Annotated in this window: 48 protein-coding genes, 1 pseudogene and 1 riboswitch (2 of these 50 running past the window's edge); of the genes and pseudogenes, 18 read left to right on the top strand and 31 right to left on the bottom strand. The window is 59.7% G+C overall.

Going from position 1 to position 57,257, the window contains the following annotated elements; genetic code table 11:
- The 9 genes from GOW31_RS18650 to GOW31_RS18610 all read right to left on the bottom strand — a co-directional run.
- Positions 1-133, bottom strand: partial view of a transglutaminase family protein gene (locus GOW31_RS18650; RefSeq protein ID WP_171172168.1) — the start only. It extends 665 nt beyond the left edge of the window; only the first 133 of its 798 coding nucleotides appear in the window; it begins with the start codon at positions 131-133; its stop codon lies off the left edge, out of view.
- 3 nt (positions 134-136) lie between these two features.
- The gene (locus GOW31_RS18645) at positions 137-1,078 is read right to left on the bottom strand and encodes an alpha-E domain-containing protein (protein WP_152459498.1); all 942 of its coding nucleotides are present in this window, start codon (positions 1,076-1,078) and stop codon (positions 137-139) included.
- Positions 1,079-1,080: 2 nt separating this feature from the next.
- Entirely contained in the window at positions 1,081-2,499 is a 1,419-nt protein-coding gene (locus tag GOW31_RS18640; RefSeq protein ID WP_171172167.1) for a circularly permuted type 2 ATP-grasp protein, read from the bottom strand.
- Between the two features lie 280 nt (positions 2,500-2,779).
- Positions 2,780-3,466, bottom strand: coding sequence for a D-lyxose/D-mannose family sugar isomerase (locus GOW31_RS18635; RefSeq protein WP_171172164.1), 687 nt, complete (start codon positions 3,464-3,466; stop codon positions 2,780-2,782).
- Positions 3,463-4,740: an amylo-alpha-1,6-glucosidase gene (locus tag GOW31_RS18630; RefSeq protein WP_171172162.1), complete on the bottom strand. Its 1,278-nt coding sequence runs from the start codon at positions 4,738-4,740 to the stop codon at positions 3,463-3,465. Before GOW31_RS18630 ends, GOW31_RS18635 begins: the two co-directional genes overlap by 4 nt.
- Before the next feature lie 12 nt (positions 4,741-4,752).
- Positions 4,753-5,793, bottom strand: coding sequence for an ABC transporter ATP-binding protein (locus tag GOW31_RS18625; protein ID WP_171116994.1), 1,041 nt, complete (start codon positions 5,791-5,793; stop codon positions 4,753-4,755).
- A gap of 23 nt (positions 5,794-5,816) precedes the next feature.
- Entirely contained in the window at positions 5,817-6,653 is an 837-nt protein-coding gene (locus GOW31_RS18620) for a carbohydrate ABC transporter permease (protein ID WP_171172160.1), read from the bottom strand.
- Positions 6,650-7,495 (bottom strand): carbohydrate ABC transporter permease, encoded by an 846-nt coding sequence (locus GOW31_RS18615; protein WP_152459492.1) that lies wholly within the window; start codon positions 7,493-7,495, stop codon positions 6,650-6,652. The genes GOW31_RS18620 and GOW31_RS18615 overlap by 4 nt, the downstream gene beginning before the upstream one ends.
- Before the next feature lie 75 nt (positions 7,496-7,570).
- Positions 7,571-8,839: an ABC transporter substrate-binding protein gene (locus GOW31_RS18610; RefSeq protein ID WP_152459491.1), complete on the bottom strand. Its 1,269-nt coding sequence runs from the start codon at positions 8,837-8,839 to the stop codon at positions 7,571-7,573.
- 213 nt (positions 8,840-9,052) lie between these two features.
- Here GOW31_RS18610 and GOW31_RS18605 point away from each other — a divergent pair, with 213 nt between their 5' ends.
- Positions 9,053-10,063, top strand: a complete 1,011-nt coding sequence (locus GOW31_RS18605; protein WP_152459490.1) for a LacI family DNA-binding transcriptional regulator — start codon at positions 9,053-9,055, stop codon at positions 10,061-10,063.
- Between the two features lie 37 nt (positions 10,064-10,100).
- Here GOW31_RS18605 and GOW31_RS22135 read toward each other — a convergent pair.
- From GOW31_RS22135 to GOW31_RS18595, 3 genes and pseudogenes are all read right to left on the bottom strand, one after another.
- Positions 10,101-10,220 (bottom strand): annotated as a pseudogene (locus GOW31_RS22135) (integrase); the annotation flags it as partial.
- A 521-nt stretch (positions 10,221-10,741) separates the two neighbouring features.
- Positions 10,742-11,824, bottom strand: coding sequence for a hybrid-cluster NAD(P)-dependent oxidoreductase (locus GOW31_RS18600; RefSeq protein WP_171172158.1), 1,083 nt, complete (start codon positions 11,822-11,824; stop codon positions 10,742-10,744).
- A 5-nt stretch (positions 11,825-11,829) separates the two neighbouring features.
- Entirely contained in the window at positions 11,830-13,083 is a 1,254-nt protein-coding gene (locus tag GOW31_RS18595; RefSeq protein ID WP_171172156.1) for an aromatic ring-hydroxylating dioxygenase subunit alpha, read from the bottom strand.
- An 81-nt stretch (positions 13,084-13,164) separates the two neighbouring features.
- A riboswitch (cobalamin riboswitch) is annotated at positions 13,165-13,369 on the bottom strand.
- Positions 13,370-13,423: 54 nt separating this feature from the next.
- Here GOW31_RS18595 and GOW31_RS18590 point away from each other — a divergent pair.
- Positions 13,424-13,633 (top strand): hypothetical protein, encoded by a 210-nt coding sequence (locus tag GOW31_RS18590; RefSeq protein ID WP_171172153.1) that lies wholly within the window; start codon positions 13,424-13,426, stop codon positions 13,631-13,633.
- A gap of 313 nt (positions 13,634-13,946) precedes the next feature.
- Entirely contained in the window at positions 13,947-14,120 is a 174-nt protein-coding gene (locus GOW31_RS18585; RefSeq protein WP_217356710.1) for a hypothetical protein, read from the top strand.
- Positions 14,121-14,149: 29 nt separating this feature from the next.
- On the opposite strand, the gene GOW31_RS18580 is transcribed toward GOW31_RS18585, so the two are convergent.
- The 5 genes from GOW31_RS18580 to GOW31_RS18560 are packed head-to-tail and all read right to left on the bottom strand — an operon-like array spanning position 14,150 to position 18,356.
- Positions 14,150-14,692, bottom strand: a complete 543-nt coding sequence (locus GOW31_RS18580; protein WP_171172149.1) for a DUF3833 family protein — start codon at positions 14,690-14,692, stop codon at positions 14,150-14,152.
- Positions 14,689-15,306 (bottom strand): DUF3833 domain-containing protein, encoded by a 618-nt coding sequence (locus GOW31_RS18575; RefSeq protein ID WP_171172147.1) that lies wholly within the window; start codon positions 15,304-15,306, stop codon positions 14,689-14,691. Before GOW31_RS18575 ends, GOW31_RS18580 begins: the two co-directional genes overlap by 4 nt.
- Complete coding sequence (locus tag GOW31_RS18570) at positions 15,303-16,526, bottom strand: MFS transporter (protein WP_171172145.1); 1,224 nt, start codon at positions 16,524-16,526, stop codon at positions 15,303-15,305. The genes GOW31_RS18575 and GOW31_RS18570 overlap by 4 nt, the downstream gene beginning before the upstream one ends.
- A complete protein-coding gene (locus GOW31_RS18565; protein WP_254441759.1) occupies positions 16,526-17,071 on the bottom strand; it encodes a hypothetical protein in 546 nt (181 codons plus the stop codon). Before GOW31_RS18565 ends, GOW31_RS18570 begins: the two co-directional genes overlap by 1 nt.
- Positions 17,025-18,356 carry an NAD(P)/FAD-dependent oxidoreductase gene (locus GOW31_RS18560; protein WP_171172143.1) on the bottom strand — a complete coding sequence of 444 codons (1,332 nt, stop codon included), beginning with the start codon at positions 18,354-18,356 and terminating at the stop codon, positions 17,025-17,027. Before GOW31_RS18560 ends, GOW31_RS18565 begins: the two co-directional genes overlap by 47 nt.
- A gap of 193 nt (positions 18,357-18,549) precedes the next feature.
- Between GOW31_RS18560 and GOW31_RS18555 the strand changes: the two genes are divergently transcribed.
- Positions 18,550-19,275 (top strand): SDR family oxidoreductase, encoded by a 726-nt coding sequence (locus GOW31_RS18555; RefSeq protein WP_171172141.1) that lies wholly within the window; start codon positions 18,550-18,552, stop codon positions 19,273-19,275.
- A 3-nt stretch (positions 19,276-19,278) separates the two neighbouring features.
- On the opposite strand, the gene GOW31_RS18550 is transcribed toward GOW31_RS18555, so the two are convergent.
- On the bottom strand, positions 19,279-20,931 hold the full coding sequence (locus tag GOW31_RS18550) for a DNA polymerase Y family protein (RefSeq protein WP_171172139.1): 1,653 nt from the start codon (positions 20,929-20,931) through the stop codon (positions 19,279-19,281).
- A gap of 62 nt (positions 20,932-20,993) precedes the next feature.
- The gene (locus GOW31_RS18545; protein WP_152459479.1) at positions 20,994-21,281 is read right to left on the bottom strand and encodes an I78 family peptidase inhibitor; all 288 of its coding nucleotides are present in this window, start codon (positions 21,279-21,281) and stop codon (positions 20,994-20,996) included.
- A gap of 130 nt (positions 21,282-21,411) precedes the next feature.
- Here GOW31_RS18545 and GOW31_RS18540 point away from each other — a divergent pair, with 130 nt between their 5' ends.
- Positions 21,412-22,524, top strand: a complete 1,113-nt coding sequence (locus tag GOW31_RS18540; protein WP_171172136.1) for an S-(hydroxymethyl)glutathione dehydrogenase/class III alcohol dehydrogenase — start codon at positions 21,412-21,414, stop codon at positions 22,522-22,524.
- 53 nt (positions 22,525-22,577) lie between these two features.
- On the opposite strand, the gene GOW31_RS18535 is transcribed toward GOW31_RS18540, so the two are convergent.
- From GOW31_RS18535 to GOW31_RS18525, 3 genes are all read right to left on the bottom strand, one after another.
- Positions 22,578-23,516 carry a DMT family transporter gene (locus GOW31_RS18535; RefSeq protein ID WP_171172134.1) on the bottom strand — a complete coding sequence of 313 codons (939 nt, stop codon included), beginning with the start codon at positions 23,514-23,516 and terminating at the stop codon, positions 22,578-22,580.
- Positions 23,517-23,651: 135 nt separating this feature from the next.
- Complete coding sequence (locus GOW31_RS18530) at positions 23,652-24,065, bottom strand: group III truncated hemoglobin (protein WP_171172132.1); 414 nt, start codon at positions 24,063-24,065, stop codon at positions 23,652-23,654.
- A gap of 48 nt (positions 24,066-24,113) precedes the next feature.
- Positions 24,114-27,032: an error-prone DNA polymerase gene (locus GOW31_RS18525; protein ID WP_171172130.1), complete on the bottom strand. Its 2,919-nt coding sequence runs from the start codon at positions 27,030-27,032 to the stop codon at positions 24,114-24,116.
- 110 nt (positions 27,033-27,142) lie between these two features.
- Between GOW31_RS18525 and GOW31_RS18520 the strand changes: the two genes are divergently transcribed.
- A complete protein-coding gene (locus GOW31_RS18520) occupies positions 27,143-27,607 on the top strand; it encodes a DUF1203 domain-containing protein (protein WP_171172128.1) in 465 nt (154 codons plus the stop codon).
- On the opposite strand, the gene GOW31_RS18515 is transcribed toward GOW31_RS18520, so the two are convergent.
- Positions 27,604-28,596, bottom strand: coding sequence for an ABC transporter ATP-binding protein (locus GOW31_RS18515; RefSeq protein WP_171172190.1), 993 nt, complete (start codon positions 28,594-28,596; stop codon positions 27,604-27,606). The genes GOW31_RS18520 and GOW31_RS18515 overlap by 4 nt on opposite strands.
- An 87-nt stretch (positions 28,597-28,683) precedes the next feature.
- On the opposite strand from GOW31_RS18515, the gene GOW31_RS18510 reads away from it, so the two are divergent.
- The 3 genes from GOW31_RS18510 (at position 28,684) to polA (ending at position 32,282) form a co-directional block, all read left to right on the top strand.
- Positions 28,684-28,860 (top strand): zinc-finger domain-containing protein, encoded by a 177-nt coding sequence (locus tag GOW31_RS18510; protein WP_152459472.1) that lies wholly within the window; start codon positions 28,684-28,686, stop codon positions 28,858-28,860.
- Between the two features lie 55 nt (positions 28,861-28,915).
- Positions 28,916-29,413 (top strand): hypothetical protein, encoded by a 498-nt coding sequence (locus GOW31_RS18505; RefSeq protein WP_171172125.1) that lies wholly within the window; start codon positions 28,916-28,918, stop codon positions 29,411-29,413.
- Between the two features lie 70 nt (positions 29,414-29,483).
- The gene (polA, locus tag GOW31_RS18500) at positions 29,484-32,282 is read left to right on the top strand and encodes a DNA polymerase I (protein ID WP_171172123.1); all 2,799 of its coding nucleotides are present in this window, start codon (positions 29,484-29,486) and stop codon (positions 32,280-32,282) included.
- A gap of 20 nt (positions 32,283-32,302) precedes the next feature.
- Here the strand turns inward: polA and GOW31_RS18495 are convergent, their stop codons facing one another.
- Positions 32,303-32,623 carry a DUF2798 domain-containing protein gene (locus GOW31_RS18495; RefSeq protein WP_371813789.1) on the bottom strand — a complete coding sequence of 107 codons (321 nt, stop codon included), beginning with the start codon at positions 32,621-32,623 and terminating at the stop codon, positions 32,303-32,305.
- Positions 32,608-33,363, bottom strand: a complete 756-nt coding sequence (locus GOW31_RS18490; protein WP_171172121.1) for a hydroxypyruvate isomerase family protein — start codon at positions 33,361-33,363, stop codon at positions 32,608-32,610. The genes GOW31_RS18495 and GOW31_RS18490 overlap by 16 nt, the downstream gene beginning before the upstream one ends.
- A 9-nt stretch (positions 33,364-33,372) precedes the next feature.
- On the opposite strand from GOW31_RS18490, the gene GOW31_RS18485 reads away from it, so the two are divergent.
- Entirely contained in the window at positions 33,373-33,534 is a 162-nt protein-coding gene (locus tag GOW31_RS18485; protein ID WP_171172119.1) for a hypothetical protein, read from the top strand.
- Positions 33,522-34,490 carry a DMT family transporter gene (locus GOW31_RS18480; RefSeq protein WP_171172117.1) on the top strand — a complete coding sequence of 323 codons (969 nt, stop codon included), beginning with the start codon at positions 33,522-33,524 and terminating at the stop codon, positions 34,488-34,490. The genes GOW31_RS18485 and GOW31_RS18480 overlap by 13 nt, the downstream gene beginning before the upstream one ends.
- On the opposite strand, the gene GOW31_RS18475 is transcribed toward GOW31_RS18480, so the two are convergent.
- Entirely contained in the window at positions 34,473-35,048 is a 576-nt protein-coding gene (locus GOW31_RS18475) for a DUF1285 domain-containing protein (RefSeq protein WP_171172115.1), read from the bottom strand. The genes GOW31_RS18480 and GOW31_RS18475 overlap by 18 nt on opposite strands.
- Before the next feature lie 64 nt (positions 35,049-35,112).
- Between GOW31_RS18475 and GOW31_RS18470 the strand changes: the two genes are divergently transcribed.
- The 4 genes from GOW31_RS18470 to GOW31_RS18455 are packed head-to-tail and all read left to right on the top strand — an operon-like array spanning position 35,113 to position 41,790.
- On the top strand, positions 35,113-36,120 hold the full coding sequence (locus GOW31_RS18470; protein WP_152459465.1) for a MoxR family ATPase: 1,008 nt from the start codon (positions 35,113-35,115) through the stop codon (positions 36,118-36,120).
- The gene (locus GOW31_RS18465; protein ID WP_171172113.1) at positions 36,117-36,992 is read left to right on the top strand and encodes a DUF58 domain-containing protein; all 876 of its coding nucleotides are present in this window, start codon (positions 36,117-36,119) and stop codon (positions 36,990-36,992) included. Before GOW31_RS18470 ends, GOW31_RS18465 begins: the two co-directional genes overlap by 4 nt.
- Positions 36,989-39,751 carry a DUF4159 domain-containing protein gene (locus GOW31_RS18460; protein ID WP_171172111.1) on the top strand — a complete coding sequence of 921 codons (2,763 nt, stop codon included), beginning with the start codon at positions 36,989-36,991 and terminating at the stop codon, positions 39,749-39,751. Before GOW31_RS18465 ends, GOW31_RS18460 begins: the two co-directional genes overlap by 4 nt.
- Entirely contained in the window at positions 39,748-41,790 is a 2,043-nt protein-coding gene (locus GOW31_RS18455) for a hypothetical protein (protein WP_171172109.1), read from the top strand. Before GOW31_RS18460 ends, GOW31_RS18455 begins: the two co-directional genes overlap by 4 nt.
- Here GOW31_RS18455 and pbpC read toward each other — a convergent pair.
- Both pbpC and GOW31_RS18445 read right to left on the bottom strand, forming a co-directional pair.
- Positions 41,787-43,823 (bottom strand): penicillin-binding protein 1C, encoded by a 2,037-nt coding sequence (gene pbpC, locus GOW31_RS18450; RefSeq protein WP_171172106.1) that lies wholly within the window; start codon positions 43,821-43,823, stop codon positions 41,787-41,789. The two genes, GOW31_RS18455 and pbpC, sit on opposite strands and share 4 nt — an antisense overlap.
- 36 nt (positions 43,824-43,859) lie before the next feature.
- Positions 43,860-49,286: an alpha-2-macroglobulin family protein gene (locus GOW31_RS18445; protein WP_171172104.1), complete on the bottom strand. Its 5,427-nt coding sequence runs from the start codon at positions 49,284-49,286 to the stop codon at positions 43,860-43,862.
- A 116-nt stretch (positions 49,287-49,402) separates the two neighbouring features.
- On the opposite strand from GOW31_RS18445, the gene GOW31_RS18440 reads away from it, so the two are divergent.
- Positions 49,403-51,661 carry a response regulator gene (locus GOW31_RS18440; RefSeq protein WP_171172102.1) on the top strand — a complete coding sequence of 753 codons (2,259 nt, stop codon included), beginning with the start codon at positions 49,403-49,405 and terminating at the stop codon, positions 51,659-51,661.
- Positions 51,662-51,751: 90 nt separating this feature from the next.
- Here the strand turns inward: GOW31_RS18440 and yaaA are convergent, their stop codons facing one another.
- The 3 genes from yaaA to GOW31_RS18425 form a co-directional block, all read right to left on the bottom strand.
- Positions 51,752-52,522 (bottom strand): peroxide stress protein YaaA, encoded by a 771-nt coding sequence (yaaA, locus tag GOW31_RS18435; protein WP_171172100.1) that lies wholly within the window; start codon positions 52,520-52,522, stop codon positions 51,752-51,754.
- A 33-nt stretch (positions 52,523-52,555) separates the two neighbouring features.
- The gene (recQ, locus tag GOW31_RS18430; RefSeq protein WP_171172098.1) at positions 52,556-54,595 is read right to left on the bottom strand and encodes a DNA helicase RecQ; all 2,040 of its coding nucleotides are present in this window, start codon (positions 54,593-54,595) and stop codon (positions 52,556-52,558) included.
- Positions 54,596-54,671: 76 nt separating this feature from the next.
- A complete protein-coding gene (locus GOW31_RS18425) occupies positions 54,672-54,959 on the bottom strand; it encodes a YggT family protein (protein ID WP_005980077.1) in 288 nt (95 codons plus the stop codon).
- A gap of 128 nt (positions 54,960-55,087) precedes the next feature.
- On the opposite strand from GOW31_RS18425, the gene GOW31_RS18420 reads away from it, so the two are divergent.
- Together GOW31_RS18420 and mepA are read left to right on the top strand one after the other, a co-directional pair.
- Entirely contained in the window at positions 55,088-56,455 is a 1,368-nt protein-coding gene (locus tag GOW31_RS18420; protein ID WP_171172095.1) for an MFS transporter, read from the top strand.
- A protein-coding gene (mepA, locus tag GOW31_RS18415; protein ID WP_171117055.1) for a penicillin-insensitive murein endopeptidase crosses the window boundary here: on the top strand, positions 56,452-57,257 show its 5' portion. Its footprint extends 58 nt past the window's final position; the window shows 806 of its 864 coding nt (coding positions 1-806); the start codon lies at positions 56,452-56,454; its stop codon lies off the right edge, out of view. Before GOW31_RS18420 ends, mepA begins: the two co-directional genes overlap by 4 nt.

Genomic DNA, 57,257 nt, shown 5'->3' with positions numbered 1-57,257 from the left:
CAGTGATTTGGGTGCTCCAACTTACAATGTTCTGATTGCGGAATGACTTTGGTGTCTTTCTCAGCTGTTGCAGCCCGAAGGGAACGGGTGCATCGAAATCGTATCGTGTCTCGTGTCGAATGTGCAGTTTCATTGGCTACTCGTAGAACCTGTAATCAACCTCGATCTGTCGACTTAAGCTGCCGAGATCTGTCAGAAAATCCTGAATGTACTCATGCAGACCGATTTCGAAGATATCAGAGATTTTTTGATCCAGGTATTTCTCGTAGAGGCCATTCGAGGCCTCGCAGGAAGGCCCGGCAAAGCCATAGTCTTTCTTTAGGTAAGAAAGGTTTTCTTGAATTTTTCTGCAGCAAAAGTGAAGGCTGCGCGGCATTCGCTGATCCAAGATCAAAAACTGTGCGATATCAGACGGTTGGGTTTTCTCACCGTGGGTCATTCGATATCCTCCGCCAGCGCCGACGGAGCGGAGAATGCTTTCCCATTGGATGTTGTCCAGTGATGAGCCAACTGAGAAAGCTGTGGGCAGAAGAACGTAGTATTTCACATCCAGAATGCGCCCGGTATTGTCGGCTCGTTCGACGAAGGTACCAATGCGGGTGAAGTCGAAAATGTCATTGCGTAGCATCGTGCCCAATGTAGCGCCACGAACCAGGGCCGCCTGTTGGCGAATAAGCTCCAGCGTCGCAGGCAGGTCCCGCTCATTCACGCGGCGCTTCATGACATCATCAATCTGCATCCAGGTAGAGTTTACTGCGCTCCAAACATCGTGTGTCAGTGCGGTTCGAACAAGACGCGCATTGTCTCTTGCCTGCTTGATGACTGATTTGATCGAGGATGGATTATCCGCATCACGCAGCATCCAATCCACCGCGTTGTCTTTTGAAACATCATCGTATTTGGCGTGGTACCCATCCAGAACGCCGGCTGTTTTCAGAACAGAACCCCATTCTTCGGTCGAATTCTTGGTGCGGGTCAACGCCATCCGCTGACCTGTTTCAAGCAGCCTGGCCGTGTTTTCCGCTCGTTCCAGGTAGCGGGACATCCAGAACAACCCACCAGCAGTTTTTCCCAGCATGGTCAGTCCTCCAGAACCCAGGTGTCTTTGGTTCCACCGCCCTGGCTCGAGTTTACGACCAATGACCCTTTCTTTAGTGCCACGCGGGTCAGGCCGCCGGGAGTGATCTTGATCCCCTCGGGCGACACTAATACGAAAGGCCGCAGATCGACATGTCTGGGGGCCAGCCCCGAGCGCGCGAAGATCGGAACGGTTGAAAGCGACAGTGTCGGTTGAGCAATATAGTTCGCCGGCCGCGCTTTGAGCTTGTCGCGGAAAGCTGAAATCTCTTTCTTGCTGGCGGTCGGGCCGATCAACATCCCGTAGCCGCCAGACCCGTGCACTTCTTTCACAACAAGGTCGGACAGATTGTCCAGTACGTAGGACAGAGATTCGGGATCGCTGCAACGCCACGTGGGAACATTTTGAAGCAGGGGCTTCTCACCCGTGTAGAATTCAACGATTTCAGGCATGTATGAATAGATCGCCTTGTCATCGGCTATGCCTGTTCCCGGGGCGTTCGCAATCGTGATACCGCCAGCGCGATAAACGTCCAGAATACCCGGCACTCCCAATGCGCTGTCGGGGTTGAAATTCAACGGGTCCAGAAAGTCGTCATCCACTCTGCGATAGAGAACGTCGATAGGTTTATAACCCCTGGTGGTGCGCATGCAGACACGCCCGTTTACAACCCGCAAGTCGTGACCTTCGACCAATTCCACGGCCATCTGATCTGCCAAGAAGGCGTGCTCGTAGTAGGCTGAATTGTAGATGCCAGGCGTCAACACGGCGACAGTGGGTTCTCCCTCGGCGCAAGCTGGTGCGCATGCAGCCAGGGACCGTCTTAAACTACGCGGGTAATCGGAAACATTCCGGACATTTGTGGCGCTAAACAGTTCCGGGAACATTTTGAGCATCGTTTCCCGGTTCTCGAGCATATAGCTCACACCGGACGGTGTACGCGCATTGTCTTCCAGCACAAAAAACTCGTCCGGCCCGGTTCGCACCAAATCAACACCGACTATGTGCGTATAGACCTTACCAGGTGGCGTGATGCCCAACATCTGCGGCAGGAACGCTTCGTTTGCGGCGATCATCTCAGCTGGCACACGGCCAGCGCGAACAATTTCCTGACGGTGGTATATGTCATGAAGAAACGCGTTGATTGCCCGAACTCGCTGTTCGATACCTCGTTCCAGCCGCTGCCACTCTCGTGCCGAAATGACACGCGGCACGATATCAAACGGTATCAGTCGTTCTTCTGCCTCTGCTTTGCCGTAAACATTAAAGGTGATGCCCGTCAGCCTAAAAACTTCTTCGGCTTCACGCTGTTTCGCCCTCAGCCGTGATACGTCTTCAGCATTGAACCAGCGGCCGATCTCTTCATATGGACCTCTGAGTGATCCATCGCCGTTGAACATTTCATCAAAATACTCACTCATGTGTTAAGTTTCACGCTCAAATCAGAATTTTCAAGTCGTTCAGGCTCGATTTGATACTGTCATCGTAAGTAACGTCTAATTTTCAGGCGAATTGAATATCGTGGTGATCCTAAAACCGTGGCGTTGTTCGCGTTTCCAGCTGTTGAAGCACAACGCAGCGAACGGGCAAATGAAGCCTATAGATATTGCCAATTTTCTGTGAAGGATGACCGCCCAAACTCGGATAGAGAGCGTTAAGTTCGCGCCAAGACGCCACGAACTCCTCCAATGGCTTCATCAATCAGCCTAGCCATTTTGAGTAGTCGCTGACCAGAAGATATGTCGGCGCGACGTCCTCCTGAACCTCGGCAAATCGGCCAATTGGGTCGCGAAAAACATTGTCGGTCTCGTCGTCATTGACGGTCGAGACCTCGCCGATCAGCACATCGCCACCTTCGCCCCAAAACGCGTGCCAATCACCAGGGCGAAGGGTGACGCTTTCACCGGGGGCCAGGCGCAGTTTCTCGCCCGGGCCGTAATCGCGGCGGATACCATCCAGCCAGACTACGCCGCCGCGATCCTCTGCAAAACCTCCGACATCATCCGAGCCGAAAAGCTCGACCACTAGGGTCGCGCCACCACGGTTGATGATATCTTCTGCCTTCAGAACATGCGTGTGCATCGGCGAAAGCTGATCTTGCCGTGAAATCAACAGCTTCTCAGCGTAACACATGCCGCCACCTTTCGCCAAGTCGCTCTGCAGACCGTTGCGCAGGGTGAAAAGAAACAGGCCCATCCGATCAAAATCACCGTCGCCGTAATCAGTGATATCCCAACCGCAACGCGCGTCAATCACGTGACGGGCATCGCTTTCACGAGCCTTAAATTCTTCTGGCGTCCAATAGGCAAACGGCGGCAATGTGAAACCGTGAGAGCGAATTAGCTCATTTGCTTGCGCCATAATCTCGTTGATGCGCGAACGTTTCATGCGGGCACTTTTTGAATCTTGAGAATTTCAATCACCATTGCAGCTGTCCAAGTGAAATCTCCACCCCCACACGGTTCACCGCTGATGGGATCATAGTATTCCGCAAAGCCGCTTTTCTCAATGAGGCGCAAGCTGCCAGCAAGGATACGTTGTGCCATTGCTTCCTGTCCTGATTGGATAAGCCCTTCGGCAATCATATAGTTCACGACCAGCCATGTCGGTCCACGCCAGTAGCGTTTACTGTCAAAGGCGTCATCCCCCGGGTCGTGGCTTGGCACCAGATAATCGCATCGCTCGGACAGCAAGGCGATCCTTCGCACCAGGGCTTCGGCACGCTCGGGAGGCACCTGAGCAATTGCCGCAAGTAACCCGCCGACCGTTGGCGTGTCTTGCAGAATCCCGGCGGCGCGGTTGTAACACGTGTATTGTCCAAGATTTGCATTCCATAAGCTTTCCAACGCTTCACGGCCCTTGGTGGCCATTTCGCGCGCTTCAGAGGCCATGGCAGGAATACCCAAAATCTCCGCTAATTCCGCAACATCGTCACAAGACCGAATAAGGATGGCATTGAACCCCGGGTCAACCAATCGGAAAGGCGAGGCGTCATGTAGTTTTGTGTTGTCCCATCGCAATCCGCGGAAGTGTTCCACCAACCAGATATACCTTTGGTACTGATCATCTGTCGGGCGATGATCGGGATTGGCATGTGTTGTATCGCGTCGCGTGAACGGTGCTATGCCCTCAGTCGGTACAGCATCCAGCCCTTCGTCCCAGTCCACCGAGTTGTCTCGCCCGGATTCCCACGGGTGAATGATTGCCACCAGCCCGGTGTTTTCTGGATCGCGGTTGCGGTAGAACCACTGATGCCATGCGTGGACCTTGGGCAGAAGTTCAGCAAGCCGCGTCCGGGTGGCGGCTTTGTCTTCGGCCCGATTATAGAGTTTGCGCAGGGCAAGTCCCGCAACCGCCGGCTGGGTGATACCGGTCGTCGGTACAGATTGGCCGGTTTGCCAGACGTCAGGACCGGGGAAATAGCCGTCATCGGGTTCGTGAAAAACGATATGGGGCACCATACCGTCTTCCCACTGATGGGCCATTAGGGTCTCGACCTCGACCCAAGCCCTGTCCATGTCAAAATGCGAAAAGCCTAGCGCAGACAATGCGCTATCCCAGTTCCACTGAAAGGGATAGAGACCGTGGGTAGGCACGGTATAACTGCCACGGTCGTTGCCTTCCATTACTTTGCAGGCCTGATCGATCAGCGCTTGGCTCATCGTGGTTCTCCTTTACGCAACGGCCAGAGTTGTTTTGGGGTCAAACCAGCGTCCGCGACCCTCTTGCGGCGCCAAGGTGAGTACGTCACCTGGTTTCACGTCGAGCTCACTATCCAGCACAGCGCGGAATTGGTGTCCGTCCACATCGCAAGTCACCAGCAAATGCGCGCCCAGAGGCTCCACAACTTTGGCCCGCGCTCCGAAACCCTGATCTGCAATGCGCAGATCTTCCGGTCGAATCGCCCATTTCAGCTCTTTGCCGTTTGCCGGCCCGTCAAGGTTTTGCCCTGCCACATTCCAGCGCCCGGAACCCGCTGCTTCGGCAGGAAGGAAGTTCATTGGCGGATTGCCGATAAAGCTGGCCACAAACTCGGCCGCGGGATCCCGGTACACCTCGATAGGCGAGGCGGCCTGAACTATTTTGCCCTGATGCATGACGCTGATCCGGTCAGCCATGGACATAGCTTCGACCTGATCGTGGGTCACGTAGATTGCTGTGGTTTTACTTTCAGCCAGAACACCCTTCAGCTCGGCCCGCATCTCCATCCGCAACAATGCGTCAAGGTTAGACAGCGGCTCGTCCATCAGGATCACATCCGGTTCCATCGCCAATGCACGGGCAACGGCGACCCGTTGGCGCTGACCACCCGACAGCTCGCCCGAATAGCGCTTCAGAAGCTGCTCGATATGCATCAATCCAGCGGTGCGTTCGACCCGACGTTTGACTTCCGCATCGGGCAGTTTCTGCATCCGCAGACCAAAGCCGATATTTTCGAACACAGTCAGATGCGGGAACACCGCGTAATTCTGGAACACCATCGAGATACCGCGATCCTTTGGCGACAGGTGATCCACCCGGCGACCACCGATCCAGACCTCGCCGGTGGTCGCTGTCTCGAGCCCGGCAATGATACGCAAAAGCGTGGACTTGCCGCAGCCCGAAGCACCTAAAAGCACCATGAATTCCTGATCCGAGATGGTCAGGTTGATGTCGTGCAGAGCCTGGTAGGACCCAAAGTTCTTGGCGATGTTTTTGATCTGTATTTCAGCCATAACAGTTTCCTTTCAGCCACCGCTCAGCGGTTGGCAATACCCCACATGGCAAAGAGATATTTGCGCACGGCGAAGATGAAAATCAGTGCAGGCACCACGAGAATGAACCCGCCTGCAAATTTCAGATGCAGCGGTGCTTCGCCCAGGGTCTGCAACAGGAACGCGGGAAGCGTCCGGTTTTCGATGGTCAGAACGGCGGCTGCGAAAACCTCGTTCCACGAGATCACGAAGGCAAAGATAGCCGAGGCCGTGATCCCCGGGAGGACCAACGGCAGGATCACCTTGGTAAAGGCGGTCAGACGCGTGCAGCCCAATGTCCAGGCCGCTTCTTCCAGCTCAAGCGGAATGCCTGAGAATAGCGAAAAGGTTATGAGCACCGCAAAGGGGATTGCCAGTGTGGTGTGGACAAGGGCCAGACCGAAGGCTGTGTCATCCAGACCCGTGCGGATAAAGAGAACCGCCAGAGGCAACGCCAGAAGTGGCAGTGGGAAAGCCCGTGTCAGCAGGATCAACAGGCGGAACAGTTCCTTCCCCCGGAAGTCGAACCGTGACAGGGCATATCCAGCCGGGGCTCCGATCGCGATGGACATCACCATCGTCATCAATGCAACCACAACTGAATTCCACAGTGCCGCCAGCATTCCCTGGAACCCCGCAAAGAATTCCAAGGATCCCATGTCAAATTCCGGGAGGAAGCTCTTGGGGAAGCTGTTCACAGTATCCGGTGAGGACATCGTGTTCACAAACAATAGGTAGAGCGGGACGATCACCCAGGCGCACAGCAGGATAACCCCGGCCCGGTAAAGCCCCTTCCCCGCCTTTCGTGCGTCGGGGGCAACTACGTCTGCAGCAGCCGTCATATCGTGGCTCCTTTCGGGACGCGCAAGGCGCGCATAATGATCAGAGTGAAGACGATTGAGATAATCAGAACGATGATCGCGAGTGCTGCTGCTGCACCGCCATTTTGCAGATCAAACTGATAGGCGTAGATCTCGCCCATAAGCACCGGGAAAATCGTGCCCCCAAGGGCTGCGACCACGGCAAAAACCTCAAAGGCAAGGATGACGCGCAGGACCAGGGCCGTTTGCAGGGACGGGCGCAAAAGGGGCAGGGTGATCCGCGTGAATTGCTTCCAGCGCGAGGCTCCGAACACGTCTGCGGCCTCGTAGTATTCCTTGGGTATCAAGCCGATGCCTGCGACCAGGATCACAAGCATAATCGCGGTTGCGCGCCAAATCTCGGCCAGCATAATCGCAAGGAATACAATCCAGGGGGTCTGATAGCTCAGCAAACTCACAGGTTGGTCAGTGACACCCAATCCCACCATCATCGAATTCAGGAAGCCTGACTGCTCGAAGATAGCCAACCAGATGATACCAGCTGCAAGGTCCGAAATGCCCAGCGGGATGGTCCAAATGTACAGAACCAGATCGCGTCCCCTTTGCATCTTCGTGACCATTGTGGCCATCAGAAGCGAAAGGGCCAACTGGATCGGCACCACAGCCGCTGCCAGAAGAAAAGTGTTCTTCATTGAAATCGGGAACTTCCAGTAGTTCACAACCTCGCGAAAGTTATCCAGTGAGAAACCGCTCTCGGTTCCAAAAGCCTGCTGCGCCACCAACGCAAACGGGTAAAGAAAGAACAGGCAGAGAAACAGAGTCACCGGGAGGATCAGAAGGTATGGCAATAGCCGCGCTTCCATCGGACCGCTCCTTCAAGTTGGGAAAATGCTGGGGAGCCGGGCCGCTATTTCAGCGGCCCGGCCGTTGGAAAGGTCTTACTCGACCGGGCACGCGCCTTCCGAAGGCGCATCAGGTGCCCAGCAGGGCGCGCCGGTTTCGGTCATGATTTTTTCAAGCTGTTTCTTCTGATCATCCAGGACCTGCTCGATGGGCTGGCCAGCCAGAACAATGCGTTCAAATGTATCTACGTAGACACGATTGAAATCACCGCCCATGCTGCCCAGACCTGCGGGCAACAATCCAGGATTGGCATCTGCCGAACCGCTCATCTTGGCAACGGCTTCACCGGCAGCTTTTACCGAAGGCGGCAAATCGTCTGGCAACTCGACGTCAACGACAGGGAAGAAGTTAGTGGCTCTCAGAGTTGCGATCTGCGTCTCTGGCTGCATCAGATAAGTTACCAGAGCTTTGGCACCTTCTGCATCCGGCGCGGTGCGCGGAATGGCTACACCTGCCAGAACAGGCATGAAGCCACGGCCGGTCGGACCTGCGGGTGCCGGGAAGGCGACGAAATCATCGGGGCGTTCATTGAATGCCTGCGCCAGGCGCGAGGTGTGATCGAAGACGATCCACGCATCTCCGTTCAATAGCTGTTCCTGCATAAACGAGAAGTTGGTTGATGCAGGGTTTGTATGGCTCCAAAGCTCTTTGAACTTCTCCCATGCGGTCACAGCCTCGGGCGAAGCAAACGTTCGCACGACACCGTTAGTGTAGGACGGGTAAAGATAGCCTTGGAAAAAACGGTGTTTCAGCCCTTTGGGCCCAGCCGGAAAACCGAATTTCTTCTGACCAGTCGCTTGTTCGACATTGGCTGTCCATGCGATCAACTGGTCATAGGTCAGCGCGTTAACGTCTGCACCTTCTGGCAGGTATTGCAGCGCTTCCTTGTTGGCGGCCATGATATAGCTAGCTTGCATCCACGGCATGTATTGCAGGCTGTCCGTTCCCAGCTTAGCCAGATCGTTGAAAGTGTCCGACGCCGACATCACACCCAGATCGCTGAGATCCATCAGATCATCGGGGTTCATTGCCGAGAAGTTGCCGTGCAAAGAGCCCAGCAGATCAATACTACCCGAGCCCGCCTGCAACTCGGCTTGGAGCCGGGTCAACCAAGGGCCATCTTCGTTTGGCTGGTAGTCAACTTCGCCATCAAATCCACCAAGCACCTCGGCCCGCATGGCTTGCGCCTCTTCAGCAGGACGGGCTTGGGTCGACCAGAACAGAGTTTCGGCTTGTACGGCAGCTGCGCCAACAAGAATAGCCAAACCTGATACGGCACCCGCAAGTTTCGATTGAATGGACATGTTTTCCTCCGTTTGTCTGAGGCTGGCCAAAATCTGGCAACCTCCCTCCCTCGCCGACAATCTTGGATCAGTCTATGGCGAATGCTGGCACTATGATATATCGTTTTATCATGAGTCAAGCCGGATAGCCCGTTTATGCTTCCATATTTTACTTGAAGTATTCGATTTCGACTGCAAAATAGACAAAACGTTATACCTATAAAAAACTCATCCATGGCGAAGAAACCCACCCTTTCCAGCGTTGCCAAAGAAGCTGGCGTGTCAGTACCAACTGTTAGTCAGGTCTTGCGCGACACAGGTCGAATTTCAGAAAAAACGCGTCAAAAAGTTTTGAGCGCGGCTAAGCGGCTTCGATACGTCCCAAATCACGCTGCGGCCACAATGCGATCGGGCGACAATCGCGAAATCGGCTTTATCCTTAACAAGTTGGCAAACCCGTTCAACGCAGAGGTTGTTAGCGGCGCTGTTAACCTGCTGGAGGCCGAGGGCTTTATGGTTTCGGTCCTCGATGCTCAAGGAGACCTTCAGCGCCAGGACCGCCTTTTGGAAGCCTGCATCAGATTTGGTCGACGTGGTCTGATCTGGGTTCCGGCACTCAACACCAGCGGGGACGCCATGGGGCTTTTGGATGCTCACGGTGTTCCTGCTGTCACATTCATGCGAAAGGTGTCTCAGTCTCTGGATCACGTTGGTGTTTTAAACAAAGAGGCCCTCGTGCAGGCCACACAACACTTGATTGATTTGGGGCACAGGCACATCGCCTACTTAGGCGGAACCGAACAAACGTCTGTGCGCGAAGAGCGCATCGCCGGTTATCTGAGTGCCTTGGAGAAATTGGGCGGCGTGCATCCGGTTATCTGGCCATGCGAAGAAACCAAACGCTCTGGTGTTGAAGCGATCACCGCACTTCGTCAGCGACACCCTGAGGTAACAGGCGTTGTTTGCAATGGCGATGTTGTTGCACTTGGGGCATGCTTTGGCTTGATCCAATCCAATTTGAAACCCGGGCGTGACTTTTCAGTAGTAGGCTTCGACGACATCGAAGATGCCGCCGTCTCGACGCCTGGCCTCACAACAATGGCGATCAACCCAAAAAAATTGGGTACGCGATTGGCCGAGATCCTTCTGGACCGCATGCGAACACCTGAAATGCCAGTTCGTCATTTCGAGTATTCTGCAACCCTGACAATTCGAGGAACATCAGGGGCAGCCTCTGACCAATAAAATGAACGTCTTGGCTGCTGTTGCGCGTCCATTCCGGGTAACGCACTGTACTGTCCGTCTTGCTATGGCCAAGCAACAGTTGGACAGCGCGCAAAGTACCCGTTTTCTGATAGATCAACAGAATCAACGCCGCTTTTATGCGTCTGAGTGAATGGGTTCTCTGGCATGATGACACTCATCCAATCGCTTACACCTACTCTCGGACAAGCTTAGCGTATTGGCTCCGGGCCCAAGCTTCGACACCGCGCCAACGAACACATTATCCACTGCCATGATTGATCAACCGGTCTGCGGACGATGAAGTCGTCAGCTTGAGCTGATTGCCGCAAGGGGTCGTCTGCGAGGCGCGTGTCTGTGATCATGTTTTCGTTGGTTTTCCAGATGTGCGGTCATTTGACTGACCGCCAGAACCTCTTCAAACCCTTGTAGGGGTGCTCAGGAACGGCCGAAGGGAACAACCACGGGCATTGTGGGGCTCTCTCTTCTCGCGTTTTCGATAACAGCGTGATGGCTGGCGAAGACAAAGGTAGATGCTTGCGCCGCGTCTGTGAGATGGCGGGAAAGCGCCGGACGTTCGGCGACCCAATCCGGCCCGGATTCCGCAACGGGCAGAAAAACCGCACCGAAAACCGCAGCGGGTGTCAGCCACGCTGCGGCTTTGATCGGGATGCGAAGCGCCTAAACCTCGACTTTGACCTTGCCGATCGGGTTCGAGCAGCAGGCCAGAATGTACCCCGCGTCGATGTCGTCTTCCGAGATCCCTCCGTTGTGGACCATGTGGACCTCGCCAGCGGTTTTCTTGACCTTGCAGGTCCCGCACACGCCGAAGGTACAGCCTGACGGAATGTTCAGGCCAACCGAGCGCGCGGCGGCAAGCACCGTGTCGGTCTCGGCAACCTTGGCCGTCACGCCCGAGGTTGCGAACAGGATCTCGGCTCTGCTGTCGTCGTCCAGAACAACGTCATCCAACTCGGGCTGATCCGCCTCGGTTTCCACCGGCGCGCCGAAGCTTTCCTGATGGTAGTTGTTCATATCAAAACCAAGACCGGCCAGCGCGTCGCGTACCGCTTGCATGAAGAGCTCAGGACCGCAGCAATAGACTTCGCGCTCAAGGTAATCCGGCGCCATCAGCCCCAGCATCAATTGGTTGAACTGACCCTGATATCCCGTCCATGGGCGGTAGCGGTCCGGCTCTTCCACCACGAATTTCAGGTCCAAACCATCCGTGCGGCTGGCCATCTGTTCCAAGCGCTGGCGGAAGATGATCTCGGATGGCCTTTTGGCGCAGTTGATGAAGACAACGTCCAGATCGCGGCCTTCGTCCCACATGCAGGTGGTCATCGACATCATCGGAGTGATGCCCGAGCCAGCCGAGATAAACAGGAACTTGCGTGCATCGCTCAATGCGTTGGTGAACAGGCCCGCAGGCCCAATGGCCTTGAGCCGCATGCCGGGTTGAAGATTGTCCAGCATCCAGCGCGTGCCGATACTGTCGGGTTGCGCTTTGGCGGTGATGGTGATCGACCGCGGCCGCGATGGCGACGATGAGATCGTGTAGGTGCGATGCACAACGCCTCCGGGCTGGCCGGGCGCCGGAATCTCGAGCGTCAGGAACTGACCGGGGTGATAGGCGAACTGCGCCCCCGAGGGGGCACGGAACGAAAAGCTGGCAGTGTTCGGCATCTCGGGCACGACCGAGACACATTCCAGCATCTCTCCATCCTGCCAGACGGCTGATGAAAGCGTGTTCAGGTCTTTCATCAGACTTACTCCGCCGCAATGGAGTCAGGGGCCAGGCGGGCCGACACTGTGTTGCAATACCAATCCACGAATTGCAGCACGCCGGATTCCTGAATGGCTGAATATGGGCCGGGCACATAGGCCGGGCTGTTGATGCCCTGCTGGTTGTCCTCGACCACCTGTCGATCTTCGTCATTCGTGGCGACCCAGACTTCGGTCAGGCGTTTCACGTCATAGTCAACGCCTTCAACCGCATCCTTGTTGACAAGCCATTTGGTCGTGACCTCGGTCTCTGTCGGGCTGATCGGCGTGACGCGGAAAACAATCGAGTGGTCGGCAAGAAAGTGGTTCCACGTGGTCGGATAGTGGAACTTCAAAAGCGATCCCGCATCCGCAAAGGGCGACCGGCCCAACCAGCGGCGCACGGCGGATTTCCCGTCCATCGTATAGCTCTCGGCGCCTTCTTTCAGCGGCATCCGCGCCAGACGGTATTGGCCGTCCTCGTGCAGGTAGAACTGCGATGGCATACCCGCTGCCTGGCACCTGTCGAAATGGGCTTGCATATAGGCTGGGGTTTCACCGCCTTCGATCCCCGTCACGCCCGGATCATCAGGGAAGGTCCGGCACAGCGCAGGGTGGTTGCCGCCGCAGTGATAGCACTCGCGATTGTTTTCCCAGACCAGTTTCCAGTTGCCGTTCTCGATGATCGTGCTTTCGAAGGCGACCTTGGCATTCGCAAGATCATGCGGCTCAAGATACGGGCGCGCGATATTGGCGAACGTGTCAAAATCCGGGGCGACATCCGCCAGACAGATGTAAACCAACCCGGCCAGCTCGCGGCAATGAACTGTCTTCAAACCATGCTGTCTGGGATCAAACTCCGGCCCCATGTCGCGGGCCCACAGCAATGAGCCGTCAAGTTCGTAGGTCCATTGGTGATACGGGCAAACCAGCTTCGGCGCGTTGCCTTTTGCCGCCTTGCATATGATCGAGCCGCGATGGCGGCAGGTGTTGTGAAACGCCCGGATCTGGTTGTCGGCGCCGCGCACGATGATCACGCGATAGGCACCCACGTTGAATGTTACATAGTCGCCGGCTTTCACCAGTTCGCAGGCAGGAATGGCAAAGAGCCATTCGCGAAAGTGGATGGTTTCCAGGTCGGTCTGAAAGATCTCGGGGTCGGTGTAAAAGGCCCGTTCCAGAGCATAGCCCGGGATTCGACGCGCCAACAGGTTTTGGACATTGTTCACTTCTGGCTCTCCTGCCGCGCCCCGCGGCATTGCTTGGGCAGATGACAGGGAGGAACCGTCCGGAGGCGCGCGAGGACCACGTCCGAAACCCGTGCCCCCACCGCCACCCGCGGTTTGACATATCTGCAAGGCTGGTTTCCGGACTTGAAAGGGGCTTGCACCCGGTTGCGACACCTTCCCGGGATCCTCGTCCCAGTGGTTGATTGTCGAACCTGACCTTCCTTACCGTTGCGGGGGCAGTGCCGGAATTCCACCGGCTTCCCAATTCTCCGCTGTCTGAGAATCAAGCAGCGGCACCTCACGATGGCAGCCTACTTTTTACCCGCTTGGGCGCTGAAATGCTTGCGACATTTCCGGTTTCAAAACAGACATGGAAATTTTCCGGCAGAGTGGACGGCGCCGGGATCACGGTCCTTGGCACAGGGGCGTGGCAGGCCCGCCAGCACGGCGTTTTGCAGGGGCCAATGGCCTTGCGATGGATGCGGCCACGTCTGACATCGGCGCCGTCAAATTGTCCCCCAACCGCGACGGCGAAGGCCCGGCTGCTCTGATCAGAAACGAAACCTTGCGCGTCGCCTGACCTTGGCTGGGAAAGAGAGTGTCAGGCCAAAGGAAAGCGGTTTGCAGCAATGCCCGTTTGGGTGACGTTGATCCGTGCGGGATGGTGCTGGCTTGCCATGAGGCAGGTAAAGACGGCGAATATCCGTCATGCGAGAGTTGCCAGCCCATCCTGTCAACGGATGGTAGAAAACTCGTTTTGTCCATAAAAAATTGTCTTTTTTCGGAAAAACCATTACGTTTTCCGACAATGGTGGAAAACACCGGAGGCAGTAAGAGAGCAGATGCCAAAACCGAAAACAGGTGTTTTGCGGACAAGGGTTCCTGCGCGCCTCATGGGAAAACGGGATGGTCTGTTTTTCCTCTGGGGGCAGATAGAACGCGCGCGTTTGAAAATCGAATGCGGCGAACGCGCCGAGGGCGCAGCCTCGGACGGGCCAAGGGCGAACACGGCCGGAGAGGTCAAGGGATCGACGACCGCATTGGTGGACGAGTTTATTTTCTACTGACTGTTGTGATGAAACCGGGCCTGGCGGCCCTATTTCTTCTCGAAGAACAGGATGACTTCACCCAGACGGACGCCATAGCGTGAGACATACGCGCGGTTCAGCAGACGGTCGTCATCCAGCAGCCACATCCAGTCGTCGAACTTGACACGCATGGTCCCGTCCTTGATCGGCAGGTCGATCTTGTATTTCCAGTTGAACGTATCCCCGCGTTCAATCCCGCTGGCGGTGCCCAGTACGCCAGGCGCCGTACCGGTCCATGTATCCTCTCCGGTTTTGGTCAATGTCCAGATACGTTGTTCCGTCGCGCCATCATCGTAGACGAAGTCTTCGACCAGAGTCAGGGTTTCGCCGTCCCATGTCCCGTCGATATCAACTGTGAATCTGCGGGGGATATTTCCCAGAACATCCTGAAACTGACCGTAGGCCACGGTTTTACCGTCGAAAAATTCCTCGAGGTTCAACTGTCGGTCCGACAGAAACGTTTTTGGTACCTTCGGTTTGCTGGAGCAGGCCGCCAAAATTGCAAGGCTTGCGATGGCAATGCAGGCGATGAAAGAGCGAAAGGTGATCATTGCAACGGCTTCCCTTCCGAAGTCGCGTCATACCCGTTTGACCCACTTGGATGCATCGGTTTCGAACTGGAGCTTGGACGCATTGTGGCGATCAGTTCCGCGACCTTGACGCCAAACTTGCGCATTTCGGACCGGTTCATGATGACGCCGGTTTCTGTCAGATACATCCAATCGGTGACATCCAGCGTATGTCCACCAGCATCATCTGGCAGAATGATGCGATAGGTCAGTTTCACCGTGGACCCCGAGATGATGCCCCGACCTTCGCCCACGATATCATCCGCCATTGCCGTGAACGTGTTGCCGGTTCCCAGCGTCAGGTACCATTTGCGGGTCATCTGTTTTCCGTTGGAATACGTGAAGTACTCGGTCAGCGTGCCCGCGTTGCCTTGCCATTCGCCGGACATGCGCGCGACAAAGCTGTTCGACATTTTGCCGTTGGGGCCATAGATCAGGCCCTCGGACAAGATCTCTCCGTTCAGGTGTTTTTTCAGCGAAAAACTTGGCCCGGTGCCGCTGTAATCGGACGGCGATTGCGCGCGAAAACTCAGCAGCCTTGCGCGGATGAAGACAGCGGTCAGAAGGACCAGAAGGATGATGGTGAAAGCGTTCATTTTCTTGTGACCTCGGTAGGCAGGGTCAACACCATCCCGAACGCTCCGACTTTCAGGATGCAGGGCAGCACCGCATAGGCAAGATTGAGTGTGGTCAGTGCCTGTGCGGAATTGGTTTGACCGGGGGTGAAACCGCTGCGTTCCAGCAGTGGCAGAGTGAAAAAGGCAGCCAGGGCGAGGCCCAGTTTGCCAGCGAAGGACCAGATGCCAAACGCGGCTGATGCGTTCAGCCCGGCCCGGGTCAGCACGACCGAGAACATGGCCGGCAACACGACCATATCCGCGCCCAGCGCCGCGCCCGAGGCGAGACAGATGAGGGCGAACCCGGTAAGGTTTCCTGCGCTCAGTGTGGCCGCGCCGATAAAGCCGGCGATCGAGAGCGGCATGGCGATTATCAGGGTCTGTTTCGGGCCAATCCTGTTGCTGAGCTTTGCCCAGAGCGGGACGCTCGCGCCTGCACTCAGGAAGAACAGGATCAACAAGGGACCCGCCTTGCCCGACAGTTGCAGCCGGTCTTCCACAAAAAACAGAAACAGGGTTGAAGTGATGGCAACCGGAAGGCTGTTTACCAAAGCCAGTGCAAGAAGGCGCAAGCCACCTGCCTGACCCAGTCCAGAAAAAGACAAACCTGTTCCTGTTATCGGGGTCCGTCGCCAGATCGGGACAGTCAGCACCAGGGTCAGAATGGATAGCAGTCCCAGAAACATTCCGAAAGCGGGGTAGCCTTGGGATTTTGCCCCGAAAGCAAACAACAGGGCTGGTGCGCTGGCTGCGATGACCACGCCGGTCAACTGCCCGCCTTCACGATAGGCGGCCAGTGTCATCAGCTCTTTCGGGTCGGTGCGCTTTGCCAAAGTTGCGCTGCGACCATACAGAAGAATGGTTCCCAGGCTGTACGCCGAGAACAGCAAGATCAGGATTGCGACCAGTTCCGGCACGCTGGCACCCTGCGGCAGATTGAAAAGCAGGGGAAACCCGATCGCCAGCCCCAAAGCCGCCATCGCCGCAAATGCAAGCTGGCCGCCGGGCCATCGGTCGATTGCCCAACCAATCAACGGATCCTGCACCAGATCCACCAAACGGATCACCAGCAGAACGGCACCAATGACCCCAAGGCCAATACCCAGGTTCACGGCTGCAAAGCGCGGCAAGTGGATATAAAGAGGAATACCCGCCGCAGCAAGCATCAACGCATAGAGACTGACTCGGGGATAGAGCATCACCGCCCCTGTAGCCTGCGCGTGAAGGACGCGGACCGCGTGTTGTCCCCCAGGAATACGGACATGAAACTGCGTTTGATGCCCGGATAGGCCATGGTGCAGGTCTTTTGCCCGTTCAGCCAGAAACTGATCTTGTCGGGACCGTCGGAAACCGCCAGATAGCTGTCCCCTTTTGCCACGGCCTTGAAGCACCGGTTCAGTTCGTCGCGAACGGGCGCTGAACGGCCGATGCGGTCCATCTCGTCCAGCGTCGAGTTGACCAGCGCTTTCTTCTTGATGTTCTTGCGATAGGTCAGTTGCAGGGCGATATCTTCGCTCCAACTGAACGGCGCACCTTTGGGGGTATAGAGTTTGGCGTCATAGATTGGCAAACCCAGATAGCGGAACGTCGCGGTTCCGCGCAGTTGGGCATCGTTCAGTTCTTCCGTGACCGGCGACGCGACCAGCCCATTGGGGATCAGCAAGGAAAGTGCAAGAAACGCTGTGCGCCATATCGCCTTATTCAGCGGCAACAGATAGGGCCGCGTCTTTCCCAGGAATGCCATTTTCAGCTCCGATGGTTTGCGGGGCACCATTTATTCGAGCAACGACATGCATCGCGCTGGCTATCCCGTCTTCGTGAAATCCGTGCCGGTTGTAAGCACCGGCAAACCAAGTTCGGTTCTGTCCCTGCATCTCGCGGATTTGCCCCTGCGCCTTCAGGGCGGCCTTGTCGAAGACCGGATGGGCAAATTCGACCTGGTCATAGATCTTTTCCGCGGGAATTTCTGATGAAGCGTTCAGCGTTACAAACAGCGGGTCACTGTCCGGAATGTTCTGAAGCCGGTTCATCCAGTAGGTTACCCCCACATCTCCGGCTTGCGAACGATAGGTCCAGCTTGACCAGCAGGCGCGCCGCTTTGGCATCTGACCTGGGTCACAATGCAATGTGGCCGTATTGGGCTGGTAGCGGATTGCGCCCAATGCAGCGGCTTCCGCGGGGGTCGCGCCATCACCCAAAATGGCAAGCGACTGGTCGGAATGGGTGGCCAGGATGATTTCATCGAACTGATCCACGGCGCCCTGGCTGTGGATGGTGACGCCCATCTCGTCACGGGATACATTCTGAACAGGGCTGGCCAGACGTATTTCTGCCCCCCGCGCACGAAGGGCCGCGTCGATCCGGCGGACATACTCTATGCTGCCGCCTTTGACCGTGTACCATTGATGCTGGTTTGCGCGACCACTTGCCAGCAAAGCGTGATTGCGGAAAAACTGCACCAAAGAGCGTGCGGGGAACTGATCCACGAACTCGACCGGCGTAGACCAGATGGCACCGCACATCGGCATCAGATAATTGTGCCGGAACCAGTGACCCAGCCGCAGCTGGTCCACCAATTCGCCAATCGTGGTGTCATCGTCCTTGGCGGCTTCGGGGGCTTCTTTGCCAAACCGCAGAATATCAGCGATCATTTTATAGTAAGCCGGACGCGCCAGATTGCGCTTTTGAGCGGTCAGTGTGCGCAGATTGTTCAACCCGTATTCAATGCGGCCATTGTCGATTGTCGCGCCAAAGCTCATCTCGCTTTCGATCACGGGCACGCCCAGCTCATCAAACAGCCGGGTCAGGTAGGGATATGTCGCATAGTTGAAGACGATGAAGCCCGTATCGACCGGTTGATCCCCGTTCTTTCCGGCCATCACCGTGCGGGCATGGCCACCAAGCCGAGGTTCGGCCTCATAGACTGTCACGTCGTTGTTTTCTGAAAGATAGTAAGCGGCGGAAAGTCCCGAAATGCCTGCACCTACAATCGCGATTTTCTTCCGTACACCCCGGGGTTCGTCGAACATTCCAGCCTCTTTATGTGACAGTTTACAAAAAGATACGCAGGGTAGGCACAAGTGGATCAATCCGATTAGAAGTTTTTAACAGATGCACTACCTTGTGGCTTCTGGTTTGAGCTTCCGTGACCTGCGCTACCGTTTTGATCCGAAGCGGATGCGAGGCCGTATTATGGTGAAACACAACTGAATCGGCCCACACATGAGCAGCTTTGACGGCAAAACCATTTGGATCATCGGCGCAAGCGAAGGGCTGGGTCGCGCTTTGGCGCATGCGCTTGGCCAACAGGGTGCTTCCCTGATCCTGTCTGCGCGCAATCTTGAGCGGTTGTCCGAACTGTGTTCTGAACTGCCGGATGCGCGCGCGATCCGGTGCGATGTGACCGAGTTAGACTCTGTTCGTTCGGCTGTTGCCGAGGCGGGGCATGTCGACGGGCTGGTTTACAATGCAGGTGCGTATGACCCCATGCGTTCGGCCGAATGGGACACCGAGGCGTCGCTCAGGATGAGCGATGTGAACTATCTGGGTGCGCTACGGGTTCTGGGTGAAACCGTTCCGGGTTTTGTCCGGGCAGGCCAGGGAGAGGTTACTTTGATCGGGTCACTGGCCGGGTATCACGGGCTGCCCGCCGCAATCGGGTACGGAGCCAGCAAGGCCGCGCTGATTTCTCTGGCCGAGACGATGCGACACGACCTGGCGGGTACGGGCGTGACGGTGCGTATCGTCAATCCGGGCTTCATCAAAACCCGCCTGACCGAAAAGAACGGTTTCAAGATGCCGATGCTGATGTCGCCCGAGGATGCGGCGGATCGCGTGGTCAATGCGATGGCGCGTCGCCGTTTCCGTACGGATTTTCCGGCACCGTTTTCCTGGTTCATTCGTCTGATCGACTGTTTGCCGGATCTGCTAGTTTATCGTGGAAAATAGACTCTAACAAAACTGCCCCTGACAGAACCAGCCTGCGGACATCGCGCCCCCGTGGCCATAGAACAACCACAGGCGCTCGCCTTGTTCTGTCACCACCACCCAGTAATCGCGTACCCCGCTGCGCCAGTTGGGGTCATCCAGCCACCATTCCGGCGCGATGCGTTCCGGGCCGGTGGCCTGCGCCAGTTGCCAGTCTCGTCCACGCCAGCGAAAGGTGCAGGGCACATTCGGGGTTTCCGGGGCCATCACGGGTTCGGGCTGCCACATCTGCAAGGGGCGGGGGCGCGGCGGGGCAGGCCAGTCGCGCGCGGGTTCCGACCAGGCCGCCGCCAGCGTTTGCGCCGTTTTCTCGGGGATATGAGAGGCCGCAGGATGCCGCCGGGTGATCGCGTCCAGCCCGACCCGCGCGCCCAGCTTGGCCGTAAGGTCATCCACGGCTGTATTGCCCTCAAGCCGGTTGCAGGCCACGCGGCGCGCTTCGGCATGACCGGCGATGGTGCGGGCGTGGATGGGTTCTGTCTGGATCGCTTCAAGCCGCAGCAAGTCGATGCCATAGCCTGCGTCGATCTTGTCAACTTTCATCTCTAACAAAGGGCGAATGCGATTTTTGTCATAGGTCGGACGGGCCAGGCCGATCTCGATGATTTCAGCGGCCTGATCCGCACGGTGGGCTTCCAGACGCAGCGTGCGGGCCCCGCGCCCCTTCTCTTCCAGTTTGGTGCAGAGCGTTGGCAGAATCCGATCGACAGCGGCCATCACGTCTTCGACCAGGCCAATCGGGTTGGGCAGAGTCATCCGCACCGCAAAGTGATGTGGCGGACGGGCGGGCGAGACCGGCTCGGGCGCGCTGCCCATGGCCTGATCCAGACGCAACACCAGCCCGCGGCCGAACCGCCGTGCCAAACTGGCACGCGGCTGGCCCAGCAGATCACCGATCCGGCGCAGGCCTAGGCGGTTCAGTTGCGCCACGGTCTGATCGTCCAGCCGCAGCGCCGCGATGGGCAGGGGGCTGAGCGCGCCATAGGCCTGCCCCGGCGCGGCAATCCGCGCGCCACCGCCCAGCGCCATCACCTGTGGCGCGGCCCCGCCCCTGGTCCAGTGCCGCCGCTTGCTTGCCCGGGCGCGGGTGGCGCGGGCCTCTTGGTTGATGGCGTCGCCGTTGCGGTCAGACGTGGCCTCTTGCCCGGCATAGCGGGCCAGCGCCCAGGCCGCGCCCAGCGTGTCGGCGATACCCATCTGCACGCTCAGGCCCATGTCGGCGCAGTCGGTCTCAAGCACGCTCAGCAAGGTCTCTTCACCGCCGAACAGATGGGCACAGCCTGACAGGTCAACGATCAGGCCATCGGGGGCCTCTTCGGCCACCCATGGGCTGAACTTGCCCGCCCAGCGGCGCAGCGCGGTCAGAAACGCAGCCTCGGCCGGGGCGTTGCGAGGGCGGGTGATCAAGCTGGCGCACATGGCATGGGCATCGCGTACCGGCTGACCCACGCGCAATCCGGCGGCCTGTGCCTCGGCATTCAACGACGTGACGATCTGCATGTTCGACTGTTCGGCCACAACGGCCAAAGGCCCGGCATGCAGGCCCCGCGCGGCGCGGACCAGCCGTTCGGCCCCCAGACGGGGAAACCACAGCGAAAGAATTCGGCGTTTGGGCATCGGCAGGCATCATTGATGTTCTTATTTTGTTCTTAATTCAGAATCACCTGCCGAGTCCACGCTTACCCGCAGGTCAGACGCTGAATAACACCGGTGTCGTTCACATAGACGTTCAGCCTGTCGATACGGTAATCCTGTGTGGCGATGTCATCCGGGCCCAAAACACGAGACCGTTCGGGAAGGTCGGCTTGAATCGTTGATACGGGCTGACCGACCGTTTCGGCAAAGGGCTCGCCCTTGCAAAATGCCAGATCAACAGGAGCGTCTTCTGAGGTGGTGGCGACATCCTGCGGAACGCTTGTGTCTGCGCAGGCCGCCAGAAAGATAAAGATCGGTAAAAAACGGTGCATTGGCGTTCCTCATTCTGGCAATGTCGTTTCTGCAATATCAAACAATTAGCCAACCTGCCAAGAAAGCACAGTTGAAAACACCCTGTATTTGACGCAGGGTCGGGGCAAAAGTGACAGGGAGATAAGTACCATGCGTACCCGTGCTGCCGTCGCCGTACAGGCGGGCAAACCTTTGGAAGTGATGGATGTGAACCTTGAAGGCCCAAAGGCGGGCGAGGTTCTGGTTGAAATCAAGGCCACTGGCATCTGTCATACGGATGAATTCACCCTGTCGGGCGCCGACCCCGAAGGCCTGTTCCCGGCCATTCTGGGGCACGAGGGCGCCGGCGTGGTGGTCGAGGTCGGACCGGGTGTGACCAGCCTGAAGCCAGGCGATCACGTGATCCCGCTCTACACCCCCGAATGTCGCGAGTGCGAATACTGTCTGCATCCCAAGACCAACCTGTGCCAGGCCATCCGCGAGACGCAGGGCCAGGGGCTGATGCCCGACGGCACCTCGCGCTTTTCGACGCTGGATGGCGATCCGATCCTGCACTACATGGGCTGCTCGACCTTCTCGAACCATACGGTCCTGCCGGAAATCGCGCTGGCCAAGGTGCGCGAGGACGCGCCGTTCGACAATATCTGCTATATCGGCTGCGGCGTGACCACGGGCATCGGCGCGGTGATCAACACTGCCAAGGTTGAAATCGGCAGCCGCGCCATCGTGTTCGGTCTGGGCGGGATCGGTCTGAACGTGATTCAGGGCCTGCGTCTGGCCGGGGCCGATCAGATCGTCGGCGTCGACCTGAACCCCGCCAAGGTCGAGATGGCCACCAAGTTCGGCATGACCGATTTCGTCAACCCGTCCGAGGTCGAGGGCGATCTGGTGCCCTATCTGGTGAACCTGACCAAGGGCGGCGCGGATTACACCTTTGATGCAACAGGCAATGTCGGCGTGATGCGCGCGGCGCTGGAATCGGCACACAAGGGCTGGGGTGAGTCGATCATCATCGGCGTGGCGCCTGCCGGGGCCGAGATCTCGACCCGTCCGTTCCAGCTGGTCACAGGCCGGTCGTGGCGCGGCACCGCATTCGGCGGTGCACGTGGGCGCACGGACGTGCCCAAGATCGTCGACTGGTACATGGAAGGGAAGATCGAGATCGACCCGATGATCACCCACACCATGGGTCTGGACGACATCAACAAGGGATTTGACCTGATGCACAAGGGCGAAAGCATCCGGTCGGTGGTGATTTACTAAGGGTCTAAACAGGGTATTTTTTTGGAACGGCGCACTGAATGTTGCGCCGTTTTTCATTCCCCAGGCCGCGACGCCCCCGTATCCGAACGCGGTGAGCGCACCCGCAAAACCGGGGTGTTGGTTGAGGTGGTGTTCGACCGGCTCTCGCGCCAGACAACGAACACACCGGACGCGATGATGATGCTGGCCCCGACTGCGACCCACATGTCGGGCGTTTCGCCAAAGAACATCATGCCGAATATCGTGGCCCAGATGATCTGGCTGTACTGGCTGGGCGCGACCACGCCGGCGGGTGCAGCGCGATAGGCCAGGATGATCAGGTGCTGGGCGATCACGGAAAACACGCCGACCAGCGCCATCATGGCCAGATGCAACAGGGACGGCGGCTGATAAACGGCCGGTTGGGCCAGGCTCATGACCGCGATCGCCAGCAGCATCGGATACAGGATCAGTACGGCCGAGCGTTCCTCGTTTCCGATCTTGCGCACCAGCACGGATGCGAAGGCGCTGCAGAATGCGGCCATCAGGGCGGCCAGATGGCCGAGCGTTATATCCGTTGCGCCGGGGCGCAGAACGATCAGCACCCCGATCAGACCCACGCCAACCGCAGCCCAGCGCTGGGCCCGGACGACTTCGCCCAGTATCGGAATCGACAGGACCGTGACGATCAGCGGGAAAGAAAACAGCAACGAATAGACCTCGGCCAGGGGCAGGACCGAAAAGGCATAGAACGCGCAGGACATTGCCGTGACCATCAGACCCGAGCGCAGCAACACCAACCAGGGGTGATGCGGCAGGAAGTTGCCCGTGGTCCGGTCCGTCAAGATCGTCACTGCCATCGGGACAAAGGAAAACAGCGTGGCAAAAAAGATGATCTGCATCACCGAGTAGGTCCCGCCCAGCGTCTTGATCAGCGCGTCATGGGTGGCAAAGACCGCAAAGCCCGCGAATGCATAGCCAAGACCCCGGAGGGTGGTGTTCTGAGTGCTCATGGGTCGGCCTCGGGTGATGTGTCGATGTGAAGGGGCAGCGCAAAAGGGGCTGTCTTGTCTCTGACTAACCCTATTTTCTCGACCCGCATAGCCCCTAATTTACCGCTAACATCGCAAGGCAGCCATGACGTGGGCTCAACGCAGGATCGGTGGTGCGTCCTTGGGCTGGCGGGCCGATTGCACCCCGGCCTTCATCCCAACACCGATGCGGCGCGCCAGAGCGACCCAGGGTGTGGCGGTTTCCGGGGGCAGGGTCTGGGTGGCGACCTTTTCGAACAGGTCCAGCCAATGGGCGAACATCTCGGGCTTTACGTCCGGTCGTTCGATATGCACCCGCTGCGGGTTGCCGTCATAGCTGCGCTCGATCAGGATGGCGTTGCGCCAGAAGGATGCGATCTTTTCCTCATGCGCGGGCCAGTCTGTGACATGGTTGGCGAATACCGGGCCAAGTACCGAGTCTTTCCGCACACGGGCGTAAAAGGCGCGAACCTGTGCGTTGATCTGCTCGGGCGTCGCGGGAAAGCGCGGCGGAAGGGTTGGTCTGGTCATGGTGGCCTGTTTTCGCCTCTGTTTTTTGGCGGATAGGCGGTTCCGGCGTTATATGACAGAGGTGGTATTGTCGCGCTGCCCTGGCGTCAGCAGGTGCCGCAGCAGAGCCACGGGATGCGCCCGCAGGCTCAGGCGGGTGGCGACGTAATCCTCGACCACCTGTTCGCCCAGCGACATCCGGGGCAGATGGGCGGCGGGCTCGTCCAGCGCCTCGCCTTCCAGATCCTGCGCGAACAGCGGCAGGGGCCTGGCGGTGGCGATCGCCTTGGCCTGCCACAGCGCCTCGCGCCGGGTCAGGCCGCAGGCGGCAAAGGCATCGGCCTCGGCCAGACGCTCGATCACCGAGGGCCCAAGGCCCGCGCGGCGCCAGACGTCGTCAATCTGATGATAGCCATTGCCGCGCGCGGCGGTCAGCCAGCTGGCGTCCTCCTCGCTCAGGCCTTTGATCTGGCGAAAGCCCAGCCGCAGGGCCAGCCCGCCATGGCCGTCGGGCTCCATCACGTTATCCCAGAAGCTGGCATTGATGCAGACCGGGCGCACCTGCACGCCATGTTCGCGCGCATCGCGCACGATCTGGGCGGGGGCGTAGAAGCCCATCGGCTGCGAATTCAGCAGCGCACAGGCGAAAATCCCCGGGTGGTGGCACTTGATCCAGGCGCTGGCATAGACCAGCAGCGCAAAGCTGGCCGCGTGGCTTTCGGGGAAGCCGTAGGAGCCGAATCCCTCGATCTGCGAAAAACACCGCTCGGCAAATTCGGCGTCATAGCCGTTGCGCTGCATCCCGCGCAGGAACAGGGTGCGGAATTCGCTGACATTGCCATGCTTCTTGAAGGTCGCCAACGACCGCCGCAGCCGGTCGGCCTGTTCCGGCGTGAAACCCGCGCCGACGATGGCGATCTGCATCGCCTGTTCCTGAAACAGCGGCACGCCCAGCGTCTTGCCCAAGACCTCGCCCAGTGCGTCCGAGGGAAAGCTGACCTCCTCCTCTCCGTTCCGGCGGCGGATATAGGGATGCACCATGTCGCCCTGGATGGGGCCGGGGCGGATGATGGCGACCTCGATCACCAGATCATAGAAATTGCGCGGCCGCATCCGGGGCAGAAAGTTCATCTGCGCACGTGATTCCACCTGGAACACGCCCACCGAGTCTGCCTTGCACAGCATGTCATAGACCGCCGGGTCCTCGGGCGGCAGGGTGGCGAGCGTATAGCTGGTCTGATGATGCTGGCCGATCAGGTCAAAGGCCTTGCGGATGCAGGTCAGCATGCCAAGGCTCAGAACATCGACCTTGAGGATGCCCAAGGAATCGATGTCATCCTTGTCCCAGCAGATGACGGTGCGGTCCTCCATGGTGGCGTTCTCGATGGGCACCAGCTCGTCCAGACGGCCCTCGGTGATGATGAACCCGCCCACATGCTGGGATAGGTGGCGAGGGAACCCGTTGATCTGATGCACCATTGTTAGAGTCTGTTTCAGGCGGCGGTCTTGGGGATCGAGGCCGATTTCGCGCATCCGTTCCGCCTCGAGCCCCGAGGCCGAGAAGAACCCCCACAGCTGCGAGGACAGGGCGGAAATCGTGTCCTCGGTCAGGCCCATGGCGCGGCCCACCTCGCGGATGGCGCGCTTGCCGCGATAGTGGATCACCGTGGCGCACAGCCCCGCGCGGTGGCGGCCATAGCGTTCATAGATGTGCTGGATCACCTCTTCGCGGCGTTCATGTTCGAAATCCACGTCGATGTCGGGCGGCTCGTCCCGCGCCTCGGAGACGAAACGTTCGAACACCATGGTGCCCATCTCGGGGCTGACCTCGGTGATGCCGAGACAGAAACAGACCACCGAATTGGCCGCAGACCCGCGCCCCTGGCACAGGATCCCGCGGCCGCGGGCGAAATGGACGATGTCGCGGACGGTCAGGAAATAGGGTTCGTATTTCAGCTTGCCGATCAGCGTCAGTTCATGCGCCAGCATCTTTTGGGCTTTCTCGGACGCCCCGGCGGGATAGCGCCATTTCAACCCTTCATGCGCCAGCCGATGCAGGCGCTGGGTCGGGGTTTCCTTGTCGCTGCCCTCGCTGGGATATTCATAGCGCAGCTCGTCCAGCGAGAATGTGAGTTCCTGGCTGAGCGCATAAGCGCGGGCCACGGCGTCCTCAAAGCCCTTGAAGATGCGCAGCATCTCGGGTTCCGAGCGCAGGCGCTGTTCGCCATTGGCCAGCGCGTGGCGGCCCAGATCGTCCACCTTGCGGCGCAGGCGGATCGCGGTCAGCACATCGGCCAGCCGGCGGCGCGAGCCGTGATGCATCATCGGTGCGGCGCTGGCGATTGTGGGCAGGCCTAAATGATATGATTCAGTCTCTAACAAACGAAAAAATGCCGTGTCTGCCCCGTTATAGCGGGGATGCATCAGCAGATGCATGCGCCCGGCAAAGCGGCGCGTCAACTGTTGCGCCTGTGTCCGCCACCCGCTCGTGCCGCCGCTCGGACGGCCCGCCTGTGGCCAAAGCAGTAGGTGCAGACCGTCGGAAAATTCCAGCAGGTCGGACAGGTGCAGGATGCACTCGCCCTTGGCCGCGCGCAGCCGTCCGGTGGACAGGAGGCGGCACAGGTTGGCCCAGCCCTGCCGGTTGATGGGCAGGGCGGTGACGGGCGGGGCGTCGGTAAAGATCAGCCGCGCCGCCGGGATCAGGCGCGGCACCGCATGCACCGGGAACGAGGGCGGTTTCGGGATGTGATCGGGGCAGGGCGGGCCGATGGGCGTGTTCTGCTCCTCCCACGCGCGGCGCTCGCGCACCTTGCGGGCGATCTCGCGCGCCTGGGTATGGGCGCGGACGATGCCGGCCACCGAGTTGTCATCGGCGATGGCGATGGCGGGCAGGCCCAGGGTGACGGCGCGCTCCATGTACTCCTCGGGGTGCGAAGCCCCGGTGAGGAAGGTGAAGTTCGACGTGATCGACAGCTCGGCATACATGGCGATTCCACATTATATTCACGTTTTGTTCTTTTTCGAGTCCTTTGCGCAGGAAACGGGTCGCCTGGACCAGGCCAGGCGCGCATGGTTGCAGAAAAAGGAGACCTGATATGTTCAAGATCACCGCTCTGCCCACTGACGAAGTCCGCGCCCTTCAGGCAGGTCAACCTGATGCATATGGCGCCGCGCCCGAGCGCGCCGTTTCGTCGGGGGCTGGCAATCCCTGTCGCCACTGCCTGAAGAACATTCCCGAAGGCGCAAAGATGCTGATATTGGCGCATCGCCCTTTTTTAGAGCCACATCCATACGCTGAAACAGGGCCGATCTTTCTGTGCGCAACGCCTTGCGAGCGCTATGAAGACGACGCCCTGCCCGAGATCTTGACCACTGCACCCGACTATCTGATCAAGGGGTATGGACCAGATGACCGGATCGTCTATGGCACCGGGGCAATCACGCCCAAAGATCAGATCGGCGCAAAAGTCAGCGATATTTTTGCCCGCCTGGATGTGGCCTATATCCACGTCAGATCGGCGCGGAACAACTGCTACCAAGCACGGATCGACCGGGTTTAGAGCTTGACCCGGTGCAGGCCCCGGCGCGGCTGGTCCTGATCGTCGGCCGGAGCATCGTCGGTGCGCGAGGAGGTCAGGGCCAGGAACACATCCTCGAGATCGGCCTCTTCGGTACGCACGTCGCGGATGCGGATGCCCGCCGCCCGGACGGATTCCAGAACCTGCTCGGCGCTGGTCCGGGCGCTGCGATATTGCAGTATAAGGCTGCCGTCTTCACGTAAGCTGGCCTCGACGCCTTCGGTCACCGGCAGGTCGACCACCGGGGTGTCCGGCACAATGACCATGGTCCGGCTGTCCATGCGGCCCAGCAGGTTGGCGGTACTGTCCTGAGCGATCTTTTCACCGTGGTTGATGATGGCGATTTCGTCGCACATCTCCTGCGCTTCTTCCAGATAGTGGGTGGTCAGGATGATGGTCACGCCCTGCTGGTTCAGCTTGCGCACATTGGCCCACAGCATCTGGCGCAGTTCGATATCGACGCCCGCCGTGGGTTCGTCCAACACTAGGATTTTCGGGTGATGCACCAGCGCCTTGGCCAGCAGCAGCCGCCGCCGCATCCCGCCCGACAGCGTGCGGGCATAGGCCTCGGCCTTGTCGCTGAGGCCGACCAGTTCAAGGATTTCATCGCTGCGACGTTCGGATTTCGGTACGCCGTACAGGCCTGCCTGTACTTCCAAGGCGCCCCGCGGGGTGAAAAACGGGTCAAGGTTCAGTTCTTGCGGCATCACACCAATCGCGGCGCGGGACTGCCGCGGATTCTGATTCTGATCGAAACCCCAGATCGACACACGGCCCGAGGACTTCACCACCAACCCGGCCAGAATATTGATCAGGGTCGATTTCCCGGCGCCGTTCGGGCCCAGCAGTCCGAAAACCGAGCCCCTGGGAACAGTCAAATCAATGCCTTTCAACGCGTGTTTCTCAGGCTGACCCTTGCTGCCACGATAGGTCTTGCGCAGACCTTCGATCCTGATTGCCGCATCGCTCATGTGGCTCTTGCCCCCGGATTGCTCATCGCTCATAAACGCACCTAATACATGCCCGCGAGGCCGACAACCGAAGAAGGATCGCCAGCCGTGACCATCGAAGCGCCGGAAACCAAGATCGTCGAAACCGCCCGTGTCGCCTGTGACGGCGGCGAAGGCGCATTGGGCCATCCGCGCGTCTGGCTGCAAATCCCCGAGGATACAGGCTGGGTCGAATGCCCGTATTGCGACTGCAAATATGTGCTGAAGGGCCGTGAACAGGGCTGATTGCCCGACCAGCCGGGTTTTGCCCAAATCTTGCCTCGGTTTTCATGTTAGTGCTTTGGCGCAACCAAAGCAGGGATACGTGATGACCGGAATTTCGGCCACTGACAATGTTAACCCGGTTTTCGGCTGGGTTGGGTTCTGCATCGCATCTTTGGCGTTGTTTGCTGCGTTGTTTATATTCTGGGCGGGGCCCTTTGCACCTCAGCAGACTGCGGGTGTGTCGCTGGGCGAACTGGCGGCCGAGATCGGCAAATCGACACTGAGGGCCGCCGCGGGGATGGAACAACCCGAGCCCGTTGCCCGCGCCCGCGATCTGGATGATTTCCTGCGGATCGGTGTCGCCATGCTTGGCGGGCTTGCGATCGTCATCTCGGCCGTTGGCATCCTGCGTCACGAAAAGCGGCGCCCTGCCATCGCCGGAATGGTTATAGGTACGGGGGCAATCGTGTTCCAGTTCTTTGCCTTTGCGTTTTTTGCGTTGCTGGGGGTGTTGGTGATCATGGCTTTGCTGAACAGTTTCTCTGACGTCTTCTCGGGATTGTTTGGCGGTTAGGCTGCGTTCTTGGCTGGTCACCCGCGCGACCCTGTGGCAGAACCATCCCTGACCGACAGGGAGCGCGCGCATGAGCAATTTCGGAAAAGGATGTCACCTGCATCTGATCGACGGATCGGCCTTTATTTTCAGGGCCTATCACGCGCTGCCTCCGCTAACCCGCAAGTCGGATGGTCTGCCGATTGGGGCGGTGTCCGGGTTCTGCAACATGCTTCAGAAATATGTCGAAGGGAACACCGGGCCGGATGCGCCAACCCATGTGGCGGTGATTTTCGACAAGGGGTCGCACACATTCCGGAATGATCTGTACGACCTGTACAAGGCCAACCGCGAAGCGATGCCCGAGGACCTGCGCCCGCAAATTCCACTGACCCGCGAGGCGACAAAGGCGTTCAATATCGCCTGCAAGGAACTCGAAGGCTATGAGGCCGACGACATCATCGCCACCCTGACCGTGCAGGCGCGCGAGGCTGGGGGCCGCGTGACCATCGTAAGCTCTGACAAGGATCTGATGCAGTTGGTCGGTGACGGCGTCGAGATGCTGGATGCGATGAAGAACAAGCGTATCGACCGGGACGGGGTGATCGAGAAGTTTGGAGTTGCTCCTGAGCGCGTTGTGGATGTTCAGGCGCTGGCGGGGGATTCCGTTGACAATGTGCCGGGCGCTCCGGGAATCGGGGTCAAGACGGCGGCGCTGTTGATCAACGAATACGGTGATCTGGAAACACTGCTGGACCGGGCCGAGGAAATCAAACAGCCCAAGCGCCGACAAACCCTGATCGAAAAGCGCGATCAGATCGAACTGTCGAAGAAACTGGTGCAGCTGGACGAGAACACACCGCTGGATTTCACGCTGGATGACCTTGAAGTGAGAGAGCCCGATGTAGAGACCCTGCTGGGTTTTCTGGCGGATATGGAATTCCGCACACTGACCAAACGGATCGCCGACAAGCTGGGGGCCGAAGCACCGGCCATCGCCGACGCTCCGACGCCTGCGGCCAAGGAAGTTGAGGCCGAGACGATCCCGTTTGACGCGGCAAGGTATGAATGTGTCCGCGATGCAGCGGCTTTGCAAAAGTGGATCGATCTGGCCCATGAACGAGGCTGGATCGCTGTTGATACCGAAACCACCGGTCTGAATGAAATGATCGCGGATCTGGTCGGTATTTCGCTGTGTGTCGAGGCCGGCGAAGCCTGTTACATCCCGCTGACCCACCGCGATGGTGCGGCGGATGATCTGTTCGGGTCGGACGCGCTGGCTGAAGGGCAAATGCCTCTGGATGAGGCGCTGACGCTGCTGAAGCCGGTGCTTGAGGACCCCTCGATCATCAAAATCGGGCAGAACATGAAATACGATGCCAAGATTTTCCGGCGTCACGGTATCGATGTGGCCCCGATCGATGATACGATGCTGATGTCCTATGCCATGCATGGCGGTGAGCATGGGCACGGCATGGATACGCTCTCGGAACGGTATCTCAGCCACACGCCGATCCCGATAAAGCCGCTGCTGGGGTCAGGCAAATCTGCGATCACCTTCGACAAGGTGCCGATCGTCGAGGCCACCGCCTATGCCGCCGAGGATGCGGATATAACGCTGCGCCTGTGGCAACTGTTCAAACCGCAGCTCCACCGGGTGCAGGTGACGACTGTCTACGAGACGCTCGAACGACCACTTGTGCCGGTTCTGGCCGAGATGGAGATGCATGGCATCAAGGTCGACCGCGACGTGCTGAGCCGTATGTCGAACGCCTTTGCCCAGAAAATGGCCGGTTTAGAGGCTGAAATCCACGAACTGGCGGGTGAGAACTTCAATGTCGGCTCACCCGCGCAGTTGGGTGAGATCCTGTTCGACAAGATGGGCCTAGAAGGTGGCAAGAAGGGCAAGACCGGCAAGTACTCGACCGGGGCTGATATTTTGGAAGATCTGGCGACCGAGCATGAACTGCCGCGCAGGGTGCTGGATTGGCGCCAGTTGTCCAAGCTGAAATCAACCTATACCGACGCGCTTCAGACCCATATCAACCCCGACACGGGCCGGGTGCACACGTCTTATGCCATCACCGGGGCGAATACCGGACGTCTGGCCTCGACCGACCCCAATTTGCAGAATATCCCCGTGCGCACCGAGGAGGGCCGCCGCATCCGCGAGGCCTTTGTCGCCGAGCCGGGCAATGTTCTGGTCAGCCTCGACTACAGCCAGATCGAGCTGCGCATCCTGGCGCATATCGCCGACATTTCGACCCTGAAACAGGCCTTTGCCGACGGGCTGGACATCCACGCCATGACCGCGTCGGAAATGTTCGACGTGCCGCTGGACGAGATGACGCCGGACATCCGCCGTCAGGCCAAGGCGATCAACTTTGGTGTGATCTATGGCATCTCGGGCTTCGGACTGGCGCGCAACCTGCGCATCCCGCGGGCCGAGGCACAGGGTTTCATTGACCGCTATTTCGAACGCTTTCCGGGCATTCGCCAGTACATGGATGACACGGTGGCATTTGCCAAAGAGCACGGCTATGTCCAAACTCTGTTCGGGCGCAAGATCCACACGCCCGAGATCAACGCCAAGGGGCCGCATGCAGGATTCTCGCGCCGGGCGGCGATCAACGCGCCGATTCAGGGCACTGCGGCGGATGTGATCCGACGCGCGATGGTGCGGATGCCGGGTGCGATCAACGGGCTGCCCGCCAAGATGCTGTTGCAGGTCCATGACGAATTGTTGTTCGAAGTCGCCGAGGATTCCGTGGATCCGCTGATCGACGTGGCGCGCGAGGTGATGGAGGGTGCCTCGGACCCGGCGGTGAAACTGGATGTGAAGCTGAGCGTGGATGCTGGCCAGGGTGCGAACTGGGCCGAGGCGCACTAGCACCAGGTCAGCCTTCCGGGTCAGCCCTGTGGCCTGACCCACCCTTCGACCATACGTTTCACCGAAGGTCCTAGGACCAGGATCACCGTGAACGCGATGGGCCAGCAAAAGGCCCAGGACGCCATCCAGTCGCCCAGCGTTTCAGGATGGAACCCCACTGCCTTGACCGTAGCGATCCCGGTGACGATGCACGACATCAGCCCTGACATGATCAGTCCAAAGATGGCATGGGCAAAGCGGGCAGGGATCATATCGGGCATCCTCGAAAACGGCTTGCCCGATATGTGCGCCTTTCGGGCAGCGAATTCCAGCCCGATGAACGGCGTCAACGTCGCATCCAAGCCAGGGTCGCATCCGTTCGAGCCGTCGAAGGCGCGTATTCGGCGCTGACCCAACCGCTGTAACCAGCATCATCCATTGCCGCGAAAAGCTGCGCGAAATCCGTAGGCCCGCGTCCCGGTTCAGAACGTTCGGGGGCGGCCCCAATCTGGGCGTGGACAACACTGGGGTGAAAACGCTCCCAGACGGCCAGCGCGTCGCCGTGGATCATATGTGCGTGAAAACTGTCATATTGCAGACCGACATTCGGGCGATCCACGCGGCCCAGTACCTCGGTCGCCAGATTATAGTCGTTCAGGAAATAGCCGGGTTGGGACATCGGATTGAGGGGTTCGATCGTAAATGTCTGCTGCGGTGCGAAATCGGCGGCCCACTGCAAGTTTTGCACGAAGCAGTCCAACGCATCCGTCCCGGCTGCGTATCCGGACATGATATGAATGAAGCCCGGCCGCAGCACCTGAGCGTAGCGCAGAACGCGGCGGATATCAGACTGAAACCGGGACGCACCGCCGGGGATGGCGGCATAACCCGGCACGCCACCGGTATAATTCGGCGGGGGCGCGTTGATCAGAACCAGTTCGAGTCCGTTGGCCAGCAAGGCACGCCGGGTTTCTTTTGCAGCAAGTTCGTACGGAAACAGGATCTCGACCGCCTGGAACCCGGCATCTGCCGCTGCCTGAAACCGATCCAGATACGGAAGTTCGGCAAAGAGCAATGAGATATTCGCGGCGAATTTTGGCATAGGCGGCCCATGGATTTCTGGTGGCCCGACCTTATCCGCGCGTTGATTTCTGTGAAAGTGACAGAAAACGACAGTTTGTCGAAATTCGACCAGATCGACCCGATGAAATCGGAAACGCTTCCTGCATTGCGGCGAATCAATTTTCTGACGCCGTGCCAATGGAAGGTTTGAAAACGATGGCGATGAGCCCAGACCCCGTCCGCGGGAACAGCCTTTCTGCGCCGGCGGGACAGCATTCTGCCTTGTCGGGCAACGGGTTGGCCGTGGCATCGATGCTGACATGGGCGGCCGGGTTTCCGGCGGCCGAGGTGCTGTTGCAAACATGGCCGCCCGTCGCCCTGTTGGCCGCGCGACTGGCGCTGGCCGTGTTGGTGATGGTGCCGGTCTGGCTGATTCTGGACGGGCCGCGCCGGGTTGTTTCAGCCCGCTGGGGTCATGCAATGACCGTCGGCGGCCTTGGAATCGGGTCGGGAATGTTCCTGTTGATCTTGGCGCAAAAGCTGACCGACCCGGTGACGGTGGCAATCATCGTCTCTTGCGCACCTTTGGTGGCCACATTGCTTGAATTGGCTGCTGGCACACGCCGGCTGAAGTGGAATTTTGCGCTGGGCGTAACTGTATCGATTGTCGGCGGGTTGATCGCCACCAGCGCCTTGGCCCCGGCCCAGTTGGGTCTGGGCGCGGCCTGTGCGGTTGGATCAACGGTGCTATTTTGCTGGGCCAGCATGGCAACCGCCCGGGATTTCGCCGAACTGAGCCAGACCGGACGCACGACGATCACCTTTGTCGGAGGGCTGGCCATGGCATCGCTGCTGGTTTTCGGATCGGCGCAGTTTGGTCTGGACGTGATGCCTGCAACTGCGTTCGACATGCAACAGGCAGGCATGCTGATGATCTATGCGCTTATCTCAATGGGTCTCAGCCAGGTATTTTTCATCACCTCCGTCGGCAAGCTAGGCGTGGCGCTGGCCTCTTTTCACATCAATGTTGCCCCGTTCTACGTGATGCTGATCATGCTGATGCTGGGGGACGAATGGAACTGGACCCGGGCATTGGGTGCGAGCATTGTTGCAATGGCTGTCGTGCTGGCACAGGATCGCGCGCCACGGTTAGCTCAGGTCGGCTGAGGGGATCAGGCCAAAGAACTGCCCGCCTGACCAAACACCGAACCAGCCGTCATGGTGCGTTCCGATCTCGACGAGGCGGTAAAAGCTTTTGCGGTCTATCCGAGCTTCGAGGTTGTCGCGGATCAATATGTAGGGTGAGGGTTCGTCTGTTTCAGGGTCGATAACAATTCGTATCGGATGATCAGCTCCGGCCACAGCCCTGTCGCCAACATGGGTTGTGAAGGTCAACGACTGGTCCTTTCCATCCCCGTCCCGGTCGAAATCCACAGCGACAAACGGCGCGTCTTCGACAGTGATTCCCACCTTTTCGACCGGGGTGACGAGGAAGAATTTGCCGTCTTCCTTCTTAAGAATTGAGGAAAAAAGCTTCACAAGCTCGAAACGGTTGATGGGTGAGCCTAAATAACTCCATGTGCCATCTTTTGCGATCTTGATATCCAGATCGCCGCAAAACGGAGGATTCCAGAGGTGAACGGGCGGTAAACCGTTGGTTTTGGCCGCTTTGACCGATGCCGCCAGACCATCTGGCGACGGTTTCACAGGTTTTTGTCCGCTCATTGCTTTTGCCATTTCCTCTCAGCGCGATACACTTCAATCATAATAGTCCACGGAAGGGAAAGTCATGACCGAACCTGCCGACCTCGTAGCCGAGATCGAAGCGCTGGAAAACAAGCTGCAAGAGGCCAAGGCCTCGATCACCCGCCGCTTCATCGGGCAGGAGAGGGTCGTGGACCTGACGCTGACCGCACTTTTGTGCGGCGGCCATGCCCTGTTGATCGGTCTGCCGGGTTTGGGCAAGACACGCTTGGTCGAGACTCTGTCGACGGTGATGGGCCTGCATGGCAGCCGCATTCAGTTCACGCCCGATCTGATGCCCGCCGATATTCTTGGGTCCGAGGTTCTGGACACTGCCGACGATGGCAGCCGGCATTTCCGGTTCATTCCCGGCCCGATCTTCTGTCAGTTGTTAATGGCGGATGAAATAAACCGGGCAAGCCCGCGGACACAATCGGCACTGTTGCAGGCGATGCAGGAACGCACCGTTACCGTGGCAGGCGAGGACCGTTCATTGGGTACGCCGTTCCACGTGCTGGCAACGCAAAACCCGATTGAGCAGGAAGGCACCTATCCGCTGCCCGAAGCCCAGCTTGACCGGTTCCTGGTACAGATTGACGTCGAATACCCCGACCGCCAGACCGAGCGGGATATCCTGCTGGCCACGACCGGGGTTGAAGAGGAAGAGGCACATCAGATTTTCAGCAAGGAAGAGTTGCTGGCTGCGCAGGTCTTGTTGCGCCGGATGCCGGTCGGAGAATCCGTCGTTGAACTGATTCTTGATCTCGTGCGGGCCTTCCGCCCCGAAGAACCCGGTGTGTCCGAACGGGTTGCCGAAACCGTGGCCTGGGGTCCGGGCCCCCGTGCCGCGCAGGCGCTGATGATGACGGTGCGGGCGCGTGCCATGTTGCAGGGACGCCTGGCACCAAATGCCGAGGATGTTCTGGATATGGCGCGCCCGGTGCTCAGCCACCGGATGGCACTGAACTTTGCGGCAAGGGCGCGTGGTGACAGCCTTGCAGAGCTGATTGACTCGACCGCTGTCGGGCTGATCCGGACCGAGGCCGCGGCGTGAATGCCGAGCTGACCCTTCGCGAGAGATCCGAAGCCGAGGCATCACGGCTGCCGCCCCTCTTGGCGCGGGCCGAGCACTTGGCCGGAACCGTTCTGCTGGGCGACCACGGTCGACGGCGGTCCGGGATGGGGGATGATTTCTGGCAATACCGCCCGGCGCAGGTCGGCGACAGCCGTCGCATGATCGATCACCGCCGCTCGGCGCGGGGGGATCAGCAGTTCGTACGTGAACGGGAATGGCAGATCGCGCAATCCGTGATGTTATGGGTCGATCAGGGGGCTTCGATGCGGTTTGCGTCCGACAAGACCCTGCCGACCAAAGCGGATCGCGCGCGGCTGTTGGGGCTGGCGACATCCATCCTTCTGGTGCGCGGCGGTGAACGCGTAGGTCTGACCGGCACCACCTTGCCGCCCCGGCGCGGCAATGCGCAGATCATCCGGCTGGCGCAGGCCTGGTCCGAGGATAATCAAGCGGACTACGCCCCGCCCGAACACCGCGCCATGATCCCTCATGCCCGCGCCGTGTTCATCTCGGATTTTCTGGGCCCGATGGATGAGGTTGAACTTGCCCTGACCAAAGCCGCCGACCGTGGCGTGCGCGGTGTGGTTCTGCAAGTGCTGGATCCGGGTGAAGAGTCGTTTCCCTATCGCGGGCGCACCATTTTCGAAAGCGTCGGAGGGTCTGTCCGACACGAAACGCTCAAGGCTGCCGAGCTGCGGGACCGTTATCTGGAACGCCTGGCGCACCGCAAGGACGCGCTGAGGCAACTGTGCCGAGCGACGGGTTGGCAACTGGGCCTGCACCACACGGGCGACAGCGCGCAAGCGGCTCTGTTATGGCTTTATCGGGCCTTGGATGGGGGCACGCGATGACGGTTCTGGCGGGCATCGGCTTTACCGCGCCATGGGTGTTGCTGGGTCTTCTGACCCTGCCGATCCTGTGGCTGATCCTGCGCGCGGTTCCGCCCGCACCGATCCGCCGCTTGTTCCCGGCGGTCACGCTGCTGTTGGGCCTGAAGGATGACGAAAGCGTATCCGACCGCACCCCATGGTGGCTGCTGCTGCTGCGGATGCTGGCGGCGGCTGCGATCATCATCGGGCTGGCAGGGCCGGTTCTGAACCCGTCACGGGATGAAACCGGAACCGGGCCGCTGCTGCTGGTGCTGGACGCCAGTTGGGCCGGAGCCGCGCGCTGGCCGGCGACACTTGACCAAATCGACACGCAATTGTCGGAGGCCGGGCGCGCGGGCCGAACCGTTGCGATTTTGCGCCTGACAGAGCCGGAAACACCGGTGTTTCAGGCTGCGGAAGCGTGGCGCGGGCGTTTGCCTGGGCTGACCCCGAACCCCTGGCAGCCGAATGCGGATCAGGTTGCTCAAACCATTGCCGCGTTGAACGCCGTTGACGGCGGGTTTGATACCCATTGGTTCAGTGACAGGCTGGACTATGCAGACCACGCTGAACTGGTGTCCATCCTTCAGGCGCGCGGAGATGTGACGGTCTATCAGGCGGCCTCCCGGCCCGTTGCAATCCGGCCTGCGGCCTATCAGGACGGGCTGATCCAATTGACCGTTCAGCGCGCGGGCCCCGGACCGGAAGACCGTGTGACGGTATTGGCGCAAGGCCGTGATCCGGCGGGCACGGCCCGGGTGCTGCATTCCGTTGAGCTGACCCTTGAAGCCGGCGAAAGCACGGCGCAGGCCGATCTGGCGCTGCCGTCGGAATTGCGCGCCCGTATCACGCGGTTTGAAATTCAGGGCCAAAGGTCCGCCGGGGCCGTGACTTTAACCGATGACAGTCTGCGCCGGCGCGAGGTTGCGCTGATTGCCGGAACCCGCAACCGTGAAGGGCTGGAGCTGTTGTCACCCCTGCATTACCTGACGCAGGTCCTGGTCCCGACCGCAGATTTTGTCGATGGCGGCCTGCTTGAGGTTCTGCCCGCCAACCCGGATGTGATCGTCCTGTCGGACGTGGCGCAGATGTCGGAGCCGGAAGAGGCCGCTTTGATCGAATGGGTCGAACAGGGCGGGCTTCTGCTGCGTTTTGCCGGTCCGCGCATGGCGGCCAGCGATCTGGGCAGGGATACCGAAGACACCCTGTTGCCGGCGCGGCTGCGCAGCGGTGGACGATCCGTCGGCGGTGCGATGAGCTGGGGCGAAGCCAAGACGCTGGCTCCATTCCCCGAGAGCTCTCCGTTTTTTGGCCTGGATATCCCAAAGGACGTGGTTGTTTCGACCCAAGTCATGGCGCAACCAGACCCTAACTTGGCGGATCGCGTGATTGCTTCGCTGTCCGACGGAACTCCGTTGGTGACACGCAAGGCTTTGGGGCTTGGGCAGGTGGTGCTGTTTCACGTCACTGCGGATGCCGAATGGTCCAGCCTGCCGTTGTCGGGCCTGTTCGTCGAGATGCTGGATCGTTTGGCCGTGGCTTCGGCAGCCAAGTCGCGGCAAGAATCGCAACTGCAAGGCACCACGTGGGAGCCGGTTCAGATTATGGACGGGTTTGGCGCCCTGTCAGATGCCGGAACCCTGGCCGGTGTGGATGGCGTTCAGCTGATCTCGGGCCGGATCGGGCCAGATTTGCGTCCGGGTCTCTATGAAAGCGGAAAGCAGAAGCTGGCATTGAACGTGGTCTCGGAAGAAACCGAGCTGCGCCCGGTGACCTGGCCCGCCAATGTGCCGATCAAAGGGCAGGAGGTCAGCACGGAAACCCCGCTTGGTGGCCTGTTGCTCAGCCTCGCACTGATCTTGCTGACGGTTGACGTAATTGCCTCGCTGGCCTTGTCGGGCAGGCTGGGTCTGGCGCGAACGGCGGCTGCCGCGATGGCCGCTTTTCTGCTGGTGCCGGACGTACAGGCGCAGACGCCCGAAGATACCGAATTTGCCCTTGCCGCAACGTACGAGCTTGTGCTGGCGCATGTGCTGACCGGTGAGGCGCAGGTGGACGATATTGCCGAGGCCGGATTGCGGGGCTTGGCGCAAACCCTGTTCTTTCGCACCTCTGTCGAACCGGCGGACCCAATCGGCGTTGATCTGGAACGAGACGAACTGGCATTCTTTCCGCTTCTCTATTGGCCCATTACGCCGAACCAGCCGCAACCTTCGGCCGAGGCGTATATCAAACTGAACGCTTATTTGCGTTCGGGTGGGATGATCCTGTTTGATACGCGCGATGCGGATATTGCCGGTTTCGGCGCATCCAGTCCGAATGGCCGCAAGTTGCAGCAACTGGCCGGACCGCTGAATATCCCTGCATTAGAGCCGATTCCCCGCGATCACGTCCTGACCAGAACATTCTATTTGCTCCAGGATTTCCCGGGCCGCTATTCCGGCGCAGAAGTCTGGGTCGAAGCTGCACCCGGGGATGCAGAACAGATCGAAGGGATGCCTTTCCGAAACCTCAATGACAACGTGACACCGGTGGTTATCGGCGGCAATGACTGGGCCGGGGCCTGGGCCGTGGATCGCAACGGCCAGGCCCTTTTGCCTGTCGGTCGTGGGTATGCCGGGGAACGGCAACGCGAACTGGCCAATCGTTTTGGCGTCAATCTGGTGATGCACGTGCTGACCGGGAATTACAAATCCGATCAGGTCCACGTGCCCGCCCTTTTGGACAGGTTGGGACAATGACCGGAACCGTCATATTCGACCCTCTGATCCCGTGGCCGCTTTTGGCTGCTGTGGGGGCGATTGCCACTGTCGGAGTAGCTCTGGCCTTGTGGCGCGGTTTGTCGGGCTGGGCCTTGCGGGGATTGGCGGCCCTGGTTGTCATCGCGGCACTGTCCGGTCCGGTCTATCAAGTCGAGGACCGCGCGCCGCTGACGGATATCGTTTTGATGATCGAGGATGAAAGCGCCAGCCAGACACTTTCGGACCGGGCCGAACAGACTGCGCAGGCCGCCGAAGATCTGGCCGCCGAGATCGAGGCGCGGGACAATACGGAACTGCGCCGCATTCGGGTCGGCGACGGTGACGGGGATGAGGGCACGCTGGTCATGGCCGCCCTGAATGAGGCCCTGGCCGAAGAACCGCGTGCGCGCATCGCAGGCATTCTGGTGATATCGGACGGGATCGTGCACGATGCCGATCAGGCACTGGAATTGCCGGCGCCGATGCATCTGCTGCAAACCGGGCGTGCGGACGACTGGGATCGCCGGCTTATCGTCCGAAATGCGCCTGCTTTTGCCATCATCGGTGAATCGGTGACTTTGACCCTGCGCGTTGAAGACAGCGGAGCAGCCCCCGCGGGTGCCGCGACAGCGCCGTTGGAGATTTCCGTGGATGGTGGTGAGCCTCAGCAACTGAGTATTCCAATCGGTCGGGATGTCGAACTGCCTGTCACCCTGCCTCATGGCGGGCGCAACGTGATCCAGTTTTCCGTGCCCCTGGCCGAAGGCGAGTTGACCGACCGCAACAACACCGCGCTGATCCAGATGAACGGCGTTCGGGATCGCCTGCGCGTTCTGCTGGTCTCGGGTGAACCTCATCCGGGCGGGCGCACATGGCGCAACCTGCTGAAATCCGACAGCTCGGTCGATCTGGTGCATTTCACCATCCTGCGCCCGCCCGAGAAGCAAGACGGCGTGCCGGTGGACGAATTGTCTTTGATCGCCTTCCCGACCCGCGAGTTGTTTCTGGAAAAGATCAACGATTTCGATCTGATCATATTCGACCGCTACAAGCGGCGCGGCATCCTGCCTGCGATCTATCTGGACAACGTCACCAGTTATATCAATGACGGCGGCGCGGTTCTGATTGCGGCCGGTCCCGATTTCGCCGGAGCTGACAGCATTTTCCGGTCGCCGCTGGCGCCGATCCTGCCGGCGCAACCTTCCGCGCGTGTCTTCGAGGAACGCTTTGTTCCGAAGGTCAGCGAGTTGGGTCAGCGCCATCCGGTGACTACAAACCTTGGCGATTCCGAGGATTGGGGGGCCTGGTTGCGCCAGATCGATGTGAACCATCGCTCGGGCGAGGTTCTGATGACGGGCATTGACGAACGCCCCCTGCTGGTTCTGGACCGAGTGGGCGAAGGGCGTGTTGCGATGCTGGCTTCGGACCACGCCTGGCTGTGGAGCCGTGGCTTTGAAGGTGGCGGCCCGCAACTGGAGCTTTTGCGCCGGTTGGCCCATTGGATGATGAAGGAACCCGAACTCGAGGAAGAGGCGCTGTGGGCCGAAGCCAACGGGCAGTCCATGCGCATCATTCGACAGACGCTTGGGGATGATGTGGGTCCGGTGACTGTGACGCGCCCGAACGGCGAAACGCTGGAAATCACCTTACAAGAGGTCTCTCCGGGGCGGTTCGAAGCGCAATACTATGGGCCCGAGATTGGTCTTTACCGTTTGCAGGAAGGTGACCACATGGCCGTGATCGGGCTTGGTCCCGCCGCGCCGAAGGAGTTTGAACGCACCATCGCAACGGGGGATGTTCTTGAACCGGTTCTGGCCGGCATGCGGGGCGGCGTGATCCGGGTGGAAGATGGGTTGCCGTCGATCCGCAACGTGCGCGCCGGGCGCCCGGCGGCTGGTCGGGGCTGGATCGGTCTGACCCCGCGCGATGCCTACGAGACACGGGATGTTACCCAGGCGGGTTTGCTGCCACCTTGGCTGGTTTTGCTGTTGGCGGGAGGTTTCCTGTTGGGCGGTTGGCTGCGCGAGGGTCGGCGCTAATCGATCCTGATTGACGCCCTGTCGGATTGACCTTGCGCATCCACCACGACAAGTGAGGTGAAGCCGGTCCCCGGATTGGGGATTTCGAACTCTCGTCGCCGCTGCCCGGTCAGCACCGGCACGCCATCCGCCAGTACGGAAAACGGCCCGACGCCGCCACGCAGTTTGACCGTCAGAGGTGCTCCTGACGTCTCTAACACGGCGTTATCGGGCGGGAACAGCAGGTCCGGCGCGGAAGGATCATCCTTGAAAGCTGTCGTGCGGGGGCGAAATCGCTGCAACGGCTGAGGCAATTGGGCCGCGCCGACAAGCAAGGTCGAAGGCGGCGGTGGGCGCAGGGGCGTGAGGTCGGGTTTAAACAGGTTGAAAGCCTCGGCCAACAGGGGTGCGGCAAGGTCGCCCCCGAATGCACCGGGAACAGGCGTTCCATCGGCGCGGCCCAGCCAGACCCCTATGACGTGCTGCCCGTCAAAGCCGATGGCCCAGGCATCGCGGTGGCCATAAGACGTGCCAGTCTTGTAGGCCAGCGACCCTGTTGCACCGCCTGCCGGTGGCGCAAGCCCGGCCAGAATGTCCGAAACCTGCCATGCCGAGGTTTCCGACAGAACGCGCCGGGTGCGCTGGGCGTCTGCCAGAACGTCATGATGCAGGATCGGGCCTGTACCGCCAGCTGCCAGAGTGGTGTAAACCTGTACCAGATCGTGCAGGCTCAACCCCACGCCACCCAAAGAAATCGCCAATCCGGGTGTTGCGCCATTCAGACGTGGCTCTGACCCGGCCAACCGCAAAGCCGTCATCAACCGAGCGGGCCCCAGCTCATTCGTCAGGCGCACTACGGGGATGTTCAGCGACAGCTGTAGGGCGTCCCGCACCCGGACATCGCCACGGAAGGCGCCGTCGAAATTGCGCGGTGCGTATCGGCTAAACATCACGGGGCTGTCGCTGATCAGGGTCTCGGGATGGGCCAGCCCCTGATCGAAGGCCAGCCCGTAGACCAGAGGTTTCAGGGTCGATCCGGGCGACCGTACGGCTCGGGTCATATCCACGAACCCCTGACGGGCATCTTGATACCCGGCAGATCCGACCGATGCCAGAACCTCGCCGCTGCGATGGTCGGCTACGATCAGAGCCCCGGAAACGCGTGGTCCGACGCGGGTCGCGGTCTGTGCCACCAAGGTTTCCAGCCGGGCCTGCAATCCGGCATCCAGCGTCAGATCGAAGGCCTGGATTGCGGGTGCTTGCAGCCTCACGCGGTCAGTCAGATGGGGTGCAAAGCGCGGAAACGGCTTCATCCGATCCGGAAGGGGTTCGGTCATGGCCGCACGCGCTTGGGCATCGGTCAGGACGGTGTGGCGCACCAGCCTGTTCAGAACCCGGTCGCGGGCCTGTCGGGCGGCCTCTGGCTTGCGATCCGGGCGCCGGGCCTCGGGGGATTGCGGCAACGCAACCAACAGGGCGCTTTGCGCGGGCGTCAGCCGCGTGGCGTCCTTTCCAAACCACGCGCGGGCGCCGGCACGGAGCCCTTCCAGATTGCCACCATAGGGGGCATGGGTCAGATAAAGGTTCAGGATTTGCTGTTTGCTCAGACGCCGCTCCAACGCCAATGCGACTCTGATCTGGCGAAATTTCCCGCTCCAGCGCCCGGTTGGGCCATCTTCGATCAACCGCGCCACCTGCATGGTCAGGGTGGACCCGCCCGACACGTTACGCCCGTTCCACAGGCTTTGCCCGGCAGCCCGCAGCATCGCGATGAGGTCCACTCCGGCGTGGGTCCAGAACCGTTTATCCTCGTACCGGATCAGCATCGCGATGAAATCCGGGTCAACTGCGCCGGGCCGCAGCCTCCAGATGCCATCCTCGACTGGAAACGCCCGCAAAAGCTCGCCATTCCGGTCCCGCATCTCGACCGAAGTTTCAGCCAGAACGGAAGGCAGCGTTGTGGCATCGACCCAGCGGTCAACACCATCCCGTGCCAGTGCCGTCAGATAGAGTGCTCCGGCCAGCGCAAACAAGAGCCGCGACCGCCTAGGCATGTCGACCGCCCAAACAAGGGTATGGCGCAAGGCCGGTCACTGGATCTCGACCTGTCCGGTAGATGTCCGCGCCCGGTTCCGCGGGCGGTACATGTCCTCGACCGAGGCCGCCGGATGATGGAACACGCCAGGTGTCACGGCGCGCGCCACGTAGGCCAGCGTCACGGTTTCACGACCGGACAAATCAACGGCGGCCAGGAACCGGTCCGAGCGGAACTCGGTATGGGTGGCGTCGGACAGATCCAGCCAGTCCAGCGATCGGACATCGCCCGAGCGCAGCAGGCTTGGGTTATCAATCTCGATCCCGGCGGCCAGTGGATCGTTCACCATCAGCCGCGCGCCGCCGTTTTCGAACGGTGTTATTTGCAATACGGTGACGAACCGATCACCCACGGCAAAGCTGTCTGAATCGATCAGATCACCATCCATCGAGTAATACCGCCGTTCGATTGCATAGCCGGTGCCGCCTGCCTCGGGAGGAACCTCAGGGATGCCTGTGACCGTCAAGGTGATATCCGTCGCCTGATCGTCGGCGGCCGTGACGTTGATCTCGTCCGCCTGTCCGGATTGCAGAACTTTCACGAACGGACCGGAAACCGGCGCCCCGTTGACCATCAAGCCCGATCCCGTTGGGTCAGACACAAGCGCGTGCGCCGCCAGCAATGACCACGTGGCCTCCTGAGTGGACAGCGGCGTGCGGCCCGTGCTCACCCATTGGATCAAAGCATCGCGGTCAATCGCCTCGCTGCCCGCGTCCACTGCAAGGCTCAACAAGCCCGCTGCATCCCGAAGTTGGGTGCCGTAGTCAGCGCGCCAGACGTTCTGTTGCTGGTTCTGTTGCCGATCCAGCATCCGCGCGGCACGGTTGAACATCGCATCCGCGCGGGTCTGGTCGCCGTAAGAGGCCAGAGCTGCGCCCAATTGCGCCGCCGCCAGAGGGGTGTCGAAGGCATCCCCTTTGACATCCGCGTAATAGCGCAGATCGCCCATCGATGCCGCGCCTTCCCGCGCAAGAACCATCAGGGCATAGGCGATGTCCTGACCGCCTTCGTCGAAATCAGGCGCGTAATTGACCCTGTTCCGAAGATTGTCCATCGCCTGAGCAAACGCCCGGTCCGGCACGGGATGCCCCTGAATGCGGGCACGGGACAGGAAATCGGTCACATAGGCGTCCAGCCAGAAATCCCCGCTGTCTGCGCGCCACAGGCCAAAGGCGCCGTTTGCGGCCTGACGGGTCAGGATACTGCGGATCGAATCGGCGATGCGTTGATCCACAACCGGGCCATCCCCCAGCCCCGTGGCTTGCGCAACGGATGACAGGTACAGCAACGGCAGCGCTTTGCTGGTGATCTGTTCGGTGCAGCCATAGGGGTAATGGTTCAGCTGATCCAGCAGACCGGGCGTGTCGAATTTGGCCAACGCTCCGGCGGACAGGATGGCCTTGGCCGAACCCGGCTGGAACCCGTCAAACACATCCTGCGAAAACAGGAAGCTATCGCCTGCGCCCAAGGCAAAACGCCGCGTCTGTGCAATCACCGGATCATTGGCCCGCACCGGCATTCGCAGGGTTTGCGACAGGTCGCGCCCATCAGGTGTGGTGATCGATACGCTGATTTCAGGATCGCCGATGGCGCTGGCCGTGATCGGGATCTCGAAAACCGCCTTGCCACCGTCCTCCAGCACAAAGCTGGCCGGTGCCGCGCCCAGTTCCAAACCATCGGAGGCGGTCAGGCCAAGTGCCATTTCTCCGGATGTGCCATCCGCATGGACGATCTCAAGACGCATCCGGCTTTGATCGCCCGGGGCAAGGAAGCGCGGAAGGCTGGCAGTGACGACCACCGGGTCGCGGACGATCATTTCAGCTTCGGCCTGACCGACGGCTTTGCGCGACCACGCGACGGCCATCAGCCGGACGGTTCCGTTGAAGGCGGGAAGGGGAATGTCGATCTCAACCTCTCCATCCGCGCCGATCTCGACCGGGCCACTGAACACGGCCATCAGGTCTTGTGTCGGTGGCGGAGACTGGCGACGCATCCCGCTGTCATTGTCGCCGCCCGAGCGCACTGTGCCCATGGCTCCGTTCATGCCGTCGATTAGCCGCCCGTAGACATCCCGCAGATCAACACCCAGACGGCGCTGCCCGAAATAGTATCCTTGCGGGTCCGGGCTTTTGAACCCGGTGAGGTTCAGAATGCCCACGTCGACGGCGGCCAGCGTCAGCCAGACCGGTTCGTCGTCCACGGTATTTTCGACCCTGATACGGGCTTTTTGCGTCTGACGCGGTGCAGTGACCTCGGGCACATCGACAATTACGGAAAGTCTGCGGTCCCCTGGATCGATGCTGGCATGGGCCACGCCCATCGCCCGCGCGGGGTTCCGACCGGCTGCAACATCCATTGGGCGGATCACGGTTGCGGTGACATAAGCCCCGGCGCCCCAATCCTGGGTCACCTCAATAGGGATCAGAGTTTCCCCTTCGGGCACCTCCACGATCTGGCGATGGATCAGACGGTTCGAAAGGACTTCGATCTGAGCGACACCGGCCATGCGGGGCACGATCCGCAACTGCGCCGTATCCCCGATGCGATAACTGTCGCGATCCAACGACATTTCAAGCCGGTCCGGCGTGGTCGATGCATCGGCGGCCTGATACCAGCCCGCATAGAAATCGACGGCGGTTTCGGAATATGTTCCGTCAACTCGCTGCACCACCAGTTCATAGCGCCCCCATTCCACCGGTTGGGTCAGCATCAGAGGGTCAGAGGAGACGTCTACCTCGCCGGTGGCGACACGACTGCGGCGCGTTGTCGGTTCCCAGTTCCAGTCGCCGTGAAGCTGGTACCACTGATAGCGCGTTTCTATCTTGTTCAGCGTCCAGCGGAGACGCATAGGAATGGGCGTCAGCTCAGGAGACAGGCCAACGATCTCGAACGCAGCCTCGGTGCCTTCCGGGATGACTTCGTCGAACAGGGGTTTGACACCAATAACAGGGTGCGGCGGCAGGACGGGCGCGGTCAGGCGACGCTCGACCGGGCGGCCCGAGCCGTCGGCCAGCCGGGCGATGATTTCGGCCTCGATTGGCTTTCCTTCGGTCTCTAACACAGGGATTTTGACTGCTACGGTCGCGTGCCCCGTCGCGTCTGTGCGCATGTCTCCGAAATATGTGCTCCTGATCGAGGTTTCTGCATCATAGCGGCCAAAGCGATATCCGTCGTAGCCTGGGACCGTGTTCGCCGGGCGTGCGATGACCTGCCCGTCAATGCTCAGGTCCGACCCCGGCGCTCCAAACAGATAGCGCGCGTCGATCGCGAGCGGTGGACTGTCGCCGGGGCGCAAGGGTGCGTCGGGCAGGGTCAGTTCGAAATCGATACGCTCGGGCAGGAAATCCTCGACAAGAACGGTCTGACGCGCCAGCGCATCGCCCTTGGGATCGGATTTGATTTCAATCTTCCATGCGCCGCGCGGTACGTCTGCGGCCACGGGCAGGGCAAAGACATGGCCCCCGGCAACACCACCATCCGAGACAGACCGGCGGTATTCCACCCCGTCCGGGCGATACAGGATCGCCGTCAGAGGCAGGCCCTCGATGGCCTGCGCCTTGCCATCGCGGGACAGGGCGGTGACATGGATTACTTCGCCGGCCCTATAGGCACCTCGGTCGGTGGTCAGAAAGACATCGACCGGCCCCGCCGGTGCGCGCCCTTCAACGCCGCGATCCGACAGGTCAAAGGCAGGATCGGTCAGCGAGAGAAAGCTGAAATCGCTATCATCGATTGCCGCCGTCACCAGAGCAGGCGCGCTGGCCCCTTTGCCGCGTGTCAGGCCCGGATCGAACCTAACATAGCCGGTTTCATCGGTCTGTGCCGATGCGATGACAGCATTCGCCCCAGAGACCAGCGAAACTTCGACACCCTCGCGCGGTGCCGCGTCGCTTAGCCCGCGCACGGTCACGTGCAGCCCGTCAGTGCCCAAGGCGGTGCTGATCCCCAGATCAGAAAGCACAAACCATTGCGTTGCGCCGGGATCGTCATAGGGATCGGCCCCCGGAACCCGGGCGGTCAATGCATAGATACCCGCAGGTTGATCCGAGATCGCTTCGGCCATGGGAAGACGTGCCGTCATGGTCTGGTTCAACCGGTTTGAAACCTCGGCAGTACCCGTCCAGATGTCCTGGGCAATCTGGTCCGAGAATTCTTCCTCCTGCCATTCGCTGAGAGGGCGACCGAAAAAATCCTGTTGCACGGCACGCAACAGGTTCCGGTCGCTGACCCGCCGCAGTGTCAGGTCAAGTTCGGTGACATTGACCGTTTCGACGGGCAAGGCCGCGTCGGCAGATTTCGGAAGGACATAGCTGCGCCCTGGAAACCGAACCGAAGGCGTCCGGTCGCGTACATAATGGGTCAGTTCGATGCTGCGATTCAGTGCTTCGCCCGAGGCGGCAGGCAAGCCTTCGCGCAATGTCAGGCGATAACGCTGGCCATGCGCGACCCCATCGACGCAAAGCTGGCTGTCCTCGGCCTGCACGACCAGCCCGTCGACGTCACGTTGAACGAAGGGATCATAGTCGACCCCGGCCTTGACCAGCGATTCCGAGAATTCGATACAGATCCTGGGTGTTGCCGCATCGCTTTCGACCGAGCTGTCGACCACGCGGAAACCGTATTTGCCGATCGCTTTGTCCAATGCGGACAGCACGTCTTCGCGCGGCTGCACTTGCTCGGCCAGCCGAAGAACGGGAATCATGTCGCGCCCGCGCTCAACCTCTTCCAAGGCTTCCGCAAGGGTCATCAGGGCAGCGATCTGGGTGCCGGGGGTTTCGGCGCGCAGATAGCCATTGATCGACGCATTCAGCGCGCGGTTGCGCAGGTCGCGCCGCTCATTCCAACCCGAAGGGTTCATGGCCAGCAGCAGGCGCGCATATTCCACCCAAAGATCCGCGCTGTCGCTGAGCGATACGGCGACACCGGTCCACTGCATCGCTTGTGCGACACTGCCCGTGTCGCGCGCCGCATCCAGAACGGCCTGAAGGTCATACCCCCCTGCCGGGTGCAGGAATCCCAGATCGCGGGCTTGCTTTCTTGCGTGCCCCAGATCGTCAGAACTCAGGACGCTCAGCGCTTGTGTGCGCGTTTTTCCCAAGGTTAGGGTCTGTTCGCTGCTTGGCACCTTTTGCGCGGACAATGCGCTTTGATACGCCTCTTGTCGGTTCACGCCACTTTTGGGAAAGCAGGCATCGGATCGAGTGTTGTAGGTGAACGCCTTACATTGCGCGTTGGCCGAGCAGGCCTGAATACAGGACTTCAGATCGGTGTCGAACAACGGATCCAGATCCGACCCGTAAAAATCCGTATCCCGAGAGGTGACATAGCGGAACTCGGGCACCGCACTCTGCGCCAGAACGGCAGCGGGAAGGATCAGAAGGAAAACTAAGTAAGTTATTGAAATAAAAACAAAGCGGTGCATCGTGCTCTCCTCTTTGCGCTCAACCTTGCATGGCGCGCGCCTGTAGCGCAACGGCTTAAAGAGTTTTTCATTCCCTGTCGCGATGCTGAGATCCGAACGTCCCGGAATCGATCAAAATGAGTCTTGCAAACAAACTGGCACAGGAACGGCGTGCGCGTCTGGCAGCCGAACGAATGCTTGCCTTGAAACAGGCCGAACTTTCGGCCGCCAATCGCAAACTGGGCCAACACGCCATGGCGTTGACCAGGCGCATTGGTGAAACTCAGGCCGAAGTCGAAACCGTTCGTGGCGAAAACGAAAAGGTCAAATCGGATCTCACCGTCGCTCATGCCAAGATCGAGATTGCCGAACGCCGCCTTTGGCATTCGATCCAGACGATTCAGGACGGGTTTGCATTCTTTGACGGCGACAGCAGGCTCATCAGCGCAAACGCTGCGTATCTCAGCGTGTTTGAAGGGCTGGATGAGGTGGCGCCAGGGATTTCCTACCAGCGCATTCTGCAATTGCTGACCACCGAAGGAATTGTCGATACCGGTGACGAAACTGCCGAGGAATGGCAGGCCAGAATGCAGGCACGCTGGAATCGGGCCAATCCACCTCCGATCGTCATGCAATTGTGGAACGGTCACTACATCCGCCTGATCGATCAGCGTGGCAGCGGCGGTGACGTGGTCAGCCTGGCGCTCAACATCACCGCGTCGGTCCGGCACGAAACAGAACTGAAGGCTGCCCGCGAACGGGCGGAAGCAGCCAACAGGGCCAAATCAGCATTTCTCGCCAATATGAGCCACGAAATCCGCACGCCGATGAATGGTATCGTGGGTATGGCCGAACTGCTTGATGAATCTCCGCTGGACGAAGAACAGCGGCTCTATGTCAACACCATCCGCAATTCGGGTGAGGCATTGTTGGTTATCATCAACGACGTGCTTGATTACTCCAAGATCGAGGCGGACAAATTGGTTTTGCACCCTGAACCCTTCGATCTGGAGCGCTGCATTCTTGAAGTCGCAATGCTGTTGCAGCCAAGCGTGCGCGACAAGGGGCTCACGTTGCTTGTGGATTACGACCTGTTCCTGCCCACCCTTTTCGTGGGCGATCCGGGCCGAATACGGCAGGTTCTGACCAATCTGGTCGGCAACGCAGTCAAATTCACCACGGAAGGGCATGTCCTGGTCCGTGTGACAGGCGTTCCGCATGCTCAGGCTCAGACATGCGACATCCATGTTGCCATCGAAGATACCGGCATCGGTATCGATGCGGACAAGATCAACCACGTTTTTGGTGAGTTCAATCAGGTCGAAGATGAACGCAATCGTCAATTTGAAGGTACCGGGTTGGGTCTTGCGATCACCAGGCGCCTGATCACCATGATGGGCGGTTCAGTCTGGGTCGAAAGCGAACCGGGTCGGGGATCCTGTTTCGGGTTCAGGGTGTCGCTGCCCACGGCAGAAGGCCCACAGCCCGAGCCTCCGAAACTGGCGGATTGCGTGAAACACGTCATGGTGGTCGAGGATCTGGCCGTAAACCGGGCCATTCTGGCGAAACAACTTGGCCGTTTGGGGGCCGAAGTGACGGTTTGCGCATCAGGGGCCGAGGCGCTGGCAGAAATGCATGACGCGATTGAACTTGTCCTTTGCGATCATGATCTGCCGGATATGGATGGCTTGGATCTTGCCGTCACCCTCAAAGACCGTGGGTGGGGCGACGCCTCGGTCATCGTGATGTCTGCAAATCCATCTCTGATCCACACGCACCCAGCCCGTGAACTGATCGACGGTGTGTTGCAAAAACCGATCCCCAGGGCCGAGTTGTATTCCAGGCTCGTGGCTCTCAAGGACATCCCGCCGCCAGAACGTCGTTCGACGCAGCGAAAACCCGTCTCTGACGGCCAAGAACCCAAGGTCTTGGAAACAAGGCGCATGAAGGTACTTGCGGCCGAGGACAATCTTACCAACCAGCTGATCCTTAAAAAGATGGTCAAAGACCTGCATATAGATCTGCGATTTGCGCCCAATGGAATAGAAGCCGTCGAGATCTTTCAGGAATTTGACCCGGACTTGATCTTCATGGACATATCGATGCCAAAAATGGACGGCAAACAGGCCACTGCTGAAATCCGCAGGCTTGAGGTCGAAACAGGGCGTCATGTCCCGATCGTCGCCTTGACGGCTCATGCAATGGCCGGTGACGATCAGGGCATCCTGTCCGCGGGGTTGGATCACTACATGACGAAACCGCTGCGCAAAAACCACATTCATCAAATGATCCTGCAACACCAACCGGATGGCGTAAGCGAAGTCATGGACAATCACCTCGCCCAGAAGCATGCACCCATGTGTGACCGCAAACAGGATCCCACTTCATCTGGCTGAAAATATCCCGGTGAGCGCGAGGGGCTGGCCCCTCGCCCGGACCCACGGCCCAAAACCGTGGAAGGAAGTATCGATCAGGCTGTCAGGGTCTCAGGCCGAATAAGGTCGAACAAAGACAGGTTTATCCTTTTCCGACAGGTCAGCACGATACGCGTAACCGCCCGTATCGAAATCCAGCAAGGCATCGGGGTCGGTCAGGCGGTGGTGAATGACATATCGCGCCATTGCACCACGCGCCTTTTTGGCAAAGAAACTCACGATTTTCGGAGTGCCGTTTTTGTCTTCCATGAACACTGGCGAGATGACGCGCAATTTCAGCGCGTTCGGGTCCACGGCGCCGAAATACTCCTGACTGGCGCAGTTGATCAGAACGTCGCTGCCGATCATGTTGCCTTGTGCGTTCAGAGCTTTGCTCAGCTGGTCGCGCCAAAACTCGTAAAGGTTTTTGCCGCGCCGTGTTTTCAGCTTGCTGCCCATCTCCAGCCTGTAGGGCTGTATCGCATCGAGTGGCCGCAAGACACCATAGAGACCTGAGAGGATGCGCAGATGATCCTGTGCCCATGCCAGTTCGTCAGGATCGAGCGAAGCTGCTTCCAGACCCTTATAGGTGTCCCCCGCAAAGGCCAGCGCGGCAGGGCGCGTTGCATCAGCGTCTGGCATGTCGGAAAAAGCACGATAGCGATCGCGGTTCAGGCGCGCCAGATCATCGCTCAGACCCATCAGCTTTTTCAGATCGCCAAGGGTCAGATTGCGTGCGGTTTTGGATAGTCTGATCGCATCATCCTGAAAATCGGGTTGTGTGACTTCAACATCCCGCTCTGTCCAGTCCAGCCGTTTGGCCGGGGAAATCACCACCAGCATACCTGCCCTCTTTCCTTACCTGTCCCGGTGTATCTAGCCCGCCTCACGCAGCACGTCCAGAAAGGCGGTGCCAAACCTTTCGTGACGCCGGTCGCCCAGCACCTGTTCAAGCCCGCGCAGGTCATCCGGGCGCATCTGTGCCACCTTTGCCAGTTGCGAGGCCGAGCAGGTCAGAGGCTTGTCTATCCCGTCGGGACCGCGGGACAATTGGGACTGTACTTCCAGCAAGCGGTCATAGATGTCGCCCTGATCGCGACCGGCCAGCTTGCGCCGCGCCGGGTGCAACGCCCGGGCCTCGCCCGCGATCACTTCAAGGAAGGTGTCGCCATACCGTTCCAGCTTCTTGGCGCCGACGCCGCCGATCCGGGCCATCTCGTCCAGCGTCATGGGGCGTTTTTCCGCCATTTCGATCAGGGTGCGATCCGGAAAAATGACATAGGCAGGGACCCGGGCGGACTCTGCCAAAGCGCGTCTTTTGGCCTTGAGAGCCGACAGCAAGGGCGCATCTTCTTCGGACACCATGGCTTTCACGGCGGGGCGGCGGGTTGCCTTGCGCAGGGCGTCCTTGCGCAGGTTGATCTTTGCCTCGCCCTTGAGAATAGGTTTGGCGGCCTCGGTCATACGCAAGGCCCCGTGGCGTTCGGGGTCGGGGCGCACCAGATCGTGCCCCATCATCTGGCGGAATATCACCTGCCATTGCGCGCGCGACCAGTCCTTGCCGATGCCCCAGGTGGACAGACTATCATGACGACGGGCGCGGATCTTGTCGGTCTCGTTCCCCAGAAGGATGTCGATCAGATGACCGCTGCCAAACCATTCCTCGGTGCGAAGAATCGCGGACAAGGCCATTCGGACAGGTGTTGTGCCATCAAATACCTCGGGCGGTGTATCGCACAGGTCGCATTTGCCGCAGGGTGCGGCCTGTTCCCCGAAATAGCCCAGCAGGGTCTGGCGGCGGCAGTGCAGCGCCTCGGCCAACCCCAGCAGCGCGTTCAAACGCGCATGATCCGCCATGCGGCGTTCGGGTGGCGCCAGCCCCTCGTCAATCTGGGACCGCCGCAAACGTATATCGTCGGGGCCGAACAGAGTCAGGGTCTCGGCCGGCCCGCCGTCGCGTCCGGCGCGTCCGATTTCCTGGTAATAGGCCTCGATGGATTTCGGCAGGTCCGCATGGGCGACCCAGCGGATGTCGGGCTTGTCGATGCCCATGCCGAAGGCCACGGTGGCCACCACGATCAGCCCGTCCTCGCGCGCGAAGCGGGTTTCGACGATGCGGCGGTCCTCGGCCTCCATCCCGCCGTGATAGTGGCAGGCGCTGTGGCCCTGTTCGCGCAGCGCCTGCGCCAGAACTTCGGTCTTGTTGCGGGTGCCGCAATAAATGATGCCCGACTGGCCTCGGCGGGCGTCCGCGAAATCCAGGATCTGCCTGCGCGGGCTGTCCTTGGCGGCAAAAGCCAGGTGGATATTCGGCCGGTCGAAGCCCCGCAGAAACTTGCGCGGGGGTGTGCCGTCGAACAGTTTCTCGACGATTTCGTCCTGTGTTTCCGCATCCGCCGTGGCGGTGAAGGCGGCCAAGGGCAGGTTCAGCGCGCGCCGCAGCTCTCCGATCCGTAAATAATCAGGGCGGAAATCATGGCCCCACTGGCTGACGCAATGGGCCTCGTCCACCGCGATCAGGCTGACATTGATCCGCCGCAACATGCCCAGCGCCGACCCGGCGGCCAGCCGTTCAGGCGCCATGTAAAGCAGTTTCAGCCGCCCGTCCTCGAGAGCCTCCCACACGGCATCTGTTTCCTCGGGGGTGTTGCCCGAGGTCAGCGCACCGGCCTCGACCCCGGCTTCTTGCAGCCCCCGCACCTGATCGCGCATCAGGGCGATCAGCGGCGAAATCACCACCGTGACCCCGTCGCGCAGCAGGGCAGGCAGTTGATAACACAGGGATTTGCCGCCCCCGGTGGGCATGATCGCCAGCACGTTCTGGCCGGCGGTTACGGCATCGACGATCTCTTCCTGCCCGGGGCGGAATTCATCGAATCCAAAGACATCTCGCAGCAGAGGCGCGGCGTCGAACATGTGCGTGGGTGCCCTGTTTCAAGATTTGACTGCTCTTGAAAGGACAATCACACAGTCGGAATCGGGGAACAAGAGGTCAGTAGAAATAGACCGCGTTGTTGATCAGTATGATCCGCAGCGCATAGACCCCGATCAGCACCACCAGCGGCGTCAGGTCCAGACCGCCCATGTTGGGCAGGATACGCCGGATCGGGCCATAAATAGGCTCTAACAGGCGGTTCAGCCCGTACCAGATTTGCGCGACCAGCTGTTGGTGCAGGTTGAGCACCTGAAAGTTGATCAGCCAGCTCATGATCACATGGGCCAGGATGATGAACCAGACAATGTCCAGGATCAGCAGCAGGATTTGGATCAGCGACAGCATGGGTTCTCCGTATTCTTGTTGGCCGAGACCTAAGCACCATGGCGACAAAGAGCAAGTGTCTGGCACTCAACGCTTGCGATTTGAATTAAAGCCCAGTCATATAATCGCAACGATAAACAGGGGCAGAGATGGCAGAAATATCCAAGCGCAGGCGCATCTGGGGCTGGTGGTTCTTTGACTGGGCCAGCCAACCCTACCACACCCTTCTGGTCACCTTTGTCTTTGGCCCATACTTCGCAGGCGTCGCCGCCGGGTATTTCACCGCTGAAGGGCTGGATGCGCAGGCGGCTGCGGCGCGCGCGCAGACCGTTTGGGCGAACTGTCTGACGATCACCGGGTTGATCATCGCTTTTGGCGCGCCGCTTCTAGGGGCGATGGCGGATGTCTCGGGGCGGCGCATCCCGTGGATATTTGCTTTTTCGGTCATGTATGCGGTCGGGTCTGCGGCGCTTTGGTACACGATGCCCGATGGCTCGAACATGTGGCTGATGCTGTCGGCTTTCGGTTTTGGCTTCGTAGGTGCGGAATATGCGCTGATCTTCATCAACTCGCAGCTACCCGATCTGGGTGATGACAGCGAAGTGGGCGAGATCTCGGGCTCGGGCTTTGCCTTTGGCTATTTTGGAGGGCTGATTTCGCTCGCGATCATGCTGGCGCTGTTTGTGGAACAGCCAAACGGCAAAACCCTGATCGGGATGGTGCCCGCCTTTGGTCTGGATGCCGCCACCCGGGAAGGCACGCGTTTTGTCGGCCCATTTACGGCAATCTGGTTCATTCTGTTCATGGTTCCGTACTTCCTGTGGGTCCGCGATGATGCGGCGACAGACAGGAAAGGAAGCGTGGGAGAGGCGCTGCGCCTGCTGTCGAAATCAGTGTCTAACTTGCGCTATCGCGTCAGTCTGGCCAGTTACCTCGGTTCGTCCATGTTCTATCGCGACGCACTTAACGGGCTGTACAGTTTTGGTGGTGTCTATGCGCGGCTGGTGTTGGAATGGGATCTGATCAAGATCGGAGTATTCGGGATCGTCAGCGTTCTCGCTTCGGCCGTTTTTGCGTGGATCGGGGGGAAGGCAGACAAGAAATACGGCCCGAAGCCGGTTATATTGGTGGCGATCTGGGTATTGATTTTTGTCTGCGTCACAGTGGTGTCGATGGACCGGACGCAGATCTACGGCATCAGCCTGCCTGACGGATCCAACCTGCCTGACCTCGTCTTCTTTGGCTGTGGTGTGCTGATCGGTGGCATGGGAGGCATTCTGCAATCGGCCAGCCGTTCGATGATGGTGCGCCACACCGACCCCGAAACCCCGGTCGAAAGCTTTGGTCTTTATGGTCTGTCGGGGCGCGCGACCGCTTTTGCGGCCCCGTTGTTGATCGGGATTGCAACAACCGCTACCGGCAGTGCGCGTCTGGGGGTGTCACCAATCATTCTGTTGTTTATTCTGGGTCTATTCCTGATGCGCTGGGTCAGACCTGAAGGGGATCAGAGCAGATGATTTTACTACGTTTTTTGGCACTATTGGTAATAACCGCGCTGGCGAATACGGCATCAGCGCAGCCCTTGGCAAAGCAGTTGTTCGGGGCACAGAAGGTAAGCTCGCAACAAAAAGCAGCGGCGTTCGGCAGTTATTCGCGCGGATGTGCGGCCGGATCGGTTCAATTGCCCGAGACCGGGCCCACGTGGCAGGCAATGCGGCTGTCGCGCAATCGCAACTGGGGGCACCCCGAAGCGATCGATTACGTGCAGGACCTCAGCCGGTTTGCAGCGAAACAGCCGGGTTGGAACGGTCTCTATATCGGGGATATCAGCCAGCCGCGGGGCGGGCCAATGACTTCGGGCCACCGCTCGCACCAGCTGGGGTTGGATATCGATATCTGGATGCTTCCGGGTGACAACATGCGCCTGTCGCGCAAGGCGCGCGAGAATATTTCGTCCATATCGCTGCGCCGCTCGAACGGTGCCTATGTCAACAGCAACTGGACCAAACAGCACCACGCGGTACTGCGCGAAGCCGCCAAGGACAAGCGCGTGGCACGTATCTTCGTTTTCCCCGGGGCTAAGGTTCAGATGTGCAACGATGAAAAAGGCAACCGGGCCTACCTGCGCAAGATCAGGCCCTGGTGGGGGCATCACTACCACTTTCACGTACGCCTGAAATGCCCAAGAGGATCAAAGGGATGCGTCAACCAGGATGCACCACCCAAGGGCGATGGCTGTGCCGAGGCGCAACAATGGGTGCGTAACATCCTGAACCCGCCGCCGCCCGATCCGAACGCGCCGCCGCCCAAGAAACGCCG

Origin of the sequence: Ruegeria sp. HKCCA0370 (genome assembly GCF_013033705.1) — a bacterium.
GTDB lineage: Bacteria > Pseudomonadota > Alphaproteobacteria > Rhodobacterales > Rhodobacteraceae > Ruegeria.
This window is presented reverse-complemented; position numbering and strand designations above follow the sequence as displayed.

What these genes read in the sequence shown, in the direction of transcription:
- GOW31_RS18645 (WP_152459498.1), bottom strand. Translation starts at nt 1,078, where the DNA reads ATGCTGGGAAAAACTGCTGGTGGGTTGTTCTGGATGTCCCGCTACCTG.
- GOW31_RS18640 (WP_171172167.1), bottom strand. Translation starts at nt 2,499, where the DNA reads ATGAGTGAGTATTTTGATGAAATGTTCAACGGCGATGGATCACTCAGA.
- GOW31_RS18635 (WP_171172164.1), bottom strand. Translation starts at nt 3,466, where the DNA reads ATGAAACGTTCGCGCATCAACGAGATTATGGCGCAAGCAAATGAGCTA.
- GOW31_RS18630 (WP_171172162.1), bottom strand. Translation starts at nt 4,740, where the DNA reads ATGAGCCAAGCGCTGATCGATCAGGCCTGCAAAGTAATGGAAGGCAAC.
- GOW31_RS18625 (WP_171116994.1), bottom strand. Translation starts at nt 5,793, where the DNA reads ATGGCTGAAATACAGATCAAAAACATCGCCAAGAACTTTGGGTCCTAC.
- GOW31_RS18620 (WP_171172160.1), bottom strand. Translation starts at nt 6,653, where the DNA reads ATGACGGCTGCTGCAGACGTAGTTGCCCCCGACGCACGAAAGGCGGGG.
- GOW31_RS18615 (WP_152459492.1), bottom strand. Translation starts at nt 7,495, where the DNA reads ATGGAAGCGCGGCTATTGCCATACCTTCTGATCCTCCCGGTGACTCTG.
- GOW31_RS18610 (WP_152459491.1), bottom strand. Translation starts at nt 8,839, where the DNA reads ATGTCCATTCAATCGAAACTTGCGGGTGCCGTATCAGGTTTGGCTATT.
- GOW31_RS18605 (WP_152459490.1), top strand. Translation starts at nt 9,053, where the DNA reads ATGGCGAAGAAACCCACCCTTTCCAGCGTTGCCAAAGAAGCTGGCGTG.
- GOW31_RS18600 (WP_171172158.1), bottom strand. Translation starts at nt 11,824, where the DNA reads ATGAAAGACCTGAACACGCTTTCATCAGCCGTCTGGCAGGATGGAGAG.
- GOW31_RS18595 (WP_171172156.1), bottom strand. Translation starts at nt 13,083, where the DNA reads ATGCCGCGGGGCGCGGCAGGAGAGCCAGAAGTGAACAATGTCCAAAAC.
- GOW31_RS18590 (WP_171172153.1), top strand. Translation starts at nt 13,424, where the DNA reads ATGGAAATTTTCCGGCAGAGTGGACGGCGCCGGGATCACGGTCCTTGG.
- GOW31_RS18585 (WP_217356710.1), top strand. Translation starts at nt 13,947, where the DNA reads ATGGGAAAACGGGATGGTCTGTTTTTCCTCTGGGGGCAGATAGAACGC.
- GOW31_RS18580 (WP_171172149.1), bottom strand. Translation starts at nt 14,692, where the DNA reads ATGATCACCTTTCGCTCTTTCATCGCCTGCATTGCCATCGCAAGCCTT.
- GOW31_RS18575 (WP_171172147.1), bottom strand. Translation starts at nt 15,306, where the DNA reads ATGAACGCTTTCACCATCATCCTTCTGGTCCTTCTGACCGCTGTCTTC.
- GOW31_RS18570 (WP_171172145.1), bottom strand. Translation starts at nt 16,526, where the DNA reads ATGCTCTATCCCCGAGTCAGTCTCTATGCGTTGATGCTTGCTGCGGCG.
- GOW31_RS18565 (WP_254441759.1), bottom strand. Translation starts at nt 17,071, where the DNA reads ATGGCATTCCTGGGAAAGACGCGGCCCTATCTGTTGCCGCTGAATAAG.
- GOW31_RS18560 (WP_171172143.1), bottom strand. Translation starts at nt 18,356, where the DNA reads ATGTTCGACGAACCCCGGGGTGTACGGAAGAAAATCGCGATTGTAGGT.
- GOW31_RS18555 (WP_171172141.1), top strand. Translation starts at nt 18,550, where the DNA reads ATGAGCAGCTTTGACGGCAAAACCATTTGGATCATCGGCGCAAGCGAA.
- GOW31_RS18550 (WP_171172139.1), bottom strand. Translation starts at nt 20,931, where the DNA reads ATGCCCAAACGCCGAATTCTTTCGCTGTGGTTTCCCCGTCTGGGGGCC.
- GOW31_RS18545 (WP_152459479.1), bottom strand. Translation starts at nt 21,281, where the DNA reads ATGCACCGTTTTTTACCGATCTTTATCTTTCTGGCGGCCTGCGCAGAC.
- GOW31_RS18540 (WP_171172136.1), top strand. Translation starts at nt 21,412, where the DNA reads ATGCGTACCCGTGCTGCCGTCGCCGTACAGGCGGGCAAACCTTTGGAA.
- GOW31_RS18535 (WP_171172134.1), bottom strand. Translation starts at nt 23,516, where the DNA reads ATGAGCACTCAGAACACCACCCTCCGGGGTCTTGGCTATGCATTCGCG.
- GOW31_RS18530 (WP_171172132.1), bottom strand. Translation starts at nt 24,065, where the DNA reads ATGACCAGACCAACCCTTCCGCCGCGCTTTCCCGCGACGCCCGAGCAG.
- GOW31_RS18525 (WP_171172130.1), bottom strand. Translation starts at nt 27,032, where the DNA reads ATGTATGCCGAGCTGTCGATCACGTCGAACTTCACCTTCCTCACCGGG.
- GOW31_RS18520 (WP_171172128.1), top strand. Translation starts at nt 27,143, where the DNA reads ATGTTCAAGATCACCGCTCTGCCCACTGACGAAGTCCGCGCCCTTCAG.
- GOW31_RS18515 (WP_171172190.1), bottom strand. Translation starts at nt 28,596, where the DNA reads ATGAGCGATGCGGCAATCAGGATCGAAGGTCTGCGCAAGACCTATCGT.
- polA (WP_171172123.1), top strand. Translation starts at nt 29,484, where the DNA reads ATGAGCAATTTCGGAAAAGGATGTCACCTGCATCTGATCGACGGATCG.
- GOW31_RS18490 (WP_171172121.1), bottom strand. Translation starts at nt 33,363, where the DNA reads ATGCCAAAATTCGCCGCGAATATCTCATTGCTCTTTGCCGAACTTCCG.
- GOW31_RS18485 (WP_171172119.1), top strand. Translation starts at nt 33,373, where the DNA reads ATGGATTTCTGGTGGCCCGACCTTATCCGCGCGTTGATTTCTGTGAAA.
- GOW31_RS18480 (WP_171172117.1), top strand. Translation starts at nt 33,522, where the DNA reads ATGGAAGGTTTGAAAACGATGGCGATGAGCCCAGACCCCGTCCGCGGG.
- GOW31_RS18475 (WP_171172115.1), bottom strand. Translation starts at nt 35,048, where the DNA reads ATGAGCGGACAAAAACCTGTGAAACCGTCGCCAGATGGTCTGGCGGCA.
- GOW31_RS18470 (WP_152459465.1), top strand. Translation starts at nt 35,113, where the DNA reads ATGACCGAACCTGCCGACCTCGTAGCCGAGATCGAAGCGCTGGAAAAC.
- GOW31_RS18460 (WP_171172111.1), top strand. Translation starts at nt 36,989, where the DNA reads ATGACGGTTCTGGCGGGCATCGGCTTTACCGCGCCATGGGTGTTGCTG.
- GOW31_RS18455 (WP_171172109.1), top strand. Translation starts at nt 39,748, where the DNA reads ATGACCGGAACCGTCATATTCGACCCTCTGATCCCGTGGCCGCTTTTG.
- pbpC (WP_171172106.1), bottom strand. Translation starts at nt 43,823, where the DNA reads ATGCCTAGGCGGTCGCGGCTCTTGTTTGCGCTGGCCGGAGCACTCTAT.
- GOW31_RS18445 (WP_171172104.1), bottom strand. Translation starts at nt 49,286, where the DNA reads ATGCACCGCTTTGTTTTTATTTCAATAACTTACTTAGTTTTCCTTCTG.
- GOW31_RS18440 (WP_171172102.1), top strand. Translation starts at nt 49,403, where the DNA reads ATGAGTCTTGCAAACAAACTGGCACAGGAACGGCGTGCGCGTCTGGCA.
- yaaA (WP_171172100.1), bottom strand. Translation starts at nt 52,522, where the DNA reads ATGCTGGTGGTGATTTCCCCGGCCAAACGGCTGGACTGGACAGAGCGG.
- recQ (WP_171172098.1), bottom strand. Translation starts at nt 54,595, where the DNA reads ATGTTCGACGCCGCGCCTCTGCTGCGAGATGTCTTTGGATTCGATGAA.
- GOW31_RS18425 (WP_005980077.1), bottom strand. Translation starts at nt 54,959, where the DNA reads ATGCTGTCGCTGATCCAAATCCTGCTGCTGATCCTGGACATTGTCTGG.
- GOW31_RS18420 (WP_171172095.1), top strand. Translation starts at nt 55,088, where the DNA reads ATGGCAGAAATATCCAAGCGCAGGCGCATCTGGGGCTGGTGGTTCTTT.